Annotated in this window: 50 protein-coding genes (1 of these 50 running past the window's edge); 20 read left to right on the top strand and 30 right to left on the bottom strand. The window is 63.3% G+C overall.

Annotation, left to right across the window (positions count from 1 at the left end; translation table 11 throughout):
* Positions 1–1,080, bottom strand: the 5' portion of a protein-coding gene (gene fdhA, locus P0D96_RS21330) for a formaldehyde dehydrogenase, glutathione-independent (protein ID WP_408179154.1). The gene continues 120 nt to the left of window position 1, outside the view; only the first 1,080 of its 1,200 coding nucleotides appear in the window; it begins with the start codon at positions 1,078–1,080; its stop codon lies beyond the left edge, outside the window.
* Between the two features lie 280 nt (positions 1,081–1,360).
* Between fdhA and betI the strand changes: the two genes are divergently transcribed.
* The 5 genes from betI (at position 1,361) to P0D96_RS21305 (ending at position 6,892) form a co-directional block, all read left to right on the top strand.
* Positions 1,361–1,948: a transcriptional regulator BetI gene (betI, locus tag P0D96_RS21325; protein WP_408218452.1), complete on the top strand. Its 588-nt coding sequence runs from the start codon at positions 1,361–1,363 to the stop codon at positions 1,946–1,948.
* A gap of 42 nt (positions 1,949–1,990) precedes the next feature.
* Complete coding sequence (gene betB, locus P0D96_RS21320; RefSeq protein WP_408288600.1) at positions 1,991–3,460, top strand: betaine-aldehyde dehydrogenase; 1,470 nt, start codon at positions 1,991–1,993, stop codon at positions 3,458–3,460.
* Between the two features lie 11 nt (positions 3,461–3,471).
* A complete protein-coding gene (betA, locus tag P0D96_RS21315) occupies positions 3,472–5,157 on the top strand; it encodes a choline dehydrogenase (protein WP_408315149.1) in 1,686 nt (561 codons plus the stop codon).
* Between the two features lie 149 nt (positions 5,158–5,306).
* The gene (gene ampC / locus P0D96_RS21310) at positions 5,307–6,473 is read left to right on the top strand and encodes a class C beta-lactamase (protein WP_408315148.1); all 1,167 of its coding nucleotides are present in this window, start codon (positions 5,307–5,309) and stop codon (positions 6,471–6,473) included.
* Positions 6,474–6,490: 17 nt separating this feature from the next.
* Positions 6,491–6,892 (top strand): cupin domain-containing protein, encoded by a 402-nt coding sequence (locus P0D96_RS21305; RefSeq protein WP_408179150.1) that lies wholly within the window; start codon positions 6,491–6,493, stop codon positions 6,890–6,892.
* A gap of 58 nt (positions 6,893–6,950) precedes the next feature.
* Here the strand turns inward: P0D96_RS21305 and P0D96_RS21300 are convergent, their stop codons facing one another.
* The 7 genes from P0D96_RS21300 to P0D96_RS21270 all read right to left on the bottom strand — a co-directional run bounded on the left by P0D96_RS21300 (position 6,951) and on the right by P0D96_RS21270 (position 15,527).
* Positions 6,951–8,369, bottom strand: coding sequence for an MFS transporter (locus tag P0D96_RS21300; RefSeq protein ID WP_408179149.1), 1,419 nt, complete (start codon positions 8,367–8,369; stop codon positions 6,951–6,953).
* Positions 8,370–8,511: 142 nt separating this feature from the next.
* Complete coding sequence (locus P0D96_RS21295; RefSeq protein ID WP_408179148.1) at positions 8,512–8,775, bottom strand: hypothetical protein; 264 nt, start codon at positions 8,773–8,775, stop codon at positions 8,512–8,514.
* A gap of 56 nt (positions 8,776–8,831) precedes the next feature.
* A complete protein-coding gene (locus P0D96_RS21290) occupies positions 8,832–9,488 on the bottom strand; it encodes a sarcosine oxidase subunit gamma (RefSeq protein ID WP_408315146.1) in 657 nt (218 codons plus the stop codon).
* Complete coding sequence (locus P0D96_RS21285) at positions 9,478–12,480, bottom strand: sarcosine oxidase subunit alpha family protein (protein ID WP_408315145.1); 3,003 nt, start codon at positions 12,478–12,480, stop codon at positions 9,478–9,480. The genes P0D96_RS21290 and P0D96_RS21285 overlap by 11 nt, the downstream gene beginning before the upstream one ends.
* Complete coding sequence (locus P0D96_RS21280; protein WP_408315144.1) at positions 12,477–12,803, bottom strand: sarcosine oxidase subunit delta; 327 nt, start codon at positions 12,801–12,803, stop codon at positions 12,477–12,479. Before P0D96_RS21280 ends, P0D96_RS21285 begins: the two co-directional genes overlap by 4 nt.
* A gap of 28 nt (positions 12,804–12,831) precedes the next feature.
* A complete protein-coding gene (locus P0D96_RS21275; protein WP_132377089.1) occupies positions 12,832–14,076 on the bottom strand; it encodes a sarcosine oxidase subunit beta family protein in 1,245 nt (414 codons plus the stop codon).
* Positions 14,077–14,132: 56 nt separating this feature from the next.
* Positions 14,133–15,527, bottom strand: coding sequence for an L-serine ammonia-lyase (locus P0D96_RS21270; protein WP_408315142.1), 1,395 nt, complete (start codon positions 15,525–15,527; stop codon positions 14,133–14,135).
* Positions 15,528–15,829: 302 nt separating this feature from the next.
* Here P0D96_RS21270 and P0D96_RS21265 point away from each other — a divergent pair, with 302 nt between their 5' ends.
* The 3 genes from P0D96_RS21265 to P0D96_RS21255 all read left to right on the top strand — a co-directional run bounded on the left by P0D96_RS21265 (position 15,830) and on the right by P0D96_RS21255 (position 18,164).
* On the top strand, positions 15,830–16,912 hold the full coding sequence (locus P0D96_RS21265; protein ID WP_408315140.1) for a GlxA family transcriptional regulator: 1,083 nt from the start codon (positions 15,830–15,832) through the stop codon (positions 16,910–16,912).
* Between the two features lie 236 nt (positions 16,913–17,148).
* A complete protein-coding gene (locus tag P0D96_RS21260) occupies positions 17,149–17,637 on the top strand; it encodes a DUF6402 family protein (RefSeq protein ID WP_408179143.1) in 489 nt (162 codons plus the stop codon).
* Positions 17,634–18,164 (top strand): hypothetical protein, encoded by a 531-nt coding sequence (locus P0D96_RS21255; RefSeq protein ID WP_408315138.1) that lies wholly within the window; start codon positions 17,634–17,636, stop codon positions 18,162–18,164. Before P0D96_RS21260 ends, P0D96_RS21255 begins: the two co-directional genes overlap by 4 nt.
* A gap of 87 nt (positions 18,165–18,251) precedes the next feature.
* On the opposite strand, the gene P0D96_RS21250 is transcribed toward P0D96_RS21255, so the two are convergent.
* The 7 genes from P0D96_RS21250 to P0D96_RS21220 all read right to left on the bottom strand — a co-directional run bounded on the left by P0D96_RS21250 (position 18,252) and on the right by P0D96_RS21220 (position 26,542).
* A complete protein-coding gene (locus P0D96_RS21250; RefSeq protein WP_408315137.1) occupies positions 18,252–19,187 on the bottom strand; it encodes a choline ABC transporter substrate-binding protein in 936 nt (311 codons plus the stop codon).
* Positions 19,188–19,252: 65 nt separating this feature from the next.
* Positions 19,253–20,251 carry a GlxA family transcriptional regulator gene (locus P0D96_RS21245; RefSeq protein ID WP_408315135.1) on the bottom strand — a complete coding sequence of 333 codons (999 nt, stop codon included), beginning with the start codon at positions 20,249–20,251 and terminating at the stop codon, positions 19,253–19,255.
* Between the two features lie 7 nt (positions 20,252–20,258).
* On the bottom strand, positions 20,259–21,161 hold the full coding sequence (gene choW, locus P0D96_RS21240; protein ID WP_408179140.1) for a choline ABC transporter permease subunit: 903 nt from the start codon (positions 21,159–21,161) through the stop codon (positions 20,259–20,261).
* The gene (locus tag P0D96_RS21235) at positions 21,154–22,332 is read right to left on the bottom strand and encodes a quaternary amine ABC transporter ATP-binding protein (RefSeq protein WP_132377082.1); all 1,179 of its coding nucleotides are present in this window, start codon (positions 22,330–22,332) and stop codon (positions 21,154–21,156) included. The genes choW and P0D96_RS21235 overlap by 8 nt, the downstream gene beginning before the upstream one ends.
* Positions 22,333–23,508: 1,176 nt before the next feature.
* Positions 23,509–23,823: a hypothetical protein gene (locus tag P0D96_RS21230; RefSeq protein ID WP_408315133.1), complete on the bottom strand. Its 315-nt coding sequence runs from the start codon at positions 23,821–23,823 to the stop codon at positions 23,509–23,511.
* 176 nt (positions 23,824–23,999) lie between these two features.
* Positions 24,000–25,682 carry a long-chain fatty acid--CoA ligase gene (locus tag P0D96_RS21225; protein ID WP_408315132.1) on the bottom strand — a complete coding sequence of 561 codons (1,683 nt, stop codon included), beginning with the start codon at positions 25,680–25,682 and terminating at the stop codon, positions 24,000–24,002.
* 86 nt (positions 25,683–25,768) lie between these two features.
* On the bottom strand, positions 25,769–26,542 hold the full coding sequence (locus P0D96_RS21220) for an SDR family oxidoreductase (RefSeq protein WP_408315130.1): 774 nt from the start codon (positions 26,540–26,542) through the stop codon (positions 25,769–25,771).
* Positions 26,543–26,810: 268 nt separating this feature from the next.
* Here P0D96_RS21220 and P0D96_RS21215 point away from each other — a divergent pair, with 268 nt between their 5' ends.
* Complete coding sequence (locus tag P0D96_RS21215; protein WP_408179136.1) at positions 26,811–28,616, top strand: acyl-CoA dehydrogenase; 1,806 nt, start codon at positions 26,811–26,813, stop codon at positions 28,614–28,616.
* Between the two features lie 285 nt (positions 28,617–28,901).
* Positions 28,902–29,264, top strand: coding sequence for a BON domain-containing protein (locus tag P0D96_RS21210; RefSeq protein WP_408179135.1), 363 nt, complete (start codon positions 28,902–28,904; stop codon positions 29,262–29,264).
* 138 nt (positions 29,265–29,402) lie between these two features.
* Here the strand turns inward: P0D96_RS21210 and P0D96_RS21205 are convergent, their stop codons facing one another.
* Complete coding sequence (locus P0D96_RS21205; protein ID WP_132377076.1) at positions 29,403–29,972, bottom strand: helix-turn-helix domain-containing protein; 570 nt, start codon at positions 29,970–29,972, stop codon at positions 29,403–29,405.
* Between the two features lie 246 nt (positions 29,973–30,218).
* Here P0D96_RS21205 and P0D96_RS21200 point away from each other — a divergent pair, with 246 nt between their 5' ends.
* The 3 genes from P0D96_RS21200 (at position 30,219) to P0D96_RS21190 (ending at position 33,519) form a co-directional block, all read left to right on the top strand.
* Positions 30,219–31,610: an LLM class flavin-dependent oxidoreductase gene (locus P0D96_RS21200; RefSeq protein WP_408315127.1), complete on the top strand. Its 1,392-nt coding sequence runs from the start codon at positions 30,219–30,221 to the stop codon at positions 31,608–31,610.
* A gap of 92 nt (positions 31,611–31,702) precedes the next feature.
* Positions 31,703–32,248, top strand: coding sequence for a flavin reductase (locus P0D96_RS21195; RefSeq protein WP_408315126.1), 546 nt, complete (start codon positions 31,703–31,705; stop codon positions 32,246–32,248).
* A 26-nt stretch (positions 32,249–32,274) separates the two neighbouring features.
* Positions 32,275–33,519, top strand: a complete 1,245-nt coding sequence (locus tag P0D96_RS21190) for an MFS transporter (RefSeq protein ID WP_408315124.1) — start codon at positions 32,275–32,277, stop codon at positions 33,517–33,519.
* 12 nt (positions 33,520–33,531) lie between these two features.
* Here the strand turns inward: P0D96_RS21190 and P0D96_RS21185 are convergent, their stop codons facing one another.
* From P0D96_RS21185 to P0D96_RS21155, 7 genes are all read right to left on the bottom strand, one after another.
* Positions 33,532–33,747: a YXWGXW repeat-containing protein gene (locus tag P0D96_RS21185; RefSeq protein WP_408179131.1), complete on the bottom strand. Its 216-nt coding sequence runs from the start codon at positions 33,745–33,747 to the stop codon at positions 33,532–33,534.
* 100 nt (positions 33,748–33,847) lie between these two features.
* Positions 33,848–34,996 (bottom strand): DUF1501 domain-containing protein, encoded by a 1,149-nt coding sequence (locus tag P0D96_RS21180; RefSeq protein ID WP_408315122.1) that lies wholly within the window; start codon positions 34,994–34,996, stop codon positions 33,848–33,850.
* Positions 34,997–35,001: 5 nt separating this feature from the next.
* Positions 35,002–36,621 carry a DUF1800 domain-containing protein gene (locus P0D96_RS21175; protein ID WP_408315121.1) on the bottom strand — a complete coding sequence of 540 codons (1,620 nt, stop codon included), beginning with the start codon at positions 36,619–36,621 and terminating at the stop codon, positions 35,002–35,004.
* A 73-nt stretch (positions 36,622–36,694) separates the two neighbouring features.
* Positions 36,695–37,213: a periplasmic heavy metal sensor gene (locus tag P0D96_RS21170; protein WP_132377070.1), complete on the bottom strand. Its 519-nt coding sequence runs from the start codon at positions 37,211–37,213 to the stop codon at positions 36,695–36,697.
* Positions 37,210–37,638: a hypothetical protein gene (locus tag P0D96_RS21165; RefSeq protein WP_132377069.1), complete on the bottom strand. Its 429-nt coding sequence runs from the start codon at positions 37,636–37,638 to the stop codon at positions 37,210–37,212. Before P0D96_RS21165 ends, P0D96_RS21170 begins: the two co-directional genes overlap by 4 nt.
* A complete protein-coding gene (locus tag P0D96_RS21160) occupies positions 37,635–38,237 on the bottom strand; it encodes an RNA polymerase sigma factor (protein WP_408315256.1) in 603 nt (200 codons plus the stop codon). Before P0D96_RS21160 ends, P0D96_RS21165 begins: the two co-directional genes overlap by 4 nt.
* A gap of 301 nt (positions 38,238–38,538) precedes the next feature.
* A complete protein-coding gene (locus tag P0D96_RS21155; RefSeq protein ID WP_408179127.1) occupies positions 38,539–38,859 on the bottom strand; it encodes a hypothetical protein in 321 nt (106 codons plus the stop codon).
* Positions 38,860–39,260: 401 nt separating this feature from the next.
* Here P0D96_RS21155 and P0D96_RS21150 point away from each other — a divergent pair, with 401 nt between their 5' ends.
* The 3 genes from P0D96_RS21150 (at position 39,261) to P0D96_RS21140 (ending at position 43,469) form a co-directional block, all read left to right on the top strand.
* Complete coding sequence (locus P0D96_RS21150) at positions 39,261–41,027, top strand: phospholipase C (protein WP_408315119.1); 1,767 nt, start codon at positions 39,261–39,263, stop codon at positions 41,025–41,027.
* A gap of 200 nt (positions 41,028–41,227) precedes the next feature.
* The gene (locus P0D96_RS21145; RefSeq protein WP_408315117.1) at positions 41,228–42,670 is read left to right on the top strand and encodes a cytochrome-c peroxidase; all 1,443 of its coding nucleotides are present in this window, start codon (positions 41,228–41,230) and stop codon (positions 42,668–42,670) included.
* 106 nt (positions 42,671–42,776) lie between these two features.
* Complete coding sequence (locus P0D96_RS21140; RefSeq protein ID WP_408315115.1) at positions 42,777–43,469, top strand: HAD family hydrolase; 693 nt, start codon at positions 42,777–42,779, stop codon at positions 43,467–43,469.
* 69 nt (positions 43,470–43,538) lie between these two features.
* On the opposite strand, the gene P0D96_RS21135 is transcribed toward P0D96_RS21140, so the two are convergent.
* Positions 43,539–43,931, bottom strand: a complete 393-nt coding sequence (locus P0D96_RS21135) for a carboxymuconolactone decarboxylase family protein (protein ID WP_132377063.1) — start codon at positions 43,929–43,931, stop codon at positions 43,539–43,541.
* Positions 43,932–44,250: 319 nt separating this feature from the next.
* Between P0D96_RS21135 and P0D96_RS21130 the strand changes: the two genes are divergently transcribed.
* The gene (locus tag P0D96_RS21130) at positions 44,251–44,499 is read left to right on the top strand and encodes a hypothetical protein (protein WP_132377062.1); all 249 of its coding nucleotides are present in this window, start codon (positions 44,251–44,253) and stop codon (positions 44,497–44,499) included.
* A gap of 112 nt (positions 44,500–44,611) precedes the next feature.
* Here the strand turns inward: P0D96_RS21130 and cysS are convergent, their stop codons facing one another.
* From cysS to P0D96_RS21100, 6 genes are all read right to left on the bottom strand, one after another.
* Positions 44,612–46,000: a cysteine--tRNA ligase gene (cysS, locus tag P0D96_RS21125; protein WP_408315113.1), complete on the bottom strand. Its 1,389-nt coding sequence runs from the start codon at positions 45,998–46,000 to the stop codon at positions 44,612–44,614.
* Positions 46,001–46,315: 315 nt separating this feature from the next.
* Positions 46,316–46,648, bottom strand: coding sequence for a cytochrome o ubiquinol oxidase subunit IV (gene cyoD / locus P0D96_RS21120; RefSeq protein WP_012426887.1), 333 nt, complete (start codon positions 46,646–46,648; stop codon positions 46,316–46,318).
* Positions 46,649–47,254 (bottom strand): cytochrome o ubiquinol oxidase subunit III, encoded by a 606-nt coding sequence (gene cyoC / locus P0D96_RS21115; RefSeq protein ID WP_408288519.1) that lies wholly within the window; start codon positions 47,252–47,254, stop codon positions 46,649–46,651.
* Positions 47,254–49,242, bottom strand: coding sequence for a cytochrome o ubiquinol oxidase subunit I (cyoB, locus tag P0D96_RS21110; protein ID WP_408288514.1), 1,989 nt, complete (start codon positions 49,240–49,242; stop codon positions 47,254–47,256). Before cyoB ends, cyoC begins: the two co-directional genes overlap by 1 nt.
* Positions 49,243–49,245: 3 nt before the next feature.
* A complete protein-coding gene (gene cyoA / locus P0D96_RS21105) occupies positions 49,246–50,145 on the bottom strand; it encodes a ubiquinol oxidase subunit II (RefSeq protein WP_132377057.1) in 900 nt (299 codons plus the stop codon).
* Between the two features lie 370 nt (positions 50,146–50,515).
* Entirely contained in the window at positions 50,516–52,072 is a 1,557-nt protein-coding gene (locus P0D96_RS21100) for an NADH-quinone oxidoreductase subunit M (RefSeq protein ID WP_408179118.1), read from the bottom strand.
* A gap of 697 nt (positions 52,073–52,769) precedes the next feature.
* On the opposite strand from P0D96_RS21100, the gene P0D96_RS21095 reads away from it, so the two are divergent.
* The 3 genes from P0D96_RS21095 (at position 52,770) to P0D96_RS21085 (ending at position 57,653) form a co-directional block, all read left to right on the top strand.
* Positions 52,770–53,504: an ABC transporter ATP-binding protein gene (locus P0D96_RS21095; protein WP_342960590.1), complete on the top strand. Its 735-nt coding sequence runs from the start codon at positions 52,770–52,772 to the stop codon at positions 53,502–53,504.
* Positions 53,491–56,064: an FtsX-like permease family protein gene (locus tag P0D96_RS21090; protein ID WP_408315110.1), complete on the top strand. Its 2,574-nt coding sequence runs from the start codon at positions 53,491–53,493 to the stop codon at positions 56,062–56,064. The genes P0D96_RS21095 and P0D96_RS21090 overlap by 14 nt, the downstream gene beginning before the upstream one ends.
* Positions 56,065–56,582: 518 nt before the next feature.
* Positions 56,583–57,653, top strand: coding sequence for a lipocalin-like domain-containing protein (locus P0D96_RS21085; protein WP_408315254.1), 1,071 nt, complete (start codon positions 56,583–56,585; stop codon positions 57,651–57,653).
* Positions 57,654–57,671 lie beyond the last annotated feature (18 nt).

Raw genomic sequence — 57,671 nt, 5'->3', positions numbered from 1 at the left:
CGCGATGGGCAAACGGTCCCACAGGATCGCCTGCATGAGATTGTGGTTGTACTTCATGACTGGCGTCTGTCCGGTATGGAACGAGTGCGACTTGGCCCAGCCCAGACCGAAACGGATGCTCAGGCTGCCTTTGCGCGCGGCGGCATCGGCGGCGCCCGGATCGTCCGTGACGTATAGGCCCGGAATGCCGATCGCGCCCGCGGCCCGCGTGATTTCCATCAGCGAATTGAGCACGGTGGCCGGCGCTTCCTCGTGCGAGCCGCTGCTGCCGTGGCCATGCGCTTCGAAGCCGACGCAGTCCACCGCACAATCCACTTCGGGCTTGCCGAGAATCTGCTCGATCTGTTCGCCGAGCGTGGCGTCCTTCGACAGATCGATGGTCTGGAAGCCCATCTTGCGCGCGTGCGCGAGACGCTCCTCATTCATGTCGCCGACGATCGTGCAAGCCGCGCCCAGCAAGCGCGCCGAAGCGGCCGCCGCCATGCCCACCGGCCCCGCGCCCGCGATATACACGGTGGCGCCTGGTTTGACGCCCGCCATCACCGCGCCGTGATAGCCGGTCGGCAGAATATCGGAGAGACACGTGAGGTCGCGGATTTTCGCCATCGCCTGGGCATGGTCGGGGAATTTCAGCAGATTGAAGTCGGCGTACGGCACCAACACGTACTCGGCCTGGCCGCCGATCCAGCCGCCCATGTCCACGTAGCCATACGCGCCGCCGGCACGCGACGGATTCACGTTCAGGCACACGCCGGTGTGCTGCGCCTTGCAGGTCGGGCAGCGTCCGCAGGCCACGTTGAACGGCACCGAAACGAGATCACCGACCTTGAGCGTTTCCACGTCACGGCCCACTTCGATCACCTCGCCGGTAATCTCGTGGCCGAGCACGAGGCCGACTTCCGCGGTCGTGCGGCCGCGCACCATATGCTGATCGGAGCCGCAAATATTCGTGCTCACCACCTTGAGGATCACGCCGTGACCGATCGACCGGCCTCGCGGATCGACCATCTTCGGATAGTCAATCGACTGCACTTCCACCTTGCCCTGCCCTAGATACACAACGCCGCGATTGCTGCTCATTGTCTGTCTCCATGTCTTGTGAGCGGCGCGCCTGTTCACAAGGCACGCCGTTCAACGAGCGTAGCGCCCGCTGAACAAAGCGCATGTGTCGAACACGACATGGGTTTGGCCGTAACCGACACGACGAGCGGAGCCCGCGTCCATCTTGATGCAACCAGTTTTTTATTGATTGACCGTTCAATATAAAAAAACTACCATGGCCGTTCGAAATCACTCGGGGCGGATCGTTTTCGTCTTCCGCGGTTCGCCCGAAGCCAACGCCAGCAACAGTGCCCGCACCATGCCCAAACTCGGAATGCGCGAAATCCGCCGCGCGCAGTTGATCGACGCCACGCTTCTCACGATCGACCAGACCGGTCTCGCGGGGGCGACGCTGGCTTCGGTCGCGCAGCGCGCGAGCATTTCCACCGGTATCGTCAGCCACTATTTCGGCGACAAGGACGGTTTGCTCGAAGCCACCATGCGTCACGTGCTGCGCGATCTGTGGCAGGCCACGTCGCGCCGGCGCCGGGCGGCGAAAGCGGACCCGCGCTCGAAACTTCGCGCGGTGGTCGCCGCGAATTTCGACGCCGAGCAGACCAGCGGCCCGGTCATGAAAACCTGGCTCGCGTTCTGGTCCGAGAGCATGCACAAGCCGCAGTTGCGGCGGCTGCAATACGTGAACACGCGCCGTCTGAACTCGAATCTATGCGCGGATTTTTCGAAGGCCATGCCACGTGCGGCGGCGCGTCGCGCGGCAAGCGGCCTCGCGGCGCTGATCGACGGCCTGTGGCTGCGCGGCGCGTTGTCGGGCGAGCCGTTCGACACCAAGGCCGCGCTGCGCGTGGCCAACGACTATATCGATCTGGTCCTCGCCTCGCGCGAATAAGGACTTGAACAGACCGGCGACATCTTCAGAAAGGAGCAAGTCATGGCGGTATTCGCAACGCAACGTCTCTATATCGGCGGCGGCTATGTCGACGCCACCAGCGGCGAAACCTTCGACACGCTCGACCCCGCCACCGGCGAGACGCTAGCGAGCGTGCAGCAGGCCTCGGCGGCCGATGCCGATCGCGCGGTGCGATCCGCGCAGGAAGGCCAACGCGAATGGGCCGCGCTCACCGCCATGCAGCGCTCACGCATTCTGCGCCGCGCGGTGGAGCTTCTGCGCGAGCGCAACGACGAGCTCGCCGCGCTAGAAACACGCGACACCGGCAAGCCGATTGCCGAAACCCTCGCGGTGGATATCGTCACCGGCGCGGACGTGATCGAGTACTACGCGGGGCTCGCCACTGCAATCGAAGGACAGCAGATTCCGCTGCGGCCCACGTCGTTCGTCTATACGCGGCGCGAGCCGCTCGGCGTTTGCGCGGGCATCGGCGCATGGAACTACCCGATCCAGATCGCGTGCTGGAAGTCCGCGCCCGCGCTCGCGGCCGGCAATGCGATGATCTTCAAGCCAAGCGAGATCACGCCGTTGTCGGCGCTGAAACTCGCCGAGATCTACACCGAAGCCGGCGTGCCCGCAGGCGTGTTCAATGTCGTGCAAGGCGACGGACGCGTCGGTACGATGCTCGCCGCGCATCCGGACATCGAGAAAATTTCGTTCACCGGCGGCGTGGAAACCGGCAAGAAGGTGATGTCGATGGCGGGCGCTTCGTCGCTGAAAGAAGTGACGATGGAACTCGGCGGCAAGTCACCCCTGCTCGTATTCGCCGACGCCAATCTCGAACGCGCCGCCGACATCGCGATGAGCGCCAACTTCTTCAGCTCCGGCCAGGTCTGCACCAACGGCACACGCGTATTCGTGCAACGCGGCGCGCTCGAACGCTTCGAGGCGCTGGTGCTGGAACGCGTCAAGCGCATTCGCGTGGGCGTGCCCACCGACGCCGCCACCAACTTCGGCCCGCTGGTCAGTGCCGCGCAATTGCACAAGGTGCTGGGCTACATCGAAAGCGGCAAGCAGGAAGGCGCACGGCTCGCGGCCGGCGGCAAGCGTCTCACCGAAGGCCACTTCGGCAGCGGCCAATACGTCGAACCAACCGTGTTCGCGGACTGCCATGACGACATGCGCATCGTGCGCGAGGAAATCTTCGGCCCCGTGATGAGCATCCTCGCTTTCGACGACGAAGACGAAGCCATCGCGCGCGCGAACCGCACTGCTTACGGCCTTGCCGCGGGCGTCGTGACCGAGAACCTAGCGCGGGCGCATCGTGTGATTCATCGACTGGAAGCGGGCATCTGCTGGATCAATACGTGGGGCGAGTCGCCCGCGGAAATGCCGGTGGGCGGCTACAAGCAGTCGGGCGTGGGCCGCGAAAACGGCATCACCACGCTCGAACACTACACGCGCATCAAGTCCGTGCAGGTCGAACTCGGCCCGTATCAACCGGTGTTCTAAGGAGAGGCGCGATGGCTTCGAACGACTACGACTACATCATCGTGGGCGCGGGTTCGGCGGGCAATGTGCTCGCCTCGCGCCTGACCGAAGACGCGGACGTGACCGTGCTGCTGCTCGAAGCAGGCGGCCCCGACTACCGCTTCGACTTCCGCACGCAGATGCCGGCCGCGCTCGCCTATCCGCTGCAGGGACGCCGCTACAACTGGGCGTACGAAACGGACCCCGAGCCGCACATGAACAACCGGCGCATGGAATGCGGGCGCGGCAAGGGGCTCGGCGGGTCGTCGCTGATCAACGGCATGTGCTATATCCGCGGCAATGCGCTCGATTACGACGGCTGGGCCGCGCAAGCCGGTCTGGAAAACTGGACCTATCTGGATTGCCTGCCGTATTTCCGCAAGGCCGAAACGCGCGATGTCGGCGCGAACGCGTACCACGGCGGCGATGGCCCGGTGCACGTGACCACCAGCAAACCCGGCAACAACCCGCTCTTTGCCGCGATGGTCGACGCCGGTGTGCAGGCCGGCTTTCCACGCACCGACGATCTGAACGGCTATCAGCAGGAAGGCTTCGGCCCGATGGATCGCACGGTCACGGCGAACGGCCGGCGCGCCAGCACGGCGCGCGGCTATCTGGATCGCGCGAAGACGCGGCCGAATCTGACCATCGTCACGCATGCCGTGACGGATCGCGTGCTGTTCTCCGGCAAGCGCGCGGTCGGCGTCGCGTATCTGCATCATGGCAATGCAGTGACGGCGCAAGCGCGCCGCGAGGTGCTGGTGTGCAGCGGCGCGATCGCCTCGCCGCAATTGCTGCAGCGCTCGGGCGTGGGCCGCTCGACATGGCTGCGCGAACTCGACGTGCCGCTCGTTCACGATCTGCCGGGTGTCGGCGAAGACCTGCAGGACCATCTGGAGATGTATATCCAGTACGAGTGCAAGGAACCCGTTTCGCTCTACCCGGCGTTGCAGTGGTGGAATCAGCCGGCCATCGGACTCGAATGGATGATGAAGGGTACGGGCATCGGCGCGAGCAACCAGTTCGAAGCCGGCGGCTTCATCCGCACGCGCGACGACGATCTGTGGCCGAACATCCAGTATCACTTCCTGCCGGTCGCGATCAACTACAACGGTTCGAACGCGATCAAAATGCACGGCTTCCAGGCGCACGTCGGTTCGATGCGCTCGCCGAGCCGCGGCCGGGTCAAGCTCACGTCGCGCGATCCGAACGCGCATCCGAGCATCCTGTTCAACTACATGGCCGATCCGCTCGACTGGCGCGAGTTCCGCGACGGTATTCGGATCACGCGCGAGATCATGCGGCAACCGGCGCTCGACCGTTATCGCGGCCGCGAACTGAATCCCGGCGCCGATTTGGCTACCGACGAACAGCTCGACACCTTCGTGCGCATGCGGGCGGAGACGGCGTTTCATCCGTCGTGTTCGTGCAAGATGGGTTATGACGATATGGCCGTGGTGGACAACGAGGGGCGTGTGCACGGCATGCAAGGGCTGCGCGTGGTAGATGCGTCGATCATGCCGCGCATCACGACCGGCAATCTGAATGCGCCGACCATCATGCTGGCGGAGAAGATCGCCGACCGGATTCGCGGACGCGACGCGTTGGCGCGGGTGGACACGCCCTACTTCGTGGCCAACGGCGTGGCATCGAGAAAGCGGGAGATCGCGACGGTTTGAGGCCGCTGCCGGCCCACAAGTTTTTCTTTACCCTCGTGCAACTTATCCTCGATTGTCAACGTCTGGCAAAAGCCGGATAGTTCGGCCTCAACGCGCTCCGAATGATTCTGGAGCGCATCCGCCGACAGACATTCAAGGAAACGCGAGAGATGAAGTTCAAAGCCCTCAGCCTCACGGCGACCGTGATCTTTGCGTTGGCCGCTCCCATGAGCCACGCAGCGGATACCACGCAAGACGGCATCAAACGGACGGTCGACGCGGCGATCCGCCCGCTCATGGCGAAAGACGGTATTCACGGCATGGCGGTCGGCATCGTCGTTGGGGGCAAGCCTTATGTGTACGACTACGGCGTGGCGTCGACGGAAACGGGCAAGCCCGTGACACGCGACACGCTGTTCGAACTCGGCTCGATCAGCAAGACCTTCACGGCGACGCTGGCATCGTATGCGCAGGTCAGCGGTGATCTCTCGCTGTCGGATACGACGGGCAAATATCTGCCCGTGCTTCAGGGCAGCCAGTTCGGCAATGTGAAGCTCGTCAACCTGGGCACGCACACGCTAGGCGGATTGCCGTTGCAAGTGCCGGACGATATCCATAATGACGACGAACTCATGCAGTTTTTCAAGGCATGGAAGCCCAGTTGTGCGCCGGGCACGTGCCGGACTTACGCGAATCCCGGCATCGGTACGCTTGGCTTGATCACGGCAAAGAGCATGGGGCAGGATTTCACGCCGTTGATGGAACAGCGCGTGTTTCCCGCGCTGGGATTGAAGAACAGTTTCATCGACGTTCCGAAATCGCGGATGCCGGATTACGCGCAAGGCTATAAGAAGGACGGCGCGCCGATTCGCATGGCGCCTGGCGTGCTGTCCGCCGAAGCCTATGGCGTCAAGTCCACAGCCGCCGACATGACGCGCTTCATGCAAGCCAACATGAATCTGCTCCAGCTCGATGCGAAGTTGCAGCGCGCCATCACGGAGACGCACACCGGCTACTTCAAGGCTGGCGTGTTGACGCAGGATCTGATCTGGGAGCAATACGCGTATCCGGTCGCGTTGAAGACATTGCTGGCAGGCAATTCATCGACGATGGTTTTGAAGGCGACACCCGCGGTCGAAATCAAGCCGCCGCTCGCGCCCCGACAGGATGTCTGGATCAACAAGACCGGTTCGACCAATGGGTTCGGCGCGTACGTGGCTTTCGTTCCGGAGAAGCAGTTGGGCATTGTGATGCTCGCCAACAAGAACTTCCCGAACGAAGACCGGGTGGCGGCCGCCTATAAGGTTCTGACGGCGCTTGCCGAGCCCTCGCATTGAATAGGGCCGACTCGATCATGAACAACTTGCGTTGCGTGCCGCTGCTCGCCGCGATCCTCATGAATCTGCCTTCGGCCAATGCCGGCGAAAAGGCACCCGATGCCAAAGAGACCGTGGTGCTTCAGCGCGTCCCCGTTCCGGGAACCGATCGGGAAATGGGCATGGGTATCGCCGAATTTCCACCCAATGCCGCCAAGCCGAAGCACAAGGCAACCGGACCGGAGGTCACCTATGTTCTCGAAGGTGAAGTCACGGTGCAGGTCGAGGGTCGACCCGCGCAGATCGTTCACGCCGGCGAGAGTTACCGGATGCCGGCAAATGTCGTCCATGTAACGACTGCCGGACCGGCGGGCGCGAAAGTGTTGGCGACGTGGGCTTGGGTGCCTGGGAAGCCGTTTAATGTGCGGGTTCAGAATTGAGCGAATAGGAGTGCTGTTCGCACTGGAACGCACCATTGATTACGCGCCCAATCAACCTTCAATCCCGCACCGGACTCAACACCCCACGCGCATCCGTCTCAACCGCCTCGAACACCAGCGTCTCGAGCGCCAACCCGCGCGTCTCGATGCCGAGAATCCACACCGCCGCCGCCGCGATCACAAAACACATCGCGCCGAGCGAGAACACCCCGCCCTGGCCGAACATCGGCAGCACTACGCCCACCACGTACGGTCCGATCAGCGAACCCACGCGGCCTATCGCCGACGCAAAGCCCGAACCCGTCGCCCGCGCACCGGTCCCGTACAGCTCCGGCGTGTAGGTGTACAACACCGCCCACATCGCAAACAGGAAGAACTGCATCGCCAGCCCGGCGCAGATCAGCAAGGTCGGCGTCTGCGCGTGCAGCGCGGTTTGTCCATAAACGTAGGCCATCACCGCACTGCCCGCGAGCGACGCAATGCAAGTCGGCTTGCGTCCCCAACGTTCGACCAGCCACGCCGCGCAGATAAAACCGGGAATCCCACCAAGCGAAATCAGCACCGTGTACAGCACCGACTTCGTTACCGCAAAGCCTGCCTGTTGCATCAACGCGCCGAGCCATGACGTCAGCCCATAGAAACCGAGCAGCGCGAAGAACCACAGCGTCCACACCATAATCGTGCGACGCCGGTAAGCCATGCTCCAGATCTCGCGAAACGCCCCCGTGCCCTTCGCGGCCGGCGGCTCGGCGAGCATCGCCGGCGCGCGCAGCTGGCTGAGCCCGGCCGCTTTCATCACCTTCACTTCGACCTCGGCGAGAATCTTGTCCGCTTCACCGAGACGTCCGCGATGTTCGAGCCAACGCGGCGATTCCGGCACGACGCGGCGCACGATCAGCACGAACACCGCAGGAATCGCGAGCAACGCGAACTCCGTACGCCAGCCGAACGTCGGCAGCACGAAGTAGGACACCACGCCCGAGGCGATGAAACCGAGCGGCCAGAAGCCGTCCATCAGCGCAATCAGACGGCCGCGCGACGCAGCCGGCACGAACTCCGACAACAAGGTCTGCGCGATCGGAAACTCCATGCCCATACCGAAGCCGAGCAGCACGCGATAAAAGATCAACGCTTCGACGCTCTGCGCCGTCGAGCACAAATACGACGCGAGCCCCCACAACACCATGCTCCACTGAAACACCGGCCGGCGTCCGAAGCGATCCGCCAGCAACCCTGCAATCGCCGCGCCGATCACCATGCCGAAGAAGCTCGCGCTGGCCACCAGCCCCGCCGTCGCGGTGGATAAGCCAAATTCCGTCTTGATCGAACCGAGCACGAAGGTCATCGTGCCGAGATCGACGGAATCGAAAAAGAATGCGATGGCGATGATGATGAAAATGGTCCGGTGATAACCGGAGAACGGCAGTCGTTCGAGTCGGGCGGCTGCGCTCGCGCGCGGCTGATAAGCGGTAGACATGTCATCCCCTGGTTGATGCGGCGAGTGCCGCGTGAGTGCTCCGAGGCGTTTTCAGTAGACGCCGACATAAATCGGCCACATAGAAGAAATACGTCATCGGGATGGAACGGGTGCGTCGTTCCACACACGCGGATCGCGAGGCTTAGGACCGCAGACGCGCCCGCGCGGCGCCGGCAATGCGCACGAGCGCATCCGCGCTCAACCGTGCGGCGATTTTTTCGACGTATGCGTGGTGACGCGCCTGCAGCGGCGCGCCGAGTTGCTGCGCAAGCAGATAACGGATCAGCGCGATGCGCCTATGCCGCAGCACGATGCTCTGATCGAGCAGCGCGAGCGCGGCATGGGCATCGCCTTCGAGGCACGCGCGCTCGGTGAGACGCGCGGTGGCTAGACGTGTCGACGTCATGGCGATGATTCAACGCGAAAGGCGCGAGCGGTGTAGGGACTGCCGCTCGCCGCGCCTTACGACATCAGCGGCTCGGCCGCGTCGAGCATGATCTTGACGAAGTAGTCCGCAAAGCTGCGGCGCACGACAATGTCGAAACTGCTCGCACCGGTGGGCAGCAACGTCATCGATGCCTTGAAATAGTGGCTCTGCGCGCATTGCCCTTCGCCAAACAGCTTGGGATGCAAATCGAGCGGACAACCGCGCGACAGCACTTCACGCGTGCGCGTGCCGCTGATTTCTAGCACCGTATAACCGCTGCCGATATCCACCTCCGACGCGAACAGGCCCGCGAACACAGCGCCGAGTTTCGCCTGCAGCGGAGCGGTACGCGTCGCGTCGTGCGCGGCGGCCGAGCGCACCAGCCACTCGTCCGGGCCGAGCCACATCACGTCGTAGCCGTTGCCGCGCGCCACCGTGTTCGCCTTTTCAGGCGGACGGCAGCCGATCACACTCTCCACCGCGCGCACGAACGCGGCGTCACGCGTATCGCCGCGCACGTTCACGAGTTCCAGGAACGGCCGCTCGCTCAACCTGAACGCGGCGGATGCCGTCGCCTGATGCTTCTTCAGCAGCGCGTCCGCGCCCACCAGCGGCGACTCCTGCCATACGCCGGTCTGCTTGCCGACAGCACGATCCACGACCGACGCCGTCCCTCTGGTTTCATTCCACATGTTGACGTGCTCCTTCGCTGTCGTAGAACACCGAACTGGTGACCTTCGCTGCAATCTGTTTGCCGCTCGAAAGCGGAATCGTGACCGTCTCGCCGATCTTGTCGAGGCCGCCCTTCACGACCGCCATCGCGATCGAACGCTTCAGGATCGGGCTGTAATAGCTCGACGTGACGTGGCCGAGCATCGCCGCCGTCTCGCCCTGGAACGGACCCGCGACGATCTGCGAACCCTCGGGTATCACGAACGACGGGTCGTCCGAGAGCAGGCCGACCAGTTGCTTGCGCCCTGCCTTCGCCGTATCCGAGCGGGTCAGCGAACGCTTGCCGAGAAAGTCCTTCGACTTCGCGACGAGGCCGCCCATGCCGAGATCGTACGGCGTCATCGAACCGTCCGTATCCTGGCCGACGATGATGTAGCCCTTCTCCGCGCGCAGCACGTGCATCGTTTCGGTGCCGTACGGCGTGATGTCGAACTCCGCGCCCGCGGCCATCAGCGCTTCCCACACCGCGCGTCCGACGTTGGCCGGCACGTTCACTTCATAAGCGAGTTCGCCCGAGAAGCTGATGCGCATCACACGCGAGGCCGCACCAGCAACGGTGCCTTCGCGATAGCTCATGAACGGAAACGCCGCGTTCGCGAAGTCGATGTCCTGGCAGACCTTCTGCAGCACCTTGCGGCTGTTCGGGCCGACCACGGCGAAGGTCGCCCAATGATCCGTCACCGACGCGAGCCGCACGCGCATGTCCGGCCATTCGGTTTGCAGCCAGCGTTCGAGCCACGTCAGCACGCGTGCCGCGCCGCCGGTGGTGGTCGTCATCATGTAGTGCTGGTCGGCGAGGCGCACGGTCACGCCGTCGTCGAAGATCATGCCGTTTTCGTCGAGCATCAGGCCGTAGCGGCACTTGCCGACTTCCAGCTTGCTCCACGGATTCGTGTAGACCCAGTTCAGCAGCTTCGCCGAATCAGGGCCCTGGATGTCGATCTTGCCGAGCGTCGAGGCGTCGAGAATGCCGACGCTCGTACGCACCGCGAGCGATTCACGCGCCACCGCCGCGTGCATGTCTTCGCCCGCTTTCGGGTAGTACCACGGACGCTTCCAGTTGCCCACGTCCTCGAAGGCCGCGCCGTTTTCCACGTGCCATTCGTGCACCGCCGTCTTGCGCACGGGATCGAGAAACTCGCCCAGTTCGCGGCCGGCAAACGTGCCGAAGGTGACGGGCGTGTAGTTCGGCCGGAAGGTCGTCGTGCCGGTCTCGGGAATCGTCTTGCCGAGCGCCTGCGCGAGAATCGCCATGCCGTTGATGTTGCCGAGCTTGCCCTGGTCGGTGCCGAAACCCATCGCCGTATAGCGTTTTACGTGTTCGACCGATTCGAAGCCCTCGCGCGCCGCGAGGAAAATATCCGCGGCGGACACGTCGTTCTGGAAATCGATGAACTGCTTCGGCCCGCGCGTAGCCAACTCGCGACCACCGACCAGCCACAGCGGCTGCATCTTCGCTTCCATGATCTCGGCCACCTGCACCGGATTCGGCCGCGCGACGATAAAGCCCGCCGCGCGCGCCGCCTCGATGCCGGCATCGACCGCAAAGCGTATGCCCTGGCCCAGCGTGAAGTCGCCGGCACACGCGCCGACGCTCGTCTCCGGCTGCATCGCCTTGCCCGGCACGAAGCAGGCCTTCTCGTCATGCCAGTGGGCCTTGCCGCCCGACTGCGCGAACAGATGCAGCACCGGGCTCCAGCCGCCGGACATCGCGAGCAGATCGCAGGACAGTTCGCCCTGCTTCGCACCGACCTGTCCGTTCGAGTACGGCGCGACGTCCACCGAGGCCACGCGCAGTTTGCCGTGCGCCGCCGTGATCACGACGCCGTTCATCACCTTGACGCCATAGCGCCGTGCGAGCGCGGGCAGCGTGCCCTTCGATTCGCTCGCGCGCGGATCGACTACCGTCACCTGGGCGCCGGCCGATTTCAGATCGAGCGCGCACTGATAGCCATCGTCGTTGTTGGTGAACACCACGGCGTTGCGGCCCGGCAGCACCGCATAGCGATGCAGATAGGTCGACACAGCGGACGCCAGCATCACGCCGGGCAGATCGTTGTTGCCGAACACGATGGGCCGCTCATGCGCGCCGGTCGCGAGAATCACGCGTTTCGCGCGGATCTTCCACATCAGTTCGCGCGTGCCCTTGCGTTGCGACACCGGCAGATGCTCGGTGAGCCGCTGCGTCGCCGTCACGAGGTTGTGGTCCTGATAGCCGAACGCGGTGCTGCGGCACAGGATCTTCACGTCGGGCATTTGCCGCAGTTCGTCTTCGATCTTCTGCACCCATTGCAGCGCGGGCTTGCCGTCGATCTCCGCGCGGCACGACAGCAGCGAGCCGCCGAGTTCCGGCTGATCGTCAATCAGTGTCACGCGCGCGCCGGACAACGCGGCGGCATGCGCGGCCGCAAGGCCGGTCGGGCCGCCGCCCACCACCAGCACGTCGCAATGCGCAAAGCACTTGTCGTAGCGGTCCGCGTCCGTGTGTTCCGGCGCCTTGCCGAGACCGGCGGCGTCGCGGATCACTTCTTCATACTTCGGCCAGAATTTGCGCGGCCACATGAAGGTCTTGTAGTAGAAGCCCGCCGGAATGAAGCGCGCGAACTTCTGATTGACCGCCATGCGGTCTTTCTCGATGCTCGGCTTCGCGTTCACGCTTGTGGCCACCAGGCCCTGATACAGCTCGACTTCGGTGGCTCGCGCATTCGGCACCGTGTACGCGCCGGTTTCGAGTTGCACGACGGCATTCGGCTCTTCCACGCCCGCCGTGACGATGCCGCGCGGCCGGTGGTATTTCCAGCTGCGCGCGACGAAATGCTCGCCGTTCGCGAGCAGCGCCGAAGCCAGCGTGTCGCCCTGATAGCCCTGGTACTGGCGGCCGTTGAAGGTGAACGTCAGCGGCATTGCGCGATTGATGCGCCCGCCGTTGGGGAGTCGGTCTTTCTGGCTCATGATGCCTTGCCCTCTTGTGCCTTGTTCTGTGCTTTAGCGTCAGTGCCGTCCATGGCGAGCAAAGGACGCTCGAACGTCTCGTAGCCCTGGATCTCGTAGCTCACCGTGTCGCGCTGCGCCTTGAACCAGCGGCGGCAGCCTTGCGTATGCATCCATTGCTCGCGATGCACGCCGCGCGAGTTCTTGCGCATGAACAGGTAGTCGCCCCATTCCTTGTCAGTGAGTTTCTCGGTGTCGAGCGGACGGGCAATGTCCGCTTCGCCGCCGCAGGAAAATTCGGTTTCGGCGCGTGGCCCGCACCACGGGCATTCGATCAATAGCATCTCGTTCTCCTAGTCGCAGTGCGTAGCGTTAGTGGGCAACAGCGGCGGCGCCGTGTTCGTCGATCAGGTGGCCGGTATAGAAACGCTCCAGCGAGAACGGCGCGTTCAGCGGATGCGGCTCATCCTTCGCAATGGTGTGCGCATAAGCCCACCCGGAACCCGGCGTCGCCTTGAAGCCACCCGTGCCCCAGCCGCAATTGAAGTACAGCCCCTTCACATCGGTCTTGCTGATGATCGGGCACGCGTCGGGCGACACATCCACGATGCCGCCCCACTGGCGGTTCATCCGCACCCGCGAGAACACTGGGAACATTTCGACGATCGCTTCAAGCGTGCCTTCGATAATCTGAAAACTGCCGCGCTGACCAAAACCCGTGTACTGGTCGACGCCCGCGCCGATCACCAGATCGCCCTTGTCGGACTGGCTGATATACGCGTGCACCGCGTTCGACATCACCACGGTGTTGACCACCGGCTTGATCGGTTCCGACACCAGCGCCTGCAACGGATGGCTCTCCAGCGGCAACCGCACGCCGGCCATGTCGGCGAGTGACGAGGTATTGCCCGCCGCCACGATCGCGACTTTCTTCGCCTTGATGAAACCCTTCGTGGTGTCCACGCCGATCACCTGGCTGCCGTTGCGGCGAATGCCCGTGACCTGGCAGTTCTGCACGATATCGACACCGGCCTGATCCGCGCCGCGCGCGAAACCCCAGGCCACCGCATCGTGGCGCGCCACGCCGCCGCGCCGCTGGATCGACGCGCCGAGCACCGGATAGCGGCTGTTCAGATTGATGGTCGGCTCGATTTCCTTGATCTGCGCGGGCGTCAGAAATTCGGCGTCCACACCGTTCAGCCGGTTCGCATTCACGCGGCGCTCGGTGTCGCGCACGTCCTGCAACGTGTGCGCGAGGTTCATCACACCGCGCTGGCTGAACATGACGTTGTAGTTCAGATCCTGCGAGAGCCCTTCCCACAGCTTCATCGCTTTTTCGTAGAGCGCGGCCGACTCGTCCCACAGATAGTTCGAGCGCACGATGGTCGTATTGCGCGCCGTATTGCCGCCGCCGATCCAGCCCTTCTCCAGCACGGCGACATTGCGCACGCCGTGTTCCTTTGCGAGGTAATACGCCGTGGCGAGACCATGCCCACCGCCGCCGACGATCACGACGTCGTACTCACGCTTGGGCTCGGGGCTCTTCCACTGTCGCTCCCAGTTCTCGTGATACGACATCCCGTTGCGCAACAGGCTGAATATCGAATAGCGGCTCATCGTGGGTCCTTGTTGGTGCTGTTTTTACTGGTGTTTCGTATTGGCTAAAAGCGGAATCAACACTCGATGACGTTCACGGCCAACCCGCCGCGCGACGTCTCCTTGTATTTCGTCTTCATGTCCGCGCCGGTTTCGCGCATCGTCTTGATCACGTTGTCGAGCGACACGTAATGCTGGCCGTCGCCTTTCATTGCCATGCGCGCGGCGTTCAGCGCCTTGATCGCGCCCATCGCGTTGCGTTCGATGCACGGAATCTGCACGAGCCCGCCGACCGGGTCGCAGGTCATGCCGAGGTTGTGTTCCATGCCGATTTCAGCGGCGTTTTCGACTTGCGTCGGCGTGCCGCCCATGACGGCGGCGAGCGCCGCGGCGGCCATCGAGCACGCCACGCCGACTTCGCCCTGGCAGCCCACTTCGGCGCCGGAAATCGACGCCGTTTCCTTGTAGATGATGCCGATCGCCGCGGCCGTCAGCAGGAAGTTGACGATGCCCTCGTCGTTTGACGCATGCATGAACTTCACGTAGTAGTGCAGCACGGCGGGAATCACGCCGGCCGCGCCGTTGGTCGGCGCCGTAACGACGCGGCCGCCCGCCGCGTTTTCTTCGTTGACGGCCATTGCGTACAGGTTGACCCAGTCGAGCATGGAGAGCGGATCGCGCAGCGACTCTTCCGAGCGCGAACGCAATTGCCCGCACAGATCGGCGGCGCGGCGCTTCACATGCATCGGACCGGGCAACTCGCCGCGCACCTTGCAGCCGCGTTCGACGCACGCGGACATGGTGCGCCAGATCGCCAGCAAGCCTTCGCGCACTTCGTGTTCGGGACGCGCCGCGCATTCGTTGCGCAACGTGATCTGCGCAATCGACAAACCGGTCTCGCGGCAAACGCGCATCAGATCGTCGCCGGTACGAAACGGATACGGCACGTCCGCGCCGGCGCGCACGCCGTTCACGCGATCGCCTTCGCGATTCACAACGAAGCCGCCGCCGATCGAGTAATACTCCTTCTCCACCAGCAGTTGGCCGTTTTCGTCGAAAGCCTGAAAGCGCATGCCGTTCGGATGCACGATGCCCGAACCCGGCGCGCCCGGCATCAGCTTGCGGAAAAAGCCGAGATGCTCGCGCTCGTCGAATTTCACGGGATGCTTGCCGAGCAGCACCAGTTGTTTGGTCGCGCGGATTGTCTGCAGGCGCGGCTCGATCACGTCCGGGTCGATAGAATCGGGCAGATTGCCTTCGAGTCCCAGCAACACCGCCTTGTCCGTGCCGTGCCCCTTGCCGGTCGCGCCGAGCGAGCCGAACAGGTCGGCCTTCACGCCGCGCACGAAGCCGAGCAGATTCGCGTCTTCGATATGCGAAGCGAAGCGGCATGCAGCGATCATCGGCCCCACGGTGTGCGAGCTTGAAGGACCGATACCGATCTTGAACAGATCGAAGACGCTGACGTTCATGGCGTGCCTTGTGCGTTGCGATGCCTTGGGTGGATTTGCCTCTATTGCACCGCACGTCAAATTGAATCGATAGAATAAAAACGGCATGACAGTGGGATAGTGGCGTCAACGGGCCCGCCGGCAAAGGTCCGCGGCGTATTTACGAAGACTTCTGACGCATTTGCGACATGCGTCCGGCTTGCGGCTGGCGATGCTGACGATGCCGGGCGCGCAACCGGTCATGCCGCCGGCACGCCCGGACGCGGTGGCCGCCGTCCCCGGTGCTATGCTTGATCCAACCCTTACCCTTGCTGGCTGCATGCATGAATTCCGCTGAACCGCTTCCCCCTCAATCGATTGACGGCACCTCGAAGCAGCGCATCCGCTTCGGCATCATCCTGTTGCCGAATTTCACGCTGACGGCGTTTTCGGGTTTCGTCGACCTGCTGCGCCTGTCCGCGGACGAAGGCGATTTCAGCAAGCCCGTACGCTGTTCGTGGAGCGTGCTAGGGGAAACCCTTGCTCCGGTGCGCGCGAGTTGCGGCATCCAGATCACGCCGTGGGAGACATTCGACAGCGCCGAGCCGTTCGATTACGTCGTAGTGGTGGGCGGTCTGCTGCATTCCGGGCCCGCCGCGAACGACGCCACGCTTGCTTTCATCCGCCGCGCCGCCGCCACCGATGCGACGCTCGTCGGCATGTGCACGGGCGTGTTCTCGCTGATGCGCGCGGGCGTGCTCGAAGGCCACCGCATTTGCGTGAGCTGGTTTCACTACTGGGATTTCATCGAACGCTTTCCGTCGGTCAACGAGGAAGCGCTGGTCGCCGACCGGCTGTTCGTGATCGACCGCCGGCGCATTACGTGTTCCGGCGGACGCGCGTCGATCGACGTGGCCGCCGCGATCCTGCTGCGTCATTTCGAAACCGCCACGGTGCAGAAGGCGCTGCGCATTCTGCTCGTCGACGACATGCAGAAAGGCAACGCGCCGCAGCCGCATCCACCGGGCCTCGCGCCCGCTGCGCATCCAAAGGTCAAGCGCGCGATTCTGTTGATGGAGCAGCATGTGGGGCGCTCGCTGTCGCTCGATGAACTTGCGGGGAAGCTCGATCTTTCGCCGCGTCAGTTGGAGCGGCTCTTCAAGGCGCAAACGGGTAAGGCGCCGCAGGCCTACGCGAAGCAGGTGCGTTTGCGAACCGCCGCGTGGTTGCTCACGAGTTCGGATAAGACCGTGGCCGACATTGCGTCGAGTTGCGGGTTTTCCGATGCCTCGCATCTGGGCCGCGAATTCCGCAAGCAATTCGGATTGCCGCCGATGATGTATCGCGAGCAGCGCGGCACAGCGGCGGAAGCGGAAGATAGTGGGGATTATGACGAGACGTTTCCGGGACGGGCGCGGGCGATTTGAGGGTGTCTGTGGCACGTGTGAAATGCTCGCAAATTAATACCACTCGAATGCGAATTTTATTGAGCGTTTCGGCACTCTGCGCCATCACAATAAATCTTGACACATCGGCGTGAACGTAAGGCGTATGCTGCACCATTCATAAACCACACTGCGCTAATTCACGGCACTGGTATTCAATGGGCGGGACTCGCTGAAGGTGTAAGTGGCGGTATGACACCGGCGCGAGCGTCACCGGTTTGATTGGCGTTACCACTGAGTCACGCGGCGGTGCCCCCGACGATCTCACCGGCGCGCTCGGTTCGTTCAACTTCTACGCTGCCATTGGACATGGCCGCCTCTCCAGAGACGTTAATTCGCGGAAAACAACAGCCGAGGTGACCGGTATCTGGGTGTATGTGAAAGACAACTACACATTCACCGACAATGAGCAAGATGATCGATCACAGTATCTGGGTCATTGGAGCCGCGATGGCGTTATCGTCATGCCACTCGACGCTGCCGCAGCAATCTCTTCTATCCCCTACATCGAATCCCCGGTCACCCTTCCTTATATCGACGCATCCGTCACAATAGGCAACCCAGTTATCAAGGGCAACGTCTACTACCCGGTGCACAACAGCGACTTTCTACAGTGGGCGATCAAGCATCAGCAGGGCGGCGACTTTGTTGTTTTCTCTGATCGTCGTTTTGTTCCGGTCGCACCTCCAGTCAAGGTGTACCTATGAGGCTTGACTACGGTGCTGCGGCTGGTGCGCTGATCGGCGCACTAGTTGCGGTTGTTGTCATCATTGCTGTGCTAGTCAAGTGGATCACTTCAAAAGACAAGTCGCGCGCATGGATCGCGAGGTTTGCCGGGCCGACGGCGATAGTTGTCGTCATCGGCGTGCTTTATTTCGGCCTTTTTAATCATGCGCCGCACGGCACCGAATGTCAGAAATCGACATCTCCAGACGGCTTGTACGTGGGTGAACGTTGTCTATTAGATTGGGTTCCAGGCGGAAACTCCGAATACGTTGGCAGGGTTTTAGATGCAAAGAACGGGAAGCTGCTTGCGCAGCATACCTTTAGCACGCCAGTCCCTGACCTGTCCTGGTCTTCCGGCGTGACCTATTCCTTGGAACCTGATGGACCTCTCCGTTATATCGGTCCTTCCGCTGGATTTTCGATAGGGGACGGCGGCGACGACTCCGCGTATATCTCGCTCCCGCCCTCGATGTGGGACCGTTTGCTGGCAGCACGTCCGCGCTTATAACGGAAGATGTTGATGGCTAAACGGTCAAGTCAGACCGCTTAGCCAGCCCCGCACGGCCCCAGCCCTAACGGCTGCCCTTCTCACCACTCACTTCCCCGCTACATACGCCTTCACAGCCGGCAACCCATCCTTCCCATCATACGTCTTCACCCCCGCCAGCCACTTGTCCAACACCGCCGGATTCGCCTTCAGCCATTCGCGCGCGGCCTTGTTCGGATCGGTCTTGTTCATGATGGGCAGCATCACGTGATTCTCGATATCGGTCGTGAACTGCAGGTTCGACACCAGCTTCGCCACGTTCGGGCAGCGCGCCGAATAGTCGCTCGGCGTGACCGTCAGCACTTTCGCTTCGCCGTAATTCGGTCCGAACACCGCATCGCCGCCGGACAGATAATCGATCTTCATCTGCACGTTCATCGGATGCGGTTCCCAACCCAGAAAAACAATCGGCTTCTTGTCACGGATCGAGCGGTTCACCTCGACCAGCATGCCCGCCTCGCTCGACTCCACCAGCTTGAACTTGCCGAGCCCGTATTGATTGCTGTCGATCATCTTCTTGATCAACGCATTGCCGTCGTTACCCGGTTCGATCCCGTAGATCTTGCCGTCGAGCTTGTCGTAGTTCTTCGCGATGTCGGAGAACGTTTTAATGCCGGACTGGTACGCGTAATCGGGCACCGCAAGCGTGTATTTCGCGCCGGTCAGATTCGGCGTGGGCAACACGCTGAGTTGGCCGGACTTCCTGAACGGGTCGATCATCGGGTCCATGGTCGGCGACCAGTAGCCGAGGAACACGTCGATCTGCTTGCTCTTCACACCGGCGAAGGTGATCGGCACCGAGGCGATCGTCTTGGTCGGCTTGTAGCCGAGCCCTTCGAGCACGGTCGATGCAAGCCCCGTGGTCGCAGCGATATCGGTCCAGCCGACATCGGCGAACCGGACGTCGCGGCAGGTGGCGGGTTCCGCGGCAAACACAGACGACACAGACAGCGCGCATAACGACGCAGCCCACAAACGTTTCATGGCGTTCCCTCAGGGTGATTGATGTTTGACTGGTTCTGATGAAGCGGATTATTTTGCGCCGCGCTTCACGCGGATAAGCGCCGCTCGACGCTCGGGGCGTGACCGAACTGCGCGCGATAGGCCTTGCTGAAATGACACGCCGAATGAAAACCGCACACCGCCGTCACGCGCGCAATCGACGCATCCGTATTGCGCAGCAACTCACGCGCGCGCCGCAACCGCAGCGTCAGGTAATAGTGCGTGGGCGACACGCTCAGGAACATCTTGAACATGCGCTGCAAATGCCGCTGCGACAGATGCACGAGCCGCGCGAGTTCGTCGAGCGATAACGGCTCCTCGATATTCGCTTCCATCAGCCGCACCACCTCGACCAGTTCCGCGCGCGAGAAACCGACACGCGCGTCGACGGGAATGTGTTGATAATCGGTCGAGCCGCGAATCCGCTCGACGATGAACTGCTCGGACACCTGCGCCGCCACCGCGTGGCCGAGCCGCATGCCGACCAGCTTCAGCATCAGGTCGAGCGGCGCGGTGCCGCCCGTGCAGGTCATGCGGTCGCGGTCGATCACGAACAGTTCGTCGGCGAAACGCACGTGCGGGTAGCTCTTGTGCAACGGCGACATGTCTTCCCAATGCACAGTGCAGCGATAACCGTCGAGCAGACCCGCGGCCAGCAGCGCATACGGTCCCGTGCAAATGCCGCCGAGCGGAATACCTTTGTCGGCGACGTCGCGCAGCAGCGCGATCACCGTGTCGTCCACGTAATCGCGCACATGCCAGCCGGCACAGACGATCAGCACATCGGGCATGCCGGCTTCGGCCAGCGTCGTGGTGGGTTTCACCGTGATGCCGTTGCTTGCTCGCGCCGGCTCGCCGTCCGGCGTGATCACCGACCATCTGTAGTGCTGCGCGCGGCCCACGTAGTTGGCCATGCGCAGTACCTCGACCGCGCTGGTGAACGCGATCATCGAAAAGTTCGGCAGCGTCAGAAAGCCGACGTGCGCGAGCCCGGATAGCGGCGAACCGGCCTCGGGCTCGACTGGCGTGAGCGCGTCGCGCTTCATAGGCGGGTCAGCCGTGTTGCGCGGCCGGCTCGCGGCGCACTTTCATCACGCTGCGCAAGCCCGACAGCAGCGGCGCGCGCGCCATGCCCGGCGAACGGCCAAAGCTTTCCGTGATGCGGTCCAGAATGATCGCGAGCATCACCACTGAAAGTCCGCTTTCGAAGCCGAGCCCGATGTCGAGCCGTTGAATACTGGCCAGCACGTCGTTGCCGAGACCGCCCGCCCCCACCATCGACGCGATGATCACCATGGAGAGCGCCATCATGATGGTCTGGTTCACGCCGGTCATGATCGACGGCAGCGCGTTCGGAAACTGCACCTTGTAGAGCAATTGCCACGGCGTGCAGCCGAACGCCTGCCCGGCTTCGACGATCTCGCGGTTCACATGCTTGATGCCGAGCGACGTGAGACGCACCGCCGGCGGCATGGCAAAAATCACGGTGGAGAGAATCCCCGGCACACGGCCGAGGCCGAACAGCATCGCGGCCGGAATCAGGTAAACGAAGGCCGGCATGGTCTGCATCAGGTCGAGCACGGGCCGCACGATCATCTCGACGGTGCGGCTCTTCGCGGTCCAGATGCCGAGCGGCACGCCCAGCAGCAGGCTGATCAACGTGGACGACAAGGTCAGGCCGAGCGTGATCACCATCTGATCCCAGAAGCCGGTGCCGTAGATCAGCAGCATGGCCAGCAGCGTAAATAGCGCGAAGCGCCAGCCCACCCGCCACAGGCCGATGCCGACGAAAAACGCCATCAGTGCCCACATCGGCACTGCTTGCAAGCCGTGTTCGATCACCGCGGCAAAGCTCTCGATCACCTTGCCGATCGAATCGAAAGTTTTTGCGTCGTGGTCGAGCAGGTAATGAACGCCGTGATCGACCCAGGCGCCAAGTGGAATGACTTCAGACATGGGAACTCCGATGGCGTGTGAGAACGTTCAGCACGTTCGTCTTGTTGACCGAACCACAGTAGGAACCGTCGGCTTCGACCACCGGCAGCGGCGCGCGGCTCGCCACCACGAGTTCGACGACGTCGTCGAGCGGCGTGGTGCGGCGGATGCATTCGATCTGGTTGAGCTGCGGCGAGGCGCTGCCCATCGCGTCGCGGCACACGAAGCCGCGAATCTTGCGTTCGCCGTCGAGCACGAATGCGTAGTCGGCGCTGCCGTTGAGCGTGGCGGCCACGCTCGATGCATCGATCTGCGGCGAGTGCTGCATGAGCGGCACGGCGTCGGTCTGCATCAGATCGCCGGCGGTCAGATAACGGCTGGTGTCGATGCCTTCGAAGAACGCGCGCACGTAATCGTCGGCGGGATTGGTGATGATCTGCTGCGGCGTGCCGACCTGCACGACCCGGCCGCCTTCCATGATCGCGATGCGCGTGCCGATGCGCATCGCCTCTTCCAGATCGTGCGACACGAACAGGATGGTGCGCTGCTGTTCGCGTTGCAGATCGAGCAGCACGTTCTGCATTTCCTTGCGCTTGAGCGGATCGAGCGCGGAGAACGCCTCGTCCATGATCATCAGCGACGGGTTCACCGCAAGCGCCCGCGCAAGACCCACGCGCTGCTGCATGCCGCCGGACAGCTGCGCGGGCAGTTTTTCCGCAAACGGCGCGAGGCCGACCTGTTCGAGCACGGTCATCGCGCGCTTCTCGCGCTCCTTGCGGCCAACGCCCGCCACTTCGAGGCCGAACGCCGCGTTGGACAGCACGGTGCGCTGCGGCATCAGCGCGAACGACTGGAACACCATGCTCATGTCCTTGCGGCGCAGCGCCGTCAGCTCGGAGCGCGGCACGCTGGCCACGTCGCGGCCGTCGATCAGCACCTTGCCGGCCGTCGGTTCGACCAGCCGGTTGATCAGGCGGATCAGCGTCGATTTGCCGGAGCCGGACAGGCCCATCAGAACGAAGATCTCGCCTTCCTTGACTTCGAACGATACGTTGTGGACGCCGACAATCTGACCGGTGCGCGCGAACACTTCCTCTTTCGTCGCGCCGCCTGCCAGCATGCCGATCGCCTGCTTCGGGTTGGTGCCGAACACCTTGCACAGCCCTTCGACCACGACCTTGGGGGAATTCATTGAATGCTCTCCTTTGTCGACCGGAGTTAGCGCTTTAGCGCTTACTCCGGTCCCATGCACCGCTTCGACCGGAGTTGGTGCTTTAGCGCTTACTCCGGTCCCATGCACCGCGTCGACCTGAGTTGGCGCTTTAATGCTTACTCCGGTCCCATGCAAGATAGTTGCTGCAGTGGCGGACGTCCGTCCGCGCTGTGCATACATAGTTGCCAGAAAAAAGTATGGCTAGCCGACTATTTGCGACAGGCACATGTGGAAATGCGACACCCGTTTTTTGGGCGTGCCGGGCGATGGCGGCTGGAGCCTTGTGGGGTAAGGGTTTGGCAGCGGTCGGGGGCGTGTTGAGGCGTGTCGCGCCAGAGCAAGTGGAGCCAGTGCGCGGCAAAAAAAATGCAGGTCGGTGGGGCTGGCCGGGTGTGGTGTCGCAGTGCAGCAAGGCGCTGGCCGGCGGACGTCGGTTGAAAAAACTGTGGTCACCCGTCCAACGGTGGGCGTTGGATGGCTCAAAATCAGGAGCATCGGTTCGACCGAGGCCATTCCGGGAAACACGACACGTTCATCGTCAGCGAGTCGGGGATGTACGCACGGGTCCTGCGCCGTCGTCGTATGCGGGGGCAAACATCTACGTCCGAGAAGCGGTGCGTCGCCACCACCACGCCCAGAGTGCGGCAGCGAACAGTACGACAGTGTCTACGGCGCCAAGCATTGGCAATGGGTCGGTCCACTTGCCCATGTTCGCCGACCGGGAATAGTAAGGCGCGTCACTGCCGTAAGCCTCCACCAGATTGCTTAGGTTGATTGCACTCGTGGTACAAGGACGGCACATAACACGACAATGGACAGAATGCGCCTGGATTTATTTTGAATCACTTTAACTGTCGGCCGCTTGCGTACGAATGGCTCATAGAATCCTCTTTACTCAATGGAGAGGATTCGAGCCTATTCGCGTCCCGACTGCGACTTGTGTGAATCTGTCAATCGCGTGCAAGCGGGTCGGCGCGCGGGCCACTCGATGAGCGATCAATCGGCACGCACGTAATGCAGTTGGCGCAGCGAGCCGTCATTTGTTGTGCCGACGCACTAGAGCTGCGCGCCTGCCTCCTGCATCACCCTCGCGACACTCACGGCCCACTGCGCCGAACGTCGACGTCGGCGCAGCGTAGCCGCAACAGTCCGCGCTTACTGGCTCGCGCCAGTTCCAATACCGGCCTTCTTCTGCGCTTTCTGCAGCTTGTCCGGATAGTTCGGGTCGTTCTGGCCTGGCTGGTAGCCTGCGTCTTCGAGCTTCTTCAGCTCGGCATTCTTCTTGGCGCGCGCTTGCTTGCGCGCCTCTTTACGCTCGGCTTTGGTGGGTTTCGCAGTGCTCGCCGCGGCGGGCGCAGCCGTCGTGGCGGCGTCGCTGGCGCCTTGAGCCGCGGCGAGCGGAATGCTGCCGGCTACCATGGCCGTGACGGCAAGTCCGAGCATGATCTGTCTAATGGCAAAGCTCTTCATTTTCAATTCCCCTCTCGAAAGTTGGCAATAGCATTCAAGCTTGTCTGCGAGTCTTCTGTTCACCACTGCGAGGCGCGCACGACACTCAGTACGGGCTCGCGCTCAAAGCTTACAGGCAAACCATCACAAGAGTATTTTCAGCGCCGCGAGCGGGGCTTGCATCAAGCAGACGAATCTCACGAGCCAGCCGCGCGCGCCGCATCCTCTTCCTGCAATTTCCGCCACAAGATCTTGCCGCTGCCCGACTTCGGCAGCGACGCCACGAACTCGACGATGCGCGGGGCCTTGTACGAGGCCATCTGCTCATGCGCCCAGTCGATGATCTCCTGCGCAGTAATCGTGCCTGCATGCGCCGCGTCGGGCACCACCAGCGCCTTCACGGTCTCGCCGCGCTTCTCGTCCTTCACGCCGATCACGCAAACCTCGTGAATCGCCGGATGCCGGTACATCAGCGCCTCGACTTCGGCCGGCCACACCTTATAACCGGACGCGTTGATCATACGTTTGAGACGGTCGGTCATGAAGAAATAACCGTCTTCGTCGATATGGCCGAGATCGCCGGTTCGCAGAAACCGCTTGCCGTCGAGTTCGATGAACGCTTCCGCCGTTGCCTTCGGATTGCCCCAGTAACCCTGCATGACCTGCGGCGCGTGAGTGACGATCTCGCCGGTTTCGCCTTGCGGCAGCTCTTGCAGCGAGACCGGATCGATCACGCGCGAGTCCACGTCGAACACGGGAATGCCCAGGCACTGCGGCTTCGGGCGATGCGGCGGATTGATGTGCGTGCCGGCAATCGTCTCCGTCATGCCGTAGCCTTCGACATAATCGAGCCCGGTCAGCGCCTTGAGCTTTCTGGCGATCGCGTCCGGCATCGCCGCGCCGCCGCCGCGCGTGCCGGTGAGGCTCGATAGATCGTATTCGCCGAGCTTCGGGTTCGAGAGGAAATCGACCATCATCGTCGAGATCGACTGCCATGCGGTGACGCGATATTTCTGCATGCATAGCGCAGCGGCCTCGCGATCCCAGCGCGGCAACAGCACGATGGTCGCGCCGGAGAAGACCGCGCTGTTCATGCCGCCCTGCATGCCGGTCACGTGAAAGAGCGGCAATACCGATAGATAAACGCCGTCCGGCGGCGACGAGAACCACACGCAGCCGCCGAGCGCCGTGCTCATCACGCTGCGGTGCGTATGCATGCAACCCTTCGGCTTGCCGGTGGTGCCGGACGTATAAGGCATCACGCACAGATCGTCGGGACCGGTGGTGAGCGGCCCCGGCGTGATGCGCCGTTCGAGCACGTCCTGCCAGGGCCTGACGCCGGGAATCGCGAACGTCTTGCGTGGCGCGGCGACGAATTCAGGCACGGGAATCGGCGACGCCTGCTTCAGATAATCGCTATACGTCGCCACGATGGCGTGCTCGAGGCCCTGGCCGGCCCCGTTGCCGATCAACGGCTCGACGTTCGCGAACAGGCATTGCGGCGCGATGATCGTGGTCGCGCCGCTGTCCTCCACGTAATGCGCGAGCTCGCCGGTCATGTTCATCGGATTGACCGGCACCACTACCGCGTTCGCCCGCAGGATGCCGTAGTAAGCGATGATCCATTGTGGACTGTTCTGCATATACAGCAGTACGCGCTCGCCTGCCTTGACCTGGCACTCCTGCTGCAGAAAACCCGCGATCCGTTCGGCTTCGTCCTTGAATCCGGCAAACGTGATCGTAGTGCCGTAGAAGATGATGAACGGCTTGTGAGGATAGCGCGCCGCCGAGACTTCGGCGTTGTAGAAAAGATTGGTCTCGGGCAGCGTCAGATGCAGCGGCACTTGCGGTGGCCAGTGCGGGTGATGGCGTTCGTTCATCAGCGTCTCCTGCTTTTCACTGTCGGTGCGCGCCCGGTCTTTGCCGGGCGCTTCGTTCACATCGCCGCGTCCGAACAGCGTGACACTCAGACGATGATCGCGCCGCCGTCCACCGCGAACTCCTGGCCGGTGATATGACGCGATGCCTCGCTCGCGAGAAACACGATCGGACCTTTGAGATCTTCGTCGCCGCCCAGACGCTGCAAAGGCGTGCGCGAGACGATTGCGTCTTCGAGTTTGCCGAGCAGACCCGCCGACATCTTCGAAGGGAAAAAGCCGGGGCAAATCGCGTTGACGTTGATGTTGTACTTGCCCCATTCCGCGGCGAGCGCCCGCGTGAAATTGATCGCAGCGGCCTTGGACGTGTTGTACGCAATCGTGTTCATGCCCGGCGGCGAACCCTTCAAGCCCGCCACAGAAGCGATATTGACGATCTTGCCCGCTCGCCGCGGGATCATGGTGCGCTTGCCGACTTCGCGAGCGAGAAAGAACGGCGCGTTGACGTTCAGGTTCATGACCTTGTGCCACGCTTCGTCCGGATAGTCTTCGGCGGGCGCGCCCCATGTCGCGCCCGCATTGTTGACGAGAATATCGATGCGGCCATGCACGCCCAACACTTCATCCACGAGGCCGGGGATACCTTCGAAGCGCTGCAGGTCGTTGACCACTGTTTGCACTTCGATGCCGAGTTGTTGCAGATGCGTTTTCGCTTCAGCGAGTTCGTCGGCCTTGCGCGCGGTGATGGCGACACGGCAGCCCATTTCGCCGAGCGCCTCGGCCATTTGCAGACCGAGGCCGCGCGAGCCGCCGGTGATGAGTGCAACCTTGCCGTCCAGTTGAAACAGGTCCTTCACAGACATTGCGTCGCTCCTCCAGATTTGTTCTGCTAGGCAGATCGGTATGCCGCTTTTGCGCCCATCATACGTGCCGAGATTCAGCCTGTAAATAAAAGCACGCTCATTCACTTTCGTTATAAACTGACACGCATCATCGAGTGGCGGAGCATCCGGAATTACCCGAATACCGCGCATTTCAACCGCGCTGTGCCGATACGTTCGAGGGCCGTTTTTTACACGTGTCTTACGCAGCGGTTCCGCATAACCGCTCACTTTCCACGGGTTTTCTCTTATGCAAGATGCGCTGATCATCAACTCACGCGATCTCGAGTTCCAGCTGTTCGAAGTGCTCGAAGCAGAGACGCTGACACGCCGTGCACGACACGCCGATCACAGCCGCGAGACCTTCAACGCCGCGCTCGAAACCGCGCATGCGGTCGCCGTGGAAAAGTTCGCGACGCACAACCGTCTCTCGGACGAACACGAACCGCAGTTCGACGGTCAACGGGTCACCCTGCCCGTCGAGGTGAAGGATGCACTCGACGCGATGCGCGCCACCGGCTTTCTCGCCGCGGGCAAGGACTACGAATGGGGTGGCATGCAGTTGCCGTCGGTGATTTCGTTCGCGTGCCTGTCGCTCTTCAAGAGTGCGAACATTGCCACCTCGTCGTACGCCATGCTGACCACGGCGAACGCGAACGTGATCGAACGCTTCGGCAGCGCGGCGCAAAAGCGCAAGTATCTGCAAGCGCTGTTCGAAGGACGCGCGTTCGGCACCATGGCGTTGACGGAACCGCAGGCGGGCTCGAGCCTGTCCGATCTCGTCACGAGCGCGACGCCCAATGCGGACGGCACCTATTCGATTCGCGGCAACAAGATTTTCATTTCCGGCGGCGATCACGAGTTGAGCGAGAACATCGTTCATCTGGTGCTGGCACGCATTCCTGGCGGGCCGCCGGGCGTCAAGGGCATTTCGCTCTTTACCGTGCCGAAGTTCCACGTCAACGAAGACGGCAGCCTCGGTGCGCGCAACGACGTCGCGCTCGCGGGACTGATTCACAAGATGGGCTGGCGCGGCACCACGTCCACCATGCTGTCGTTCGGCGAACACGGCGAATGCATCGGCGAGTTGGTGGGCGAACCGCATCACGGTCTCGCCTATATGTTCCACATGATGAACGAGGCGCGCATCGGCGTCGGTCTCGGTGCGGTCATGCTTGGCTACCGCGGCTATCTGGCATCGCTCGATTACGCGCGCGAACGGCCGCAAGGACGCCGCCCCGACAATAAGAACCCGCTCGATCCGCAATTGCCGCTGATCGAACACGCCGACGTGCGCCGCATGCTGCTCGCACAAAAAGCCTATGTGGAAGGCGCTTATGCGTTGTGCCTGTACGCGGCGCGTCTCGTCGACGAACAGAATACCGGCGAGAGCGAAGCCGCGCGCGCCGAAGCCGGCCTGCTGCTCGACCTCTTGACGCCGGTGGTGAAATCGTGGCCATCTCAGTGGTGTCTCGAAGCGAACAGCCTCGCGATCCAGATTCACGGCGGCTACGGCTATACGCGTGAATATCCGGTCGAGCAGTTCTATCGCGACAATCGGCTGAACATGATTCACGAAGGCACGCACGGCATTCAGGCGATCGATCTGCTCGGCCGCAAGGTGACGATGAAACAGGGCGCCGCGCTCAAACAACTGGCGCGCGAAATCCAGCACACGATCGACGCGGCGCGCGAACGCCCGGCATTGCATGCGCACGCCGATGCGCTTGGCGAAGCATGGACCGATCTGACTGCCACGGTCGAAGCGTTGCTGCCCACGCTGGCTCACGACAGCGAACGCGCGCTCGCCAATGCGAATGCGTTTCTCGAAGCCTTCGGCCATATCGCGATTGCGTGGACATGGTTGCGCCAGGCGATCGTCGCGAGCACCGCGCTACCCGCATCGCATAGCGAAGCGGACGCGGACTTTTATCGCGGCAAGCTGCAGGCGTGCCAATGGTTCTTCCGCTGGGAACTGCCGCGCGTCGCCTTGATGCTCGCCACGCTGCGCAGTCTTGACGACACCACGCTCAGCATGGCGCCACAATGGTTCTAAGCTCCGCCGCATAAACGGACTCGCAGCCCGATATGTGGAACATCCTCGTCACACGTGCGCAACGGAAGTCGTCGCAATGATTGCCGGAATGGCTGCCAATGCGGCATTCCGGCCAGTTTTTCCAGCATGAGCGCTTCGGCTGGAGTATTGTTTAAGCGCGCCGGGAGCGTCGCGGCATCACTCTTCTACAAGACAGGGTGCTCCTCGTGGGCGGAAAAGTGCTCGCAAGCGCGTGGTTTTTTGCATGCAACGAAGCGACATCAACTTTTCGAGGATGGAGAAAACGTGAAAACAGTCAATCTTTTGAAGGCGCTCGGCATCGCATTGTGTTTGGCAACGGCGGCCAGCGCCTATGCGCAGTCGAGCGACGCGACGGCCACCGGCGACGCGTCGGCGCCCAGTGCCAAAACGGTGAAGAAGACGGACCGCGCGCTGGGTCTGCAAGTGCGCAAGGCTCTATCGAAAGCGCAGGGTTTTGACGTGTCGAACGTGTTCGTGCGGGCCCGTGGCGGTGCGGTGACGATCACGGGATCGGTGCCCGACGGCGCGCAGATTCCGCAGGCGGAAGAAGTGGCGAAGGGTGTGGCCGGCGTGAAGTCGGTGAACAATAAGCTCACGATCGGCACGCAGGGCGGCGGCGGAGGTTAAGCGTCTGCTTTCACCCGGTGACTTGCCGGTCACGACAGGCAACGCCGCTCGTCGCTCGATGCGAGCGTGAGGCGTTGCCTGTCGTCCTGGTATTTGAACCGCTTATTGAAGCGCCCATTGAAACGTACATGGAAGCGCTTATCGTCGAACGAGGCCGACCACGTAGCGGCACACGTCTTCGCCCGCATTGAAGAACTCGCATTCGAGCGGCGCGCCAAGCTGAAGACAATCCCCCGCTTCCAGCCGGTAAACCTGCTTGCCTTCCCGGAAGGTCAACACGCCCAGCGTCACCCAGATCTGCTGATGCTGGAACACGAAAGCATCCGGCGGATACGGTACTTTCACGCCAGGCGGCAGTTCGATCTCGAGCAATTCCAGCACGCCGCCCGTGGGTGGCGAGATGCGCCGGCGCGTGTAGCCTGTCTCCGGGTCCTGCCAGACCGACTGCTGCGCATGCCGCACGAGCCGCTCGCCGGTCTGCTCGGCCAGCGCCAGCAAAGTCGATAAGGTCAGGCCGAACGCGCCTGACAGACGCCCTAGCACCGTCGCCGTGGGACTCGCCTCGCCTCGTTCGATCTTGCTGATCATCGCCTTCGACACCCCCGAGCGCTCCGCCAGCTCGCTCAGCGACCAGTTGCGCGCCTCGCGTTCGGTCTTCACGCGCGAGGAGATCGCCTGGGTCAGATCGATGGCAGCGGATTCGGACATGAAAAGATGGACGAGTTCAAGAGTGGAGAATGAGTGGGCACCGCAAATTATATCGAGGCAGTGTGGGCATGGACGCTGACGCCCTACGGCCGCCTCGCCGCTCATTAAAAGTCAAAATCAAAGTCTTGCATAGTGATTTTTCGTCCACTATATTAAACGCAAGATCGCGTGGTAAGCCCAGCCAGCACGACCCCACGTGACTCGAACGCAGCCGCAAGCATTCGTCCACCCCAGCCGGAAGACACCATGCCGAAGGAAATCGTTCTCAACGCTTTTGACATGAACTGCGTCGGCCACATCCAGCAAGGCATGTGGACGCATCCGCGCGATCAGTCCGCGCGCTATACGGATCTGCAGTACTGGACCGACTACGCCCGCACGCTTGAAGCGGGCCTGTTCGACGGCATCTTTTTCGCCGATGTCGCCGGCGTCTACGACGTCTACGGCGGCAACCCCGACGCTGCCTTGCGCGGCGCCGTGCAGGTGCCGGTCAACGACCCGACGCTGCTGATTCCGGCCATGGCCGCGGTGACACGGCATCTGTCGTTCGGCGTCACGTCCAATCTCACGGTTGAGCAGCCGTATCTGTTCGCGCGGCGCATGTCGACGCTCGATCATCTGACGCGCGGCCGGGTCGGCTGGAACATCGTCACCGGCTATCTGGATAGCGCGTCGCGCGCGATCGGCCTGACCGGCCAGATGGCGCACGACGACCGCTACGACCTCGCCGACGAATACATGGAACTGGTCTACAAACTGTGGGAATGCAGTTGGGAAGACGGCGCGGTGCTGCGCGACAAAGTCCAGGGCGTGTATGCGGACGCGTCGAAAGTCCATGTGATCCATCATCACGGCAAGCAGTATCGGGTGGACGCCATGCATTTGAGCGAGCCATCGCCGCAGCGTACGCCGGTGTTGTATCAGGCGGGTTCGTCGGCGCGCGGCAGACGGTTCGCCGCGGCGCACGCCGAGTGCGTGTTCGTCAACGGCCAGGCGAGACCGGCCGTGAAAGCGATTGTCGATGATATTCGCGCGCATGCCGTTGCGGGTGGCCGCCACGCGGACGACATCAAGGTGCTGCTCGGGCAAACCGTCATCACCGGACGTACGGATAACGAGGCGCAGGAGAAGTACGCGGAGTACCGCCGTTATGTCAGTTCCGAGGCGGCGCTCGTGCATGCGGCGGCGTCGCTCGGTATCGATTTCGCGCGCTACGACCTCGACGAGCCGATCGAAACCGGCAAGAGCCAGGCCATCGTATCGAACGTCGAAGCCATGACGCGCGCCGCCGGTCCGCAGTGGACCAAACGCAAGCTGCTCGAACAGATGATGCTGGGCAGCCGCCAGGCGCCGCTTGTCGGCTCGGCCGAACGGGTGGCGAGCGAGTTGATCGCGTGGACCGAAGAAGCGGGCGTGGACGGCTTCAATCTGTCGCGCACGGTCGCGCCGGAATGCTTCGAGGATTTCATCGCGCACGTCGTGCCGATTCTGCAGGAACGCGGCGCTTACAAGCGAGCGTATCGTGAGGGCACGTTGCGCGAAAAACTCTTCGGGCATGCGCGTTTGCTTTCCAGCCACACGGCTGCGAAATTCCGCTCGCCCGCTTGTGCCGCCGCCCCGGTTCCAGGCAATGCTTAGCAATCACGCCGTCATGCACGTTTTCACTTCGCGCGGCCCGCGCCACCCGCACCGGCATGCAACGGCGCGGCGATTTTTTCGCAGAGGCTCACATGCTTGACAAGAACACCTTCCGCGACGCGATGGCCGGCCTCGGCGCCGCCGTCAACATCATCACGAGCGATGGCGCGGCGGGTCCGGCCGGCTGCACCGCGTCGGCGGTCTGCGGCGTGACGGACGAGCCGCCCACGCTGCTCGTCTGCATCAATCGCAGCAGCCGCAACAACGCGGCTTTCCGCGCCAATGGCAAACTCTGCGTCAACGTGTTGAGCGCGGAGCAGCAGACACTCGCCGCGCACTTCGCCACCAGCACGCTGCCGATGGCGGAACGCTTTGCCGCCGCGCAATGGGATACCCTCGCGACAGGCGCACCGGTCCTGCACGGCGCGCTCGCCTCGCTGGACTGCGAGATCGAATCGGTCACCGAAGTCGGCACGCACACCGTGTTCTTTTGCGCCGTGAAAGCCGCGCATACGCAAGTCGAAGGCGACGCGCTGATCTACTACGGCCGCCGTTATCACCGCGTCGGCGCGCGCTCCGTGCACGCGACGCATACCGCAGAAACCAGCGGCGCGCTCGCCGCTGAATCGGCCGGCTAACGCAGGATGCACGGCACAAGACACGCATGAAAGAGGCCTCGGCAAGCCCGCATCGATCGAGCCACGCGATGGCCGGCAAGACGCGTTCGCTCGTGATTCTGCTGCTCTGCCAGGTGGGCGCGATGAGCGTGTGGTTTTCATCGTCGGCGGTCGTGGCGATCGTCAAGCAGGCGGAGAGTCTGTCCGCCTTGCAGGCGACCTTGCTCACGAGCGCCGTACAAGCCGGGTTCGTGGCCGGCACCGTCACGAGCGCCCTGCTCTCCCTCGCCGACCGCTTCGATCCACGGCGGCTCTTCATGGCCAGCGCGCTGACGGCGGGCGTGGCCACCGCGTGTCTCGTGTTCCTCGCGCCGGCGAGTCCGCTCGCGATCCTGCTGCGGCTGTTGACGGGCATCTGCATGGCGGGCGTCTATCCGGTCGGCATGCGGCTCGCGGCGACCTGGGCGAAAGGCGACCTGGGCCTGTTGATCGGACTGCTGGTCGGCGCGCTGACCTTCGGCTCGGCGAGTCCGCATTTGCTGGCCGCACTCGGCGGTTCGAGCTGGCGCGCGATCTATGGCATCTCGGCGTGCTGCGCGCTGCTGGCGGGCGCCGCGATTCTGCTGTGCGGCGTCGGCCCGAACATGGCGCGCGCGACGCGCATCGAATGGTCCGCGCTGGCCGGCGCCTGGCGCAACCCCGCGTTGCGGCTCGCGAACCTCGGTTATCTCGGCCACATGTGGGAGTTGTACGCGATGTGGGCATGGCTCGCCGTGTTCCTGCAAGCGAGCTTTGCGGCGGCCGGTATGCAGGAGCCGCGCGCGGCGGCCGAATGGCTGACCTTCGGCGCGGTTGCGGCGGGCGCGCTCGGCGCATGGCTCGGCGGCGTACTGGCGGACCGGCTCGGCCGCACGACGGTGACGATTGGCGCGATGGCCGTGAGCGGCGCGTGCGCCGCGTTGATGGGCTGGCTGCTCGGCGCGCCGGTCTGGCTGGTCGGCTGCGTGGCGCTGTGCTGGGGGATTTCCGTGATTGCCGATTCCGCGCAGTTTTCGGCGAGTATTGCCGAGCTCGCCGAGCCGGCGTCGATCGGGACGCTGTTGACCGCGCAGACTTGCGCGGGCTTTCTGTTGACGCTGGTGAGCATTCATCTGGTGCCGGACGTCGTCGCGCTGGCGGGTTGGCGCGGCGCCTTCACCATGCTCGCGATCGGGCCGATTCTCGGCTGTGTCGCGATGGCGCGTTTGCGGCGTTTGCCGGATGCGCGACGGCTTGCGGGCGGCCGGCGTTAGGGCCGCTACTCGTCATCCTCTCCAATGCCCCGGCACCCACGCCCAATGATTGCCTTCCCAACGGTAGTGGCCTTTCACCCAGTGATAGCCCGGCGCGGGCGCGGCGGGCACCACCTCGACGAGCGGCTCGGGTTGCGGCGGTCTGGCGGGCTCGACCACGCAGGCTGACAACAGCGCGACGCAAAGACCCGCGAGCGATACGGCGCGTACATTCGATATCGTTTTCAAGTTCCTCTCCTGAGTGTTTTCATTTGATTTAAGCCGGTTCCCTTACCGGCTCTTTGGTTGACGACGTGGATGAAGGCGCACTCTTTCGCGGCGACCGCCGTTACGCACGCACGATGCCGCTCAGCGGCCGCCCCGCCGGCGTCTGGCCGAACAGCGCGGACGCCGTGCGCTGCGGATCGAGCCCGAGGCTTTCGCTTGCGGTGCCGGCAATCAACGCATCGAGCGAGGTGGTCGGCTTGAGGTCGCGTGCTTCGTAAAGATTGTGCGGCGCAAGGCCTGGCCAGTCGGCGATCACGCGTCCGCCCTGCACCGAGCCGCCCAGCACCATCGCCACCGAACCCGTGCCGTGATCGGTACCGCCCGTGCCGTTGGCGGCAGCGGTTCTGCCGAACTCCGTCGCGACCAGCACGGTGGTCTTGCTCCACAGCGGGCCCATGCCATCGCGCAACGACGCGAGCATCGTGTCGAGCGCCTTCAACTGATTGGCGAGACGCGCGTTCTGCGCGCTGTGCGTATCCCATCCGCCGGTTTCGATCATCGCGATCCGTGGACCGTTCTCGCGCGACAGGAAACTGGCGGCGAGCTTGCCGAGACTCGCCGGATCCTGGCGCGCGCTGGCGTCGCCGGCCAGGCCGCGCGCGGTCATCGCCGACTCCCACAGCGGGCGCAACTGCGCGTCTTGGTCGTAGAGTTGCGAGACCCGCGTGAGCAGATCGTCGGGGGCTTGCGGCAACGCCGAGGGCGCATACGACGTCACCGCCGCTGGGCCGCGCAACGCCATCGGCACAGTCGGCGCGAACGCGATCGCGTTCTCGCGCGTGGCGGGCAACTGCGCGACGAGCCGGTTCAGCCAGCCGTCTTTCATCTGATACGGCGACGTGCCGCCGGTCTCGAGCACGTTCTGTCCGTCAAAGTGCGAACGGTCGCGATATGGCGACGCCACCGCGTGCACGAACAGCGCCTGATGGTTCGCGTACATCGCGGCGGTCTGCCCCATCGCGGGATGCAGCGCGAAGGTGCCGTTCAGGCGTGGCGCGTTCGCGGTGTCGATGGCGAGCGGGCCGCGCAATGTTGCGTAGGCGGGTTCGGCGTAGGGCACGACGATGTTCAGACCATCGGCGGCGCCGCGCTGGATCACGAACACGAAACGGCTCTCCGTGGCGACGCTCGCGAACGCGATCTGCGGCGAAACGAGCATCGCGCCCGCGCCGGCAGCGGCGACACCCAGAAACTTGCGGCGTGACAGCATGGCATTCATCTCCGTTGAAAATCCGGCGAGACCAGCAACAGCGCGATCGCCGTGGATGCGCTTTCGGCGCGCGATACCGCTGTGGCCGTCGGCGCACTGAGCGAACCGGCGAGCAAGGTCTGGCCGAGTGCGCGTGCATCGAGCCGGTCGCCGACTTGCGACGCGAAACGCTGCGCCACTTCGACCCGGCGCACGAGCGCGTCGGGCGCAGCCCAGCTCGCGGCGATGTCGTCGTAACCGGCGGGCGAGCCGGGGCGCCACACCGGTTGGCCGAGCTGCGTGAGAATGGGCGCCGTCTGCAGCTTGCCGAGGTCCTGCCAGCCGAGCCCACGCATCGAGGAAATGGTCCACTCCCACGGCGTCTTGAATTTCACGGCGGTGGGCGACCACGCTTGCGGCATGTCGATCAACGCGCGATAGACGGTCGGCAGATCGCCGCCGCTGCGCTCGAACGCGCTGGCCAGATGCTCGCTCACGCCGGGCGGCGGATTATCGGCGACGAAATGACGGGCCAGCTTGCCGCCGATATGCTGCGCGGTCGCCCGTGCGCTTGCGAGGTCATGCAGGATCGCGAGCGCCTGCTCTTCGCCCGCCTGGTCGTAACGGCGTCCCATGATGGTCCGCGAACCGGGCTCGTGCAGTGCGGCGCGAAATACGAAGGTGCCCGGCGCGGCGTTCTGCTGCACGGCCAGCCGGCCCGCGTTGCCAACATTGCCGGCGTTGACCGGATTGCCCGCGACGCTCCAGCCGGTCAGCGCGCGGGCGAATTCGGTGACGTCGTCCTGGCTATAACCGCTGCGCACGCCGAGCGTGTGCAGTTCCATGATTTCGCGCGCGAGGTTTTCGTTCAGGCCGCGCTTGCGCTCCGGGTTTCGCTGCGCGGCACGCATGGCCGCCATGCTGTCCGGTCCCACCGAGCGCGTCTGATCGAGAAACAGTTGCATGGCCGGATGACGCTCGACGGCCACCAGCATGTCTTCAAAGCGGCCCAGCACGTGCGGGCGAATCGCCTCGGCCTCGAACGAACCGGCTAGCGCCGCGACGCCGGGCTTTTCGGTGGAGACCGCGAAGTGGTTGGCCCAGAAATGCACCAGCCGTTCGACGAACGGCGTCTGCGTGGTCAATGCACTCGTGACCCGCGCATTCACCGACGAGCGGTACATGTCGAGTATTTCACCGCGAAGCGCTTTTCGTTCGGCTTGCCTGGCAGATTGCGCGTTCGCTTGCGCCGGGCTTAGCGTGTCGGCCTGCGCGTTTGATTGTGCGTTCGCCTGAGCGCTGGTTTGACCACCCGGCTTTGTCACGTCTTGCGCGTTCGCTGCTTGCGCGCCGGGTTGTCCATCAGGTCTCGCTATGTTCCGCGCGTTCGCGGAGCGAATCGCCGCGCCCTCGCCCGCATTCTGGCGAGCCTGCTGATTGACCCGCATGCGCTGCTGCACCAGTTCGGTCGAGAGCGCCACCGAGTCGGGCTGGTTCGCCCACGCGACCGGCCGCGCCTGGTACTGTTCGAACTGGGCGAGCAGCCAGGCTTTGGGGTCGGCGGGCGGCGTGTCGTCGGCACGCGCGCCCAGGCCGAAACGGTTCAGCGCAATCGCCGCGGTGTTCAGGTTCGGTGAGTTAGCCATACCATCCTCTTCGGCTGTGGATTTTCCTTGAACGGCCGCCACGCGAAAATCCGTCGCGGCCGCCGCGGTTTTTTTAATCGCCCGAAGATTCGCTCGATGCCTGATTCGCCGGTTTCTTCGCATTCGCCGCCGGCGCAGGTTCACGCCATTGCCCGCGCACTTTCAGGCTGTCGGCGAATTGAACCCGCTCCTCGGGCGACAAGCTCGCCGCGAAGTCGGCCACACTGCCTTCCACTTGCGCGCGCAGATGGCTGTCGGCTTCGCGCGTACGCGTGAGCGCGGCGTCGAGCGCGGCGCGATCGAACTGCGGCGCCGCCAGCAGACGCAACACTTCGCGACGCCCTTCGCGGCCTTCGCGGGCATATTGCCGGCCGTCGCGGCGCGCGTCTTTCAGGCCCTCGACAAAGGCCTTCTGGCGCTCGGCCGAAAGCGTTTCGGCGGCGAAGCGAAGCGCGCGCTGTTGCGCCAGCACGGGCGCCGTGGCGCCGCGCGCGGTGAACCATTGATACGCACCACCGACGATCGCGCCCACCAGAAATACATTCAGCACCAGCGAGGCCACTAGCACGATTTTCCACGACCGCCCGTTCATTCGTCGCTCCAATCGGCGGACGAACCACCGAAGCTCGAAGTTAAATAAGACGACTCATGCGCTTGCGACGCCTGCGGCCCCGTTCCCGTCAGCACGAAGAACGACACGGCGAAAGCGCCGGCCACGCCGCCCAGCAGTCCGACGCCCGCGACCGCCGCGCCCGACCACCACAGGCGCCGCCGCGGCGCCGCCGGCTGTCGCACCGGCGCGCTGTCGAGCACGCGCTCGAGCAGGGCCGCGTCCGGCGGCTCGACCTTGTCGGCGGCAAGCCACGCATCGACGCCGGCCGCCTCCGCCAGCAGCGCATCGGCCTCGGCGCGATGCGACTGCGCCCACGCCTGCGCCGCCGCGCGGTCCTGTTGCGGCCAGCGGCGCGGCTCGGCGCCGTAGGCCTCGACGATCTGCTGAAATCTTTCGGGCGTCATGACTTGTCCTTGCTAAGGCCGCTGCCGGCCAGTTGAGCGCGCAGATTGCGGCGCGCGCGTGCCAGCAGACTTTCCAACGCATCGACGCTGATGCCCATCAGGGCCGCGGCGTCGATGTTCGACATTTCCTGGTAGTAGTTGAGTACCAACGCCTCGCGCTGGCGTGCCGGCAACGCGGCGAGTGCATCGCGGACCCGCTGGTCCTGGGCGCGCGCTTCGAGTCCGGCCTCAGGCAGCGGCGCGGGATCGACCTCCTCGGGCATCTCTTCGCGGGTTTCCTCGCGCCGGCCGCGCAGCCGGTCATAGCAGAGATTGAGCGCGACGCGATGGACCCACGTGTCGAACTTCGCCTCGCCTTCCCGCCAGCGCGACGCCTGTTTCCAGATGCGCACGAACACCTCCTGCGCCACGTCTTCGGCTTCCATGCGGTCGCCCAGCATGCGAGTGGCGAGCGCGAGCAGACGCGGCAGCTTGCGCGAGACGAGCGAGCGGACGGCGGCCGGATCTTGCCGGCCGACCTGTTCGAGCAGTTCCGCGTCGGGGTCGCGTTCGCTCAAGGCATGACGCTCCTGAGCGCGAGTGCGTCGCACCGCATGGATCGCGCCGTGGGACGAACGTCACGCCTTCTGATGCCTCTCATGCTGGCTGCACCTCACACGGATGGTTGCACGCGCACCGGTTCGAACGGTGCGCGCGGGACAGAAGACAGCACGCCTTGCCATGCACAACCGCAATCAATATACGACGACCGCCGGCCGATAGTAGGCCGGCCGCGCCGGGTACACCACACAGCCGGCGAGCATGGCCGCCAGCAGAATCATCACGAACGTTTTCATAGCAGTCTGCCTGGTTGGGGGACGCGGCGCGCCGAACAACGTCGAGCGTCGCAGCGCTTCCCGGTCATGCCCAATGGCCTTCCACCCAGCGCCAGTTGGGGCCACGCGCCACCCAGTGCCCCGGCACCCAGCGATGCCCGACGCGCACCGCCTGCCAGTGGCCGCCCACCCAGACATAACGGCCTTCGGCCCAACGCCAGTGGCCAGGATCCCATGCGTAACCGGCACGCGGCGCCGGCATCACTTCGACGCGCGGCGGCGGCGGCGCCATTGGCGCGACGATCACCGCCTGCGCGAAGGCCGGCGCGGCGGTCAGCGTGGCGGCGCAGGTCAGCGCGGCAGCCAGCATGGAGGTGAGCAAGCGAAGCGGTTTGGTGGATGTCATGTTGGTTTCTCCCATAAGAGCCGAAGCCGGAAAAAGCGGCGCCGTTTCCTGTTGAACGCAGCAGCGGAAAAAATCCGTCGCCACGGGCGTGTGAAAAATTCAAAAGGAAAGAAGGATGCGGGAAAAACCGCGATGAAACGCGAGGCGCAGGGTCGCAGCTGTTGCCGCGCGCCCACGCTGCGTCAGCGGAACGACAGGAAAGGTTACGCAAATGAATAAAAACCGAGGGCTTCGGTAAGGTTCGCGCCTCGAAATCTTAATTATCGAATGGTCCAATGCGCGCAGTTCGTCGCGGCAAGACCACTAGCACTAGCTGTATTTCTAGCGATATCCCCAGCGATCATCCACACGTATTCCGATGGAAACGCTGAACGGCGAAGTCGAATCTGGAGCCCTGTCAAATGTTCCGTAGAACCCTCCTACCCATCCCGTTCGCGGCGTTGCTTGCGCTCGCAGCTTGCGGGAACAACAACGTGAACACGCCCGCACCGGTGGTATCGGCTCAGGACGCCGTGGCCACGGCCACGCCGATCAAGCACGTCGTGGTGATTTTCGGCGAGAACGTTTCGTTCGACCACTACTTCGGGACCTACCCGAGCGCAGCCAACCCGACCGGCGAGCCGCAATTCGTGGCAGCCGCGGGCACGCCGACGGTCAACAACCTCATCAGCAACAACCTGATCACGGTCAACCCGAACGCCCTGGCCACCTCGCCGAACACGGCGGGCCGCACGGTCGGCAGTGTGGCGATCGCGGGCCTGGGCCTGCCGGCCACCGATCTGGTGCCGTTCCGCCTGGACCGTTCGCAAGCCAATACGTCGAGCCAGAACCACGCCTACGCGGCCGAAGAGCTCGCCTATGACAACGGCGCGATGGACGCGTTCCCGCTGTTTACGGCCGCCACCTCGACGATCGCCGGCAGCACCGGCGCGTTCGCCACGAAGGGCCAGGTGCTCGGCTACTTCGACGGCAACACGGTCACGGCCATGTGGAACTACGCGCAGAACTTCGCGATGAACCAGAACGCGTACACGGACACGTACGGCCCGTCGACGCCGGGCGCGATCGAAGTGGTCTCCGGCCAGAACAACGGCGCGGTCGTCACGGGCGGCACCTCGCCCAACGCGATTCCGGACTCCACGGGCGGCTTCACGATGATCGGCGACCTCGACCCGACCGGCGACGTCTGCACGATCGCGGCGAACAGCCCGCCGACGGCGGTGATGTCGTCGAAGAACAAGAACATCGGCGACCTGCTCAACGCGAAGGGCCTGACGTGGGGCGGTTTCATGGGCGGCTTCAATTTGCAGACCGTCAATCCGAACGGCACGGTCGGCTGCGCGCGCTCGACCTTCTCGCAAGTGCTGAACGCGACCAAGGCCGACTACGTGCAGCATCACGCGTGGTTCCAGTATTACGCGAGCACGGCCAACCTGGCGCATACGCGTCCGACGTCGACGGCGCTGATCGGCGCGACCGATCCGCTCGACAACACGGCAACGCCGGTGCACCACCAGTACGACACCGACGACTTCTTCGCCGCGGTGAAGGCGGGCAACTATCCGTCCGTCAACTTCCTGAAGGCGCCGGCGATCAGCGACGGCCACCCGGGCAATTCGGATCCGATCGACGAACAGGCGTTCGTCACGAAGGTGATTAACTTCCTGCAACAGCAGCCTGACTGGAAGAACACCGCCGTGATCATCGCCTACGACGATTCGGACGGCTGGTACGACCACCGCTTCAAGGCGCCGACGAGCGCATCGTTCGATTCGACCACGCCGCAATCCGCGGGCGGCAAGACGGTGGCGGGCAGCGACAACCTGAGCGGCGTGGGTCAGTGCACGGCAGCGGGCGCGGTGCAGCCGCAAGGCGTGAACGGTGGCGCGGTGAACGGCCGTTGCGGTCCGGGTACGCGCACGCCGTTTATCGTGGTGTCGCCGTGGGCGAAGGTCAACTTCGTCGACGATACACCGATCACCCAGGCCTCCGTGGTGCGCTTCATCGAAGACAACTGGCTGGGCGGGCAACGCCTGGGCGGTGGTTCGTTCGACGCGACGGCGGGCAGCATCATGAACATGTTCAACTTCTCGGGCTCCGGCAACAATCCGGCGCTGTTCCTGGATCAGAGCCTGGGTACGAAGCTGGCAGCCGCGCCGGCGAGCTGATCCGCGAACGTGCCGAGCGCTTTCCTCTTCCGCTTGCCGGTGAGTGATGCACGTGCCCCATGCGTGCCTCACGCCGCGCGGCAGCGTGTCGTGAAAAGCGTCACGCACCCATAAGCCGTAGTTGGGCGTCGAGCCAGTGCAAACGTGCTGGCTCGATTTTGCTTTTATCGCAGCCGATCGAACTAGCTGTCATCACCGTCATGAACCCTCCTTCAGACGCCGCCCTGCCTTCGCATCTGCCGGCCGGCGGCGAGCCCGGCCCCGTGATTACCCGCCGCTCGTGGCTCAGGCTGCTCGCGTGGAGTGCGGCCGGTATCGTGCTCGTGTTCATCGTCTACTGCGCGTACGCGCTCGTGTACCCGGAGCGCACGCCGTCCGCGGTCGGCGAGATCGTCGAGGAAATCACCGGCGCGAATCCGCATCCGGTCACGTTGCTGCGTCCACCGAGCGCGCCGCTAAGCGCGGTGGCGCTGCTCGGCAAACAGATTTTCTTCGACCAGAGTTTGTCGGCGTCGGGCACGCAGTCGTGTGCGTCGTGTCACTCGCCGCAGCATTCGTATGGGCCGGACAACGCGTTCCCGGTGCAACTCGGCGGCGCGCATATGAACCAGGCGGGTTATCGTCCGCCGCCTTCGCTCACGTATCTGTATCGTCAGGCGCCGTTCAGCATCGGCCCGGATCAGGGCGACACCGACGTGCCGGTGGATATGACGCAACTGGCGACGCAAGCCGCCGGCGTGCAGCGCGCGCAAAAGACGGCGCTCGCCGCGCCCGCCGCTGCGGCAATGGTGCCGCAAGGCGGATTGTTCTGGGACGGCCGTGTCGATACTTTGCAGGACCAGGCCCTCGGACCGCTGACCAATCCGGTGGAAATGGCCAACGCAACGCCGCAGGATGTCGCTCACAAGCTGCTGGCGACCAAGTACCTTGATCAATTCAAGCAGATCTTCGGACCCGGCATCGTCACCAATCCGAGCCTGTTGATTTCCGAGGCGATGTTCGCCGTCGGGCGATATCAGATCGAGGATCCGTCGTTCCATGCTTTCAGCAGCAAGTATGATTACTGGCTCGAAGGCAAGGCGCGTTTGACGCATGCCGAGCTGCACGGCTTGCAGTTGTTCAACGACAAGGACAAGGCGAACTGCGCCGGCTGCCATTTGAGCCAGCCGAGCAAGGACGGCTTGCCGCCGGTGTTCACCGACACGCAATACGAAGCGCTCGGCGTGCCGCGCAACCCGGCGATTCCGGTCAACAAGGATCCGAAGTTCTTCGATATGGGCGTGTGCGGACCGTTCCGCGACGACCTCGCCAAACAGACGCAGTATTGCGGCATGTTCCTCACGCCGACGCTGCGCAATGCCGCTGAACGCAAGGTGTTTTTCCATAACGGCGTGTATCACGATCTGAAGCAGGTGATGGACTTTTACAACCTGCGCAATACGTCGCCGGAGAAAATCTATCCGCGCGATGCGTCGGGCAAGGTGCAGAAGTACAACGATCTGCCGGCTCAGTACCATGCCAACGTGGACGTGGCCGACGCACCGTTCGATCGTAAGTTCGGCGATCAACCGGCGATGAGCGATCAGGATATTCAGGACATCATCGCGTTCATGAAGACGCTGAGCGACGGGTACAAGGACTAACGCTGCGAGCCAGGTGCAAGGGCCGCTCACGCGGCCCTTGCACTGCGGGGAGCGAGCCGGTGAGGTATCCTTGCCGGTTCCGCGAACTTTATCCGTACCCTGCCCGATGGCCGATTTCCCCTTCGACGCCGTACTCTTTGACTGCGACGGCGTGCTCGTCGACTCCGAACCCATCACCAACCGCGTGCTCACCGAGATGCTCGGCGAGCTGGGCTGGCACTTGAGCGTCGAAGAGACGATGCGCATTTTCGTGGGCAAAGCCGTCCGGGACGAAGCCGCGCTGATCGAAGCGCGCACCGGCGTCGCGATCACGACAGACTGGCTCATGCAGTTTCGCGAGCGGCGCAATGCCGCGCTGGACCTCGAACTCGTTGCGATTCCCGGCGCGCCGGATGCGGTGCGTGCGCTTCATGCGGCGCTGAATGGGCGCATCGCGGTCGCGTCGGGCGCGGATCGCATCAAGGTGGAGATGCAACTAGCCAAGGCAGGGATTCTCGACTGCTTCGAAGGACGCATCTTCAGCGGCCACGAAATGCCCCGCAGCAAACCCTTTCCCGATGTCTACCTGGCCGCGGCCGCGGCGCTCGGTGTGGATCCGCGCCGTTGCGCGGTGATCGAAGACACGGTGACAGGCGCGACCGCGGGCGTTGCCGCGGGTGCCACCGTGTTCGGCTATTGCCCGATCGAACTCGGCCACAGCAGCGCGACCGCCTTGCATGGCGCGGGTGCCACACATGTGTTCAGGGACATGGGCGCGTTGCCCGCTTTGCTGGCGGAATGGCGCGACGTATCGCCCTGACTACGGCGCCGAATATCGCATTGTCGGCGGCGCGGAACCCCGCGCGGACTGCCACGCCCGCTACAGCGCTTATTCGAAGGCCGGATCGATCGGCACGCGGTATCCCACTGCCAGCCGATTCGTCTCGTTGGCCATGCCCACGACCGCGAGCAGTTCGCCGAACATCTCGTCGGTCATGCCGGCGCGGCGCGCTGCCGCCGTGTGACTCGCCACGCAGTAGCCGCAATTGTTCGTCACGCTCACCGCGACGTAGAGCAGTTCCTTGATGAGCGGATCGAGCGCGCCGGGCGCCATCACGTCCTTCAGACTGTCCCATGTGCGTGCGAGGGTCGGCGGATGCTGGGCGATGTACTTCCAGAAGTTGTTGACGTCGTCGACCTGACGGATCTGCTTGATATCGTCGTACACGGCTTTGACTTCCGGCGACGCCGCGGAATATTCGATGGCTTTGAGCTGGCTCATGCGTTCTCCTTTCCGTGCTGACAAGATTCAACGAACCCTGCGCTCCATGCGCACGGTTCACGGTAGCGGTCTATTGTGACGTGATTTTCAGCGAGCTTCATGACTGCATGACGCGCGGACGCATGTCGGCGAATCGCCGACATCGCCTTGCAGCCAGTTGGCCGATCTCCATCACAGTTGCCTGGAAAAACGGCGGAGAAGCACGCGGCACGGCGCTTTGCCGCCGATGGCATGGTGTGTGCAATCAACAGGCATGAGTGCGGCATTTCTCCGCTCTCCTCGATCCACCTTGATTCACTCACTCCGCTGGAGATCCACCATGAAAAACCTCGTCCTCAAAGACCTGGCCCGCATCGACGAACTCGACCGCACGGCATCGCTATCGATTCGCGGCGGCATTGCCTACCTGACACGTGAAGCGCCTTCCGGTTGTGGCGGCGCGGAACAGCCCGCACTCATTCGACGCGGCTGGGATGCATTTCCGCCGGTTCATCTCGGTTGCGGACCGGTGTACTTCCCGTTCGACAAGCTGCCTTCGCACTCGGAACCGAAGGTGGTGCCGCTGTAGTGTGCCGGCAAGGCCCGATGTAAACGGTGCGGCTCGTCCGCGCCACGGCGTGGCGGTTGCGCAAGCCTGAACGTTACCGCCACGCCGTCTGTCCGTCTGTTTGTCGGTCACGCTACTCCGCTTTGCCGCGTTGCCGCAGCACGGGGCCGCTTGCGCTGTCTTCCACCAGCCAGCCTGCCGCCGCCAACGCGTCACGCAAACGGTCTGCTTCGGTCCATTGCTTCGCGGCGCGTGTTTGCTCGCGTTCGTCAGCGAGCGCCGCAATTTCCGCTGGAATATTGGCCGCATCATCTTCTTGCCAGTCGGCGAGGCGCAATCCCAGCACCGTATCGAAGCGATCGACGGTAGCCCTTCGCGTCGCCGCCGGCAGATCGCTTCTGACCACGTCCCACAGCACCGCGAGCGCGCGCGGCAAGTTCAGATCCTGATCGACCTCCGCCTTGAAGCGCGCCACGCTCGGCGCGTCCGGCGTGCCGCCTTGCGGCCATTGCACATAGGTTCTACGCAAGCGGTCCAACGCGGCTTGTGCCGCATCCAGCGCGGCCTCACTGAAGCGCAGGCTGCTGCGGTAGTGCGCGCTAAGGCATAAATAGCGATACGCGAGCGGATCGTTGCCGCGCTCGATCAGCGTCTGCAAACGCACGACGTCGCCGCCCGACTTCGACATCTTGCCGGCGTCCAGCAACAGGAAATGGCCGTGCATCCAGAAGTTGGCAAGGCGCGTGCCGTGGCGCGCCTGGGTTTGCGCAATCTCGTTGCTGTGATGCACGGGGATGTGATCTTCGCCGCCGCAATGAATGTCGAACCATGGGCTCAGATACTTCGCCGACATCGCCGAGCACTCGATATGCCAGCCGGGAAAGCCGCGGCCCCACGGACTGTCCCATTCCATTTGCCGCGTGGCGCCGGGCGGACTGAATTTCCACAGCGCGAAGTCGGTCGCGCGCTGCTTCTCGCCGGGCGCAACGCGCTTGCCCGCCTGCAGGCCCGCAACATCGAGACGCGCCAGATAGCCGTAGTCATCCTGCCTGCTGGTGTCGAAATAGACGCCGTCGGCCGTGCGGTAGGTGTAGCCGTTGTGCTCGAGCTCGACGATGAAGTCGATCTGCTCCGCAATGTGATCCGTCGCGCGGCACCAGAGAGCGGGCTCCAGCAGGTTGAGCGCGCGCCAGTCGTTCATGAACGCCGCCGTGTACCGCTCGGCAATCGCCCACGCCGATTCGCCGGTGCGCCGGCTGCCCTTCTCCATCTTGTCTTCGCCTTCGTCGGCATCGGACACCAGATGGCCGACGTCGGTAATGTTCACCACGTGCCGCACGTTGTATCCGTTCAACACCAGCGCGCGCCGCAGCACGTCTTCGAACACATAGGTCCGAAGATTGCCGATATGCGCGTGGTCGTATACCGTCGGGCCGCAGCAATACAGGCCGACCTGATCCGCGTGAATCGGCGTGAATTCGCGCACGACGCGCGACCAGGTGTCGTAGAGGCGAAGCGGCATGTCATGTCTCCAGGCGCTGGGTGTGCAAAAGCAAAAAGGCCACCGGTCGTGTGACGGGTGGCCTCAGGGATGCGGACGTATGCAGATCGAACGCTAGACGCAAGCTCCCCTCGGCAGGCTGTGACAGCATGCGCGCAAAGAATGCGGACGGGAAAGGTTAGAAGCGGTCATGGAAACGATCCTAACGCGGGTTCGCCGGTTCGGTCAATCGCCGACGCACTTTAGTGCAGGCCACGCGCTTGCGGTCGACGCACGAAAAAAGCCCCGCAAGACTCTCGCCTTGCGGGGCTTCGTTTCGAACGAATGGTCGTTCGTCTAGCGCGACATCATGTGCATGCTGACGTTGTGCATGACCCACAACGTGCCGCCGATCACGATGACGGCGGTCAGCAGCGTGAAGGCAAATGCCATCACATTCCAGCGCTGCTCCGACGACGTATTCAGATGCAGGAAGAAAATCAGGTGCACGACGATCTGCACGAGCGCGAGGCCCGCGATCGCGAGCAACGCGTTCTCGCCCGTCAACGTGCCGGTCATGACGAGGCCGAAAGCGGCGACGGTCAGAACGACGGAGAGAATGAAGCCCGTCGTATAGCTGCCGATGCTGCCGTGACTTTCACCTGCGTGGGCGTTATGGCTATGGTCCATTTAGATCACGCTCGCGAGATAGACAAAGGTGAAGACGCCGATCCACACGACGTCCAGAAAGTGCCAGAAAAGGCTCAGGCACGTCAGGCGAATCATGTCGCGTTCGGTCAGGTCGCGATGGCTGATCACCTGAATGGCGAGCACCACCATCCAGATCAGGCCGCACGTGACGTGCAGACCGTGCGTGCCGACCAGCGTGAAGAACGACGACAGGAACGCGCTACGGCTCGGGCCGGCGCCTTCGGCGATCAGGTGCGAGAACTCGCGCAGTTCCAGCACGAGAAACGCGAGACCGAGCAGGAAGGTCACGCCGAGCCAGAACAGCAGCACGCCCTTCTTCTTCTTGTGCGCGCCGAGCATCGCGAAGCCGTACGTGATGCTGCTCAGGAGCAGCATCGTCGTTTCGAGCGCGACGCCTGGAATCTCGAACAGATCCTTGCCGCTCGGGCCGCCTGCGAACTGATGGCCCATCACTGCGAACACGGCGAACAGCGCCGCGAAGATGATGCAGTCGGTCATCAGATACAGCCAGAAGCCGAACACCGATTGCGATGGTACGTGGTCCGCGTCGTGATGCGAGCCGGCGTCAATAGTCCTGGTTATCATCAATCCACCTCCAACGCGACCTGCGCACCAACGCCGGAGCGTTTCTCTTCAATCTCCGCGACCGTGGCGGCCGGGATGTAATAGCCTTCGTTCTTCTGGAAGCTGTAGACGATCACGGTGCCGACCGCGCCGACCAGGCCGACGATTGCCAGCCACCAGATGTGCCAGACAGCGGCGAAACCGAGCACCAGTGAGAACACGCCGGCAATCACACCCGCGGACGTATTCGATGGCATGTGAATGTCGCGATACACAGGCTTCGCTTGCGTGCCCTTGCGCGACTTCATGTCGGAGAACGCGTCGAGCTTGTGCACCGTCGGGATGATCGCGAAGTTGTACACCGGCGGCGGCGAGCTGATTGACCATTCCAGCGTGTGGGCGTCCCACGGATCGCCCGTGACGTCGCGATTTTGCGGCAGATTGCGATCGCGAATGCTGACGATGATCTGCGCCACCTGGAGCGCGATACCGATAGCGATGAGCGCCGCACCGCCTGCGGCCAGGATCAGCCACGGGTGCCACAGCGGGTTGTCATAGTGGTTGATACGGCGCGTCATGCCCATAAAGCCCAGCACGTACAGCGGCGTGAATGCCACCCAGAAACCGATCTGCCAGAACCAGAACGATGCCTTGCCCAGCTTTTCGTTCAGCTTGAAGCCGAACGCCTTCGGGAACCAGTAGTTGAAGCCGGCCAGATAACCGAACAGCACGCCACCGATGATCACGTTGTGGAAGTGAGCAATCAGGAACAGGCTGTTGTGCAGCACGAAGTCCGCGCCCGGAATCGCCATCATCACGCCGGTCATGCCGCCGATCGTGAAAGTAATCATGAACCCGATGGTCCACAGGATCGGCGGGGTAAACGTCAGGCGGCCCTTGTAGATCGTGAACAGCCAGTTGAACACCTTCACGCCGGTCGGAATCGCGATCACCATCGTGGCGATACCGAAGAATGCATTGACGTCAGCGCCCGAACCCATCGTGAAGAAGTGATGCAGCCACACGAGGAACGACAGCACCATGATCGCGCAGGTCGCCCACACCATCGTCTTGTAGCCGAACAGCGGCTTCTTGGCGAAGGTCGCCACGACTTCCGAGAAGATACCGAACGCCGGCAGGATCAGGATGTACACCTCGGGGTGACCCCACGCCCAGATCAGGTTCAGGTACATCATGGCGTTACCGCCGCCATCGTTCGTGAAGAAGTGCATGCCGAGGTAACGGTCCAGACCCAGCAGCGCGAGCGTCACGGTCAGGATCGGGAACGACGCCATGATCAGCACGTTGGTGCAGAGCGCCGTCCACGTGAACACCGGCATCTTCATGAACGTCATGCCCGGCGCGCGCATCTTCACGATAGTCGCGAAGAAGTTCACGCCAGTCAGCAAGGTGCCGATACCGGAGAGCTGCAAGCTCCACAGGTAATAGTCGACCCCGACACCCGGACTGAACTGCAATTCGGAGAGCGGCGGATAAGCCAGCCAGCCGGTCTGCGCGAATTCACCGATCACCAGCGAGATGTTGATCAGGATCGCGCTGACTGCGGTCATCCAGAAGGAGAGCGAGTTGATGAACGGGAACGCGACGTCGCGTGCGCCAATTTGCAGCGGCACGATGATGTTCATCAGGCCGATCATGAACGCCATCGCCATGAAGAAAATCATGATGACGCCGTGCGCCGTAAACACCTGGTCGTAGTGATGCGGCGGCAGGTAGCCCGGGTTCGCGTAAGCGAGCGCCTGCTGCAGACGCATCATGATCGCGTCCGCGAAGCCGCGGAACAGCATGATCAGCGCAACGACGATGTACATCACGCCCAGCTTCTTGTGGTCCACCGACGTGAGCCATTCGGTCCACAGATAGCGCCACTTGCCGAAATAGGTGATCAGACCCAGGACCGTCGCACCGCCGAGGGCGATCATCACGGCCGTGACCATGATGATCGGCTCGTGGTACGGAATCGAGTCTAGTGAGAGTTTGCCGAACATGTGTTACCCCTTGCCCTTTGGCGCACAGTTGGCGTCCTTCATGTTGTCGAGGACGTTACCGTTGTTGTATCGGGCAATGATGTTGTGAAAGAGCTTCGGATCGACGCTCGAGAAGTAGCGCACCGGCTCCTTCTCGGTCGGCGCGGATACCGTGTGATAACGGTCCATGCTGAGGTTGTCCGACGAAGCGCGCACTTTCGCAACCCATGCGTTGAACTCTTCAGGCGAAGTGGCGAGCGCGCGGAACTTCATGTCCGAGAAGCCCTTGCCGCTGAAATTCGCCGAGGCGCCCGCGTAGTTGCCGGCTTCATCCGCGATCAGATGCAGGCGCGTTTGCATGCCCGCCATCGCGTAGATCTGGCCGCCGAGTTGCGGGATGAAGAACGAGTTCATCACCGTGTCCGACGTGATCGTGAAGTTCACCGGCGTGCCGACCGGGAACGCGAGCTGGTTCACCGACGCAATGCCGAGGTCCGGATAGATGAACAGCCATTTCCAGTCGAGCGCGACAACTTCGACGTTGATCGGCTTGACCTGCGACTCGAGCGGCTTGTACGGATCGAGCTCGTGCGTGGTCTTCCACGTCAACACGGCAAGGAACAGAATGATCAGCGTCGGAATCGTCCAGATGGCGATTTCGATACCGGTCGAATGCACCCAGCCCGGACGATAGTCGGCGCTCCTGTTCGACGCGCGGTAACGCCACGCGAACAGCAGCGTGAGCGCGATAACCGGCACGACCACGATCAGCATGGCCCAGGTGGACGTGGCAATGAGCTCACGTTCCGCCAGACCCACACTCCCCTTCGGATTCAGAATATCGAGGTTGCTGCAACCCGAGAGCAACAACACGAGGCTGCCGGAAAGGAAACTAAGCGACCCTCGTAGAGTCTTTCCTTTCATATCCATTGCCTCTTTTTTACGTCTTCCACGAACGTCATTCGACCGCTCTCCAATAGTAAGCGCTCGCATAATAGGGGGACGTTCCGCCGTAATAAACACTCGATTTAGCAACGATCTATTGCGTCGCAGCACCGTGCGACACGTTGCCGCATGGCTGCGCGCAGGTGGGCGTCTGCGGCGCCCTCTTGCCGAGTATTGAAATGCCGGCGAAACGCGAAAACCCCTTTAAACAAGCGCGAAAACGCGACGCGGCCTGACTGGCCACGCCGCGTGTCATGCGTGCAAAGAGACTTGATCCATAAGGAAAAAAACGCGTTGACGAGGCAACATTCGCGAGGCGAATGCTGCGGCTGCGCGGTAGCTCGTTCGATCAGCCCGGCGAGCGGGTGGTCGCGGCTGCCGGTGCAGGCACTGCGGCTTGCAGATGCTCTCCGCCATCAGCTGGCGCGCCGTCCGAAGGATGAGCCGAGCGCTCCGATTGAGCCAGCAGCGTGCCGACTGAAGGATCGATCGCATCGGTGAACGGTTTCGGATTGATGCCGATGGCGAGCACCAGCAGCGCCATCGCGCCGAGCAGCACGAACTCGCGCTTGCCGAGATCCTTGAGGTTCGCCACACGAGCGTTGGCGATCGCGCCGAAGATCACGCGCTTGTACATCCACAGCGTGTAAGCCGCGCTCAGGATCAGCGTGGTGGCCGCCATCGCGCCGATCCAGAAGTTGAAGCGAATCGCGCCCATCAACACCATGAATTCGCCGACGAAACCCGAAGTGCCCGGCAAGCCGATGTTGGCCATGGAAAACAGCATCACGAAAGCGGCGAAGCGCGGCATGGTGTTGGCCACACCGCCGTACTCGGCGATCGACGCGGTTTTCGTGCGGTCGTAGAGCATGCCCGTGCACAGCAGCATCGCGCCCGACACCACGCCGTACGACAGCATCTGCACGATCGCGCCAGCCTGGCCGATGCGGTTGAAAACGAACAGCCCGAGCGTGACGAGGCCCATGTGCGCGACCGTCGAATACGCGAGCAGGCGGCGCATGTCGGTCTGCACGAGTGCGAGCAGGCTTGCATAGATCACCGCGACCAGCGAGAGCGTGATCATCATCGGCGCGAAGAAGTGGCTCGCCTGCGGCGCGATCGGCAAGGCGAAACGCAGCAGACCATAGCCGCCCAGCTTCAGCATGCCGATCATCACGGCGGCGCCCGTCGGACCGTCGAGGTGGACGTCCGGCAGCCACGTGTGCAGCGGCCACATCGGCACCTTCACGCCGAAGGCGGCGAGGAAACCGAGGAAGATCAGAACCTGCGGCCACGTGCCGAGGCGCGTCTCACGCCACAGCGCGAGGTCGAAGCTGTGCGTCTGGCTGTACAGATACAGCATCGACATCAGCATCATCAGCGAGCCGAGGAACGACACGAAGAAGAACTTCACCGCGGCGTACGACCGGTTCGACTGGCCCCACGTGCCGATCAACAGATAGAGCGGAATCAGCGTCGCTTCGAACGAGATGAAGAACAGCATGCCGTCGAGCGATGTGAACACGCCCTGCATGAAACCCGACAGCATCAGGAACGCGCCGAAGTACTGCGCGGTCCGCTCGGTGATCGACTCCCACGAGGCGACCACGATGATGATCGTGGTGAGCGCGGTCAGCGCGACGAGCCACAGCGAAATCCCGTCCACGCCCACATGCCAGGCGATATCGAACGTGGGCGACCAGCGCACGTTCTCGACGAACTGCATCGACGTGACGTCGTTGCGGAAATTCGACACCAGCGGAATCACCGGCAGGAAACCCGCAATCGCGCCGATTAGCGCGAGCCACCGGGTGCGACTACGTGCCGCGTCGGATCCGGCACGCAAAACCACCACGCCGGCGATAATAGGGATCCAGATTAGAAGGCTAAGAAGAGGCAATGGCATGTGCTCTATCGAAAACTTTAAGTACAAAACGCCACATCAACGCCTTCAAAATGGAAAGCATTGAAATGGATATGTAGGCTGGATTTCGCTGAAATTGACGTGCAATCGGGGTTGACCGCTACACGTTTACCCGCAGTCGAATGACCAAGGGTGGGAGATTACCAAGATAAGAATACTTTTGCAGCGCAACAACGCTGCAAAGCAACTGGCAATGTATTGTTGCGGCGCCGGCCCTTGCGAAATGGATAAAAATGTGCAGATGCACAAACTGACCGACCTGGTTTCGCAGGGGCAAATTTTGCGCGAAAAAGCGTGCAATTGGCAGTCAGTTAGGAACTCTTGCACGGATGCCCAGGCGCGCAATTCAAACTGGGATAGAACGTGCCGACGCATGACGCGGTGCGCGCGCGAATTTCGAGCGTCCGGAGAAAAATTTGCTTACCCGCGAGCAGAAAATTTTTTTGATCCCGCGCTCTAAATAATCCGGCGCGCGGCGCTCAAAAGTGGGAGCGCAGTTGATCAGCCGTTCATTTTTCGGCCCGGCCCGATCACGTGCGCCAAGCTTCTGCGTGCCTTACGGAAGCCGAATATACTTCGGCGATTCACGGCCGATGTTCGTGCATGAGTGCGCCGCTTTTTCGTCTGCGTTTCGCCTGCCCGGACGCCGCCCTCACCGGCCACACTTTTCGGAAACCGCATGCTTCGTGACGAAGGCGTCGTTCCCGCGCTCGAGTGCCGCGGGCTCAGCAAGACCTACGGCGCAGGCCGCATCGTGCTGGCGCAACTGGACTTCACACTCGAACCGGGTGAGTTCGTCGCGATCATGGGCGATTCCGGTGTCGGCAAATCGACACTGCTCAATCTGGTGGCCGGCCTCGACAGCGCGGATAGCGGCGACGTGATCATCGACGGCAGCGCCGTTTCGCGTCTGGACGACAACGCGGCGACGCGCCTGCGCAGGCAGAAACTCGGCTTTGTCTTCCAGGCGTTTCACGTACTGCCGCATCTGACGCTTGCGCAGAATGTGGCGCTGCCGTTGCTGCTCAACGAACTGCCCACCGCAGCCGCGCTCGACATGCTCGCGGCGGTCGGGCTGGGCGGACGCGGCGACGATTTTCCGCGCCAACTCTCGGGCGGCGAATTGCAGCGGGTTGCGATTGCGCGAGCGCTCGTACATCGCCCGAAACTGCTTCTCGCCGACGAACCCACCGGCAACCTCGATCCCGATACCGCTCACGAGGTGCTCGGCCTGTTCCGCGCGCAAAGCAAGGCAACCGGCGCGGCCACGATCATGGTGACGCACTCGGAAGCCGCCGCGGCCGTTGCCGACCGCATCCTGATTCTGAGCGACGGCGGCCTGCATGCTGCGCCCGGCGCAGCCGGGCCTTTCGGCTCCCGTACGCGCGCGCCTTCCGCCGATGATGTCCGCTGATTCCCGTCGTCTGCTGCGCTTGCGAGGACACCGAGTTCTCGCGCGCTGGCTGCTGGGCGCCGAATGGCGTAGTCATCGCGGACGTGCCCTGGTCGCAATCGCAACGATCGCGCTGGGCGTCGCGCTCGGTTACGCCGTGCAGTTGATCAACAGCGCGGCGTTCAATGAATTCTCCGCGGCGGCCCGCAGTCTGTCGGGCGAGGCCGATCTCCAGGTGCGCGGCGCGCAACCTTCAGTCGACGAGACCATCTATCCGCTGCTCGCCAATGAACCCGGTGTCGCGCTGGCCAGCCCCGTGCTCGCACTCGATGTCACTGTGCCCGACCGGAGCGCGGCACTGCCGGTGCTCGGCATCGACGCGTTCAAGGCAAGCCGTATTGCGCCGGACCTGATCGGCGTGCCGTCGCCGGATAGGCCGTTCGATACGCTCGCGTCAGACACCGTGTTTCTCTCGACGGCGGCCCAGCAATGGCTCAATGTGAAAGTGGGCGACGAGGTGGCGCTGCGCAGCGGCACCTCGATCGTGCGTTTGCGCGTGGCCGGTGGCATCGTGAGAACACGGCCGGGTCAGCGGCTCGCCGTCATGGATATCGCCGCGGCGCAGTGGAAGTTCGGCAAGGTGGGCAAGCTGTCGCGCGTCGACGTGCAGCTCGAACGCGGCGTCGACCGGGAGCGCTTCAGGCGCGAGCTGCAAGCGCGGCTCGGCAGCCAGTGGGTCATTGCCGAAACGCGTGACGCCGAGAGCCGCACCGATCGTCTCTCCCGCGCCTATCGGATCAATATGAATGTGCTCGCGCTGGTGGCGTTGTTCACCGGCGCGTTTCTGGTGTTTTCGACCCAGGCGCTGAGCGTCGTGCGACGCCGCGCGCAGTTCGCCATGCTGCGTGTGCTCGGGCTGACGCGTGGTCAGTTGCTGCGCCAGATCTTGATGGAGGGCGCGTTGCTGGGCCTGCTCGGCTCGCTCGCTGGACTCGCGCTCGGCTACGCGATGGCAAGCGGCGCACTGCATTTTTTCGGCAGCGATCTGGGCGGCGGCTACTTTCCCGGCGTGCAACCGCAAGTCGGCTTCGAACCGCTCGCGACCGCGTTGTTTCTGACGCTTGGGCTCGCCGTGGCGGTATTGGGTAGTCTCGCCCCTGCACTGGAGGCGGCGCGTGCCCGGCCCGCCACGGCGCTCAAGGCAGGCGCCGAAGAAGGCGCGTTGGCGCGGCTCGCCACACCGTGGCCCGCCTTGCTATGCCTGCTGGCCGCTGCCGTGCTCACGCAGTTGCCGCCGATGTTCGACGCGCCGATCGGCGGCTATCTGGCCGTCGCATTGCTGCTGGTCGGCGGGATTGCGCTGATGCCCCGCGTAACCGCGCTCATCTTCGGCGCGGCAAGCCGTGCTTTCGCAGCGCGAAGCCGCGCCGGCGCAGCCGGTACGCTGGCGCTGGCGCGGCTGGCGAACGCGCCGGGGCATGCGTCGATCGCCATGGGCGGCGTGTTGTCGAGCTTTGCGCTGATCGTCGCGATGGCCATCATGGTGGCGAGCTTCCGGGTATCCGTCGAAGACTGGCTGGTTCATCTGCTCTCCGCCGATCTCTATGTCCGCGTAGCGCCGAACGGCGACACAGGCGGTTTGCGGTTGGACGAACAGAGCCGGCTCGCGGCCGTGCCAGGCATCAGAACAGCCGCATTTGCCCGCACTTCGCATCTGACGCTCGCCCCTGCGCGGCCTGACATCGCTGTGCTCGCGCGCGAGATCGACGCGGCCGATCCGGGCGCGAATCTGCAGATGACCGGAGCCGTGCTGTCGCCTGCTGAGCTTCACGCAGGTGAAACACCTGTTTGGGTATCCGAAGCAATGGTCGATCTATATGGATACAAATTGGGTCAGCGTGTTCGATTGCCGCTTGGTGAACGCGACCATATGTTCGTGGTGGCCGGCGTATGGCGCGATTACGTGCGGCAGACCGGCGCCATTCAGATACGGCTCGCCGATTACCGGCGCTTGACCCGCGACACGAGTGCAACCGATGTGGCCGTCACCGTTCAGCCGGGGACGAGCGTCGAGCAGGTAGCCACGGGGCTGCGCGCACTGCCCTTCGGGGCATCGCTGGATTTGTCGCTACCAGGTGAAATCCGTGCGCGCACGCTGGTGATTTTCGATCGCAGCTTTGCGGTCACCTATCTTCTCGAAGCGGTCGCTATCGTGATCGGCTTGTTCGGCGTGGCGGCGACCTTCTCCGCGCAGACACTCGCGCGCTCGCGTGAGTTCGGCATGCTGCGGCACGTCGGCGTGACGCGCTCGCAGGTGTTCGCCGTCCTCGCGCTCGAAGGCGGCATGCTCACCGCGTGCGGCATTGCAATGGGCTTCGTGCTCGGGTTCGCGATCAGTCTGATTCTGGTGTTCGTCGTCAATCCGCAGTCATTTCATTGGAGTATGTCGCTGCACGTGCCGTGGATGGCGCTCGCCACCGTCGCGTTGGTGATGCTCGCTTCGTCGTGTTCGACGGCGGTGATCGCGGGACGCGGCGCAGTGTCGGTGGATGCGGTGCGCGCCGTGAAGGAGGATTGGTGATGCGGGCTTTGTCGCGCGAGTTGGCACGAGGGGTTATGCGGGCGGGGGCGGCGCGCTTTGAACTCGCTGGCGACGGAAGTTGGCTCGTCTTGCGGCGGCGCGAGCTGCGGATGGCGCTCGTGGGTTTGGGCGGGACCATGGGGCAAGGGACACTGATCGCGCGTGAGCTGTCATTGGTGTCGCGCTTCGATTTGGCCGCTAACGGCGGGTATTGCGCCGCTTTGCAACGACGTGGGTTGCGGATCATGAGCGCGGTTTTGAGCGAGAGTATGCTCGGCTACGCATCGATCGCACGCGAGTTGTCATGGATGAGATCGTGCTTCGATCTGACCTCTGGCAGCAGGTATTGCTTCGCTCTGCAACGACATGCGCCGCAGATCACGGGCGTGGCTTCGAGCGGAACTGTGCCCGGCTACACCTCGATTACGCGCGAGCTGTCATGCGAGCCGCCGGCTAAGTCCGCTCGTGTGGCTAATCGGCGCATAGGTCTGCGTATTCGCGGCTTGCTGTCTATCTGGATGCTGACTGTGTCGACCGCGTTCGCCGCGGCGCCTGAATTTGCGGCGGTCACGCCCGATCACGCTATCGCCCTGCCGCAGGACAGCGGCGCACACGCGGCTTTTCGCACCGAGTGGTGGTACGCGACGGGTTGGCTCACTACGCCGGACAATCAGCCGCTCGGTTTTCAAATCACATTCTTCCGCTCGGCAACCGGCCATGATGCCGCTGACCCAAGCGCTTTCGCGCCTTCGCAATTGATCATTGCCCATGCCGCGTTAAGCGATCCCGCGCTCGGCCATCTTGCCCACGATCAACGCATTGGCCGTCAGGGCTTTGGCCTCGCCTATGCGAAGCCGGCCAACACCGACGTCAAACTCGACGCGTGGAAAATGACCCGGGCACCTGACGGTCACTACGACGTCACTGTCGACGCGACCGGCTTCTCGCTGCATCTCAAGTTGACGCCGACGCAGGCACCTTTGATTCAGGGCGAACGCGGCTATTCACGCAAAGGTCCACGGCCAGAGCAGGCGAGTTATTACTACAGCGAGCCTCAATTGCGCGTGACTGGTGGCGTGGTTCGGCCGGTCGCCGCGGGCGGCCCGTCGCATGGCGAGACTGCCGTAACGGGGATGGCGTGGCTCGATCACGAGTGGTCGAGCACGCTGCTCGACGCCAATGCTGTGGGATGGGATTGGCTGGGCGCCAATCTCACCGACGGCTCTGCGCTGATGGCATTCAAGGTACGAAGTCACGATGGACACGCCGTGTGGGCGCATGCGGCATTTCGCAAACCCGACGGCGAGGTAACGACATTCGGTCCCGATCAGGTCGACTTTACGCCGCTTCGCACTTGGCTCTCGCCGCGCACGAACACGTCCTATCCCGTTTCGATGACAGTCAAAACCGGTACGCTGACGTGGAAACTCGATCCGCTGATGGACGATCAAGAACTCGATTCGCGGCAATCGACAGGCGCGGTGTACTGGGAAGGCGCGGTGCGGGTGAGCCGCGAAGGCGTGGATGTCGGACGGGCCTATCTGGAATTGACGGGCTACGCGAACGCGCTGCGGATGGGGAAGGATTGAAGGCGGTTTTCCCGTTCG

The sequence above is a fragment of the Paraburkholderia sp. RL17-347-BIC-D genome, from assembly GCF_046027915.1.
Taxonomy (GTDB): Bacteria; Pseudomonadota; Gammaproteobacteria; order Burkholderiales; family Burkholderiaceae; genus Paraburkholderia.
Note: the sequence above shows the minus strand (reverse complement) of the source record. Positions and strands in the feature narration are given on the sequence as shown.

Bases quoted from the DNA above. Each gene is read 5' to 3' on its own strand.
- betI (WP_408218452.1), top strand. From the start codon at position 1,361: ATGCCCAAACTCGGAATGCGCGAAATCCGCCGCGCGCAGTTGATCGAC.
- betB (WP_408288600.1), top strand. From the start codon at position 1,991: ATGGCGGTATTCGCAACGCAACGTCTCTATATCGGCGGCGGCTATGTC.
- betA (WP_408315149.1), top strand. From the start codon at position 3,472: ATGGCTTCGAACGACTACGACTACATCATCGTGGGCGCGGGTTCGGCG.
- ampC (WP_408315148.1), top strand. From the start codon at position 5,307: ATGAAGTTCAAAGCCCTCAGCCTCACGGCGACCGTGATCTTTGCGTTG.
- P0D96_RS21305 (WP_408179150.1), top strand. From the start codon at position 6,491: ATGAACAACTTGCGTTGCGTGCCGCTGCTCGCCGCGATCCTCATGAAT.
- P0D96_RS21300 (WP_408179149.1), bottom strand. From the start codon at position 8,369: ATGTCTACCGCTTATCAGCCGCGCGCGAGCGCAGCCGCCCGACTCGAA.
- P0D96_RS21295 (WP_408179148.1), bottom strand. From the start codon at position 8,775: ATGACGTCGACACGTCTAGCCACCGCGCGTCTCACCGAGCGCGCGTGC.
- P0D96_RS21290 (WP_408315146.1), bottom strand. From the start codon at position 9,488: ATGTGGAATGAAACCAGAGGGACGGCGTCGGTCGTGGATCGTGCTGTC.
- P0D96_RS21285 (WP_408315145.1), bottom strand. From the start codon at position 12,480: ATGAGCCAGAAAGACCGACTCCCCAACGGCGGGCGCATCAATCGCGCA.
- P0D96_RS21280 (WP_408315144.1), bottom strand. From the start codon at position 12,803: ATGCTATTGATCGAATGCCCGTGGTGCGGGCCACGCGCCGAAACCGAA.
- P0D96_RS21275 (WP_132377089.1), bottom strand. From the start codon at position 14,076: ATGAGCCGCTATTCGATATTCAGCCTGTTGCGCAACGGGATGTCGTAT.
- P0D96_RS21270 (WP_408315142.1), bottom strand. From the start codon at position 15,527: ATGAACGTCAGCGTCTTCGATCTGTTCAAGATCGGTATCGGTCCTTCA.
- P0D96_RS21265 (WP_408315140.1), top strand. From the start codon at position 15,830: ATGAATTCCGCTGAACCGCTTCCCCCTCAATCGATTGACGGCACCTCG.
- P0D96_RS21255 (WP_408315138.1), top strand. From the start codon at position 17,634: ATGAGGCTTGACTACGGTGCTGCGGCTGGTGCGCTGATCGGCGCACTA.
- P0D96_RS21250 (WP_408315137.1), bottom strand. From the start codon at position 19,187: ATGAAACGTTTGTGGGCTGCGTCGTTATGCGCGCTGTCTGTGTCGTCT.
- P0D96_RS21245 (WP_408315135.1), bottom strand. From the start codon at position 20,251: ATGAAGCGCGACGCGCTCACGCCAGTCGAGCCCGAGGCCGGTTCGCCG.
- choW (WP_408179140.1), bottom strand. From the start codon at position 21,161: ATGTCTGAAGTCATTCCACTTGGCGCCTGGGTCGATCACGGCGTTCAT.
- P0D96_RS21235 (WP_132377082.1), bottom strand. From the start codon at position 22,332: ATGAATTCCCCCAAGGTCGTGGTCGAAGGGCTGTGCAAGGTGTTCGGC.
- P0D96_RS21230 (WP_408315133.1), bottom strand. From the start codon at position 23,823: ATGAAGAGCTTTGCCATTAGACAGATCATGCTCGGACTTGCCGTCACG.
- P0D96_RS21225 (WP_408315132.1), bottom strand. From the start codon at position 25,682: ATGAACGAACGCCATCACCCGCACTGGCCACCGCAAGTGCCGCTGCAT.
- P0D96_RS21220 (WP_408315130.1), bottom strand. From the start codon at position 26,542: ATGTCTGTGAAGGACCTGTTTCAACTGGACGGCAAGGTTGCACTCATC.
- P0D96_RS21215 (WP_408179136.1), top strand. From the start codon at position 26,811: ATGCAAGATGCGCTGATCATCAACTCACGCGATCTCGAGTTCCAGCTG.
- P0D96_RS21205 (WP_132377076.1), bottom strand. From the start codon at position 29,972: ATGTCCGAATCCGCTGCCATCGATCTGACCCAGGCGATCTCCTCGCGC.
- P0D96_RS21200 (WP_408315127.1), top strand. From the start codon at position 30,219: ATGCCGAAGGAAATCGTTCTCAACGCTTTTGACATGAACTGCGTCGGC.
- P0D96_RS21195 (WP_408315126.1), top strand. From the start codon at position 31,703: ATGCTTGACAAGAACACCTTCCGCGACGCGATGGCCGGCCTCGGCGCC.
- P0D96_RS21190 (WP_408315124.1), top strand. From the start codon at position 32,275: ATGAAAGAGGCCTCGGCAAGCCCGCATCGATCGAGCCACGCGATGGCC.
- P0D96_RS21180 (WP_408315122.1), bottom strand. From the start codon at position 34,996: ATGCTGTCACGCCGCAAGTTTCTGGGTGTCGCCGCTGCCGGCGCGGGC.
- P0D96_RS21175 (WP_408315121.1), bottom strand. From the start codon at position 36,621: ATGGCTAACTCACCGAACCTGAACACCGCGGCGATTGCGCTGAACCGT.
- P0D96_RS21170 (WP_132377070.1), bottom strand. From the start codon at position 37,213: ATGAACGGGCGGTCGTGGAAAATCGTGCTAGTGGCCTCGCTGGTGCTG.
- P0D96_RS21165 (WP_132377069.1), bottom strand. From the start codon at position 37,638: ATGACGCCCGAAAGATTTCAGCAGATCGTCGAGGCCTACGGCGCCGAG.
- P0D96_RS21155 (WP_408179127.1), bottom strand. From the start codon at position 38,859: ATGACATCCACCAAACCGCTTCGCTTGCTCACCTCCATGCTGGCTGCC.
- P0D96_RS21150 (WP_408315119.1), top strand. From the start codon at position 39,261: ATGTTCCGTAGAACCCTCCTACCCATCCCGTTCGCGGCGTTGCTTGCG.
- P0D96_RS21145 (WP_408315117.1), top strand. From the start codon at position 41,228: ATGAACCCTCCTTCAGACGCCGCCCTGCCTTCGCATCTGCCGGCCGGC.
- P0D96_RS21140 (WP_408315115.1), top strand. From the start codon at position 42,777: ATGGCCGATTTCCCCTTCGACGCCGTACTCTTTGACTGCGACGGCGTG.
- P0D96_RS21135 (WP_132377063.1), bottom strand. From the start codon at position 43,931: ATGAGCCAGCTCAAAGCCATCGAATATTCCGCGGCGTCGCCGGAAGTC.
- P0D96_RS21130 (WP_132377062.1), top strand. From the start codon at position 44,251: ATGAAAAACCTCGTCCTCAAAGACCTGGCCCGCATCGACGAACTCGAC.
- cysS (WP_408315113.1), bottom strand. From the start codon at position 46,000: ATGCCGCTTCGCCTCTACGACACCTGGTCGCGCGTCGTGCGCGAATTC.
- cyoD (WP_012426887.1), bottom strand. From the start codon at position 46,648: ATGGACCATAGCCATAACGCCCACGCAGGTGAAAGTCACGGCAGCATC.
- cyoC (WP_408288519.1), bottom strand. From the start codon at position 47,254: ATGATAACCAGGACTATTGACGCCGGCTCGCATCACGACGCGGACCAC.
- cyoB (WP_408288514.1), bottom strand. From the start codon at position 49,242: ATGTTCGGCAAACTCTCACTAGACTCGATTCCGTACCACGAGCCGATC.
- cyoA (WP_132377057.1), bottom strand. From the start codon at position 50,145: ATGAAAGGAAAGACTCTACGAGGGTCGCTTAGTTTCCTTTCCGGCAGC.
- P0D96_RS21100 (WP_408179118.1), bottom strand. From the start codon at position 52,072: ATGCCATTGCCTCTTCTTAGCCTTCTAATCTGGATCCCTATTATCGCC.
- P0D96_RS21095 (WP_342960590.1), top strand. From the start codon at position 52,770: ATGCTTCGTGACGAAGGCGTCGTTCCCGCGCTCGAGTGCCGCGGGCTC.
- P0D96_RS21090 (WP_408315110.1), top strand. From the start codon at position 53,491: ATGATGTCCGCTGATTCCCGTCGTCTGCTGCGCTTGCGAGGACACCGA.
- P0D96_RS21085 (WP_408315254.1), top strand. From the start codon at position 56,583: ATGCTGACTGTGTCGACCGCGTTCGCCGCGGCGCCTGAATTTGCGGCG.